The following is a 57,671-nucleotide window of genomic DNA, read 5'->3' on the forward strand; positions in this document are numbered from 1 at the left end:
TCTAAGGTTTCCAGAGTAAAGCTGATCTGCTCTGGGTAAGTCGGGACCTAAGGCGAGGTCGAAAGACGTAGTCGATGGACAACAGGTTGAAATTCCTGTACCGCATATTATCAGAACTGTGGGGACACAGAACCGAGAGAGAACCCGGGAATGAAAAGACCGGGGCAAGCATTGGACTGGTTAAGATGGAAAATCCGCTTAACAACAGGAAGGTGTGACGCGTACCGAACAAAAGTAGGGAAGTCTCTGTAGGGGCTGTCAAGAAAAGCCGCTATTGTGTAATATGTGCCCGTACCGTAAACCGACACAGGTGGATGAGGAGAGAATCCTAAGGCCGGCGGGAGAAGCATTGTTAAGGAACTCGGCAAAATGACCCCGTAACTTCGGGATAAGGGGTGCCTGAGAAATCAGGCCGCAGAGAATAGGCTCAAGCAACTGTTTAGCAAAAACACAGGTCTATGCAAAACCGAAAGGTGAGGTATATGGGCTGACGCCTGCCCGGTGCTGGAAGGTTACGAGGAGGGGTTAGCGGCAACGCGAAGCTCTGAATTTAAGCCCCAGTAAACGGCGGCCGTAACTATAACGGTCCTAAGGTAGCGAAATTCCTTGTCGGGTAAGTTCCGACCCGCACGAAAGGCGTAATGATTTGAGCGCTGTCTCGACAATGCACCCGGTGAAATTGAAATACCAGTGAAGATGCTGGTTACCTGCGCCAGGACGGAAAGACCCCATGGAGCTTTACTCCAGCTTGATACTGGGATTCGGTGCTGCATGTACAGGATAGGTGGGAGGCAACGAAGATAGGACGCCAGTCTTATCAGAGCCGATGTTGGGATACCACCCTTGCGGTATTGGATTTCTAACCTGCAGCCATAACCTGGCTGGGGGACAATGTCAGGCGGGGAGTTTGACTGGGGCGGTCGCCTCCGAAAGAGTATCGGAGGCGCTCAAAGGTTCCCTCAGAATGGTCGGAAACCATTCGAAGAGTGCAAAGGCATAAGGGAGCTTGACTGCGACACCGACGGGTGGAGCAGGTAGGAAACTAGGACTTAGTGATCCGGTGGTATAAAGTGGGATTGCCATCGCTCAACGGATAAAAGCTACCCTGGGGATAACAGGCTTATCACTCCCAAGAGTTCACATCGACGGAGTGGTTTGGCACCTCGATGTCGGCTCATCGCATCCTGGGGCTGTAGTAGGTCCCAAGGGTTGGGCTGTTCGCCCATTAAAGCGGTACGCGAGCTGGGTTCAGAACGTCGTGAGACAGTTCGGTCCCTATCCGGCGTGGGCGTAGGATATTTGAGAGGAGCTGTCCTTAGTACGAGAGGACCGGGATGGACTGACCTCTGGTGTATCTGTTGGTGATCAACACCATGGCAGAGTAGCCAAGTCGGGAAGGGATAAACGCTGAAGGCATCTAAGCGTGAAGCCCCCCTCAAGATGAGATATCCCATCGCAAGAGTAAGACCCCTTGAAGACGACGAGGTAGATAGGGCAGAGGTGGAAGCATGGCAACATGTGTAGCTGACTGTCACTAATAGGTCGAGGGCTTAACCAGGTTGGTTTAGGTAAGAGGAAAGAACGGATGAAAGATATATAACAATGTGTGGTTTTGAGGGTATATGTATTAACCTTCAAAAAGGTTTGGCCTGGTGGCTCAGTTGGTTAGAGCGCCGCCCTGTCACGGCGGAGGTCGTGGGTTCGAGTCCCATCCGGGTCGTTTTACAACTGAATTTTGCTTATGGGATCTTAGCTCAGCTGGGAGAGCATCTGCCTTACAAGCAGAGGGTCATAGGTTCGAGCCCTATAGGTCCCATTCTGTATGCACACGCCATACATGAGTAGATTTGTGCCGATGTGGCTCAATTGGCAGAGCAGCTGATTTGTAATCAGCAGGTTATCGGTTCGAGTCCGATCATCGGCTTGCATCAAAATTAAATATGGATGGGTTCCCGAGTGGCCAAAGGGGGCAGACTGTAAATCTGTTATCGACGATTTCGATGGTTCGAATCCATCTCCATCCATTTAGTGATTAAAATTCTAATCACTGCATATAATATAATTGAATAACGCGGGGTGGAGCAGTCTGGAAGCTCGTCGGGCTCATAACCCGAAGGTCGCAGGTTCAAATCCTGCCCCCGCAATTTTTGTTGGTATTTTTTATGAATTATGTGTTTTTTACACATGAGCCCAGATAGCTCAGTTGGTAGAGCAGAGGACTGAAAATCCTCGTGTCGCTGGTTCGATTCCGGCTTTGGGCATATGGGATACTAGCTCAGGTGGTAGAGCACTTGACTTTTAATCAAGTTGTCCGGGGTTCGAATCCCCGGTGTCTCAGGACAAGCCTTGGAACAGAAATGTTTCAGGGCTTTTTTTATGCAAAAAAATATTCGATGAAAGTATTACTATTCATCGAATTCTACGATCACATAATATCCCCTGTCGTTGTGTTTGATTTCTTTCACAATTCCATGATCTGATTTAATACGGTCACGGCCCATATAGCATCCGGACATGGCAACCGCAGGGTCGATAATATAGCTATAGCTGCTGGTTCCTTCTCTTTCGATAATTTGAACCTGGTCACCGGCCGTTACAAGTCCGGGGCGTTCCATTTTAAATTCTATCAGTCTCATAATCGGTGTTCTCCTTCTTATTTCCAGGTTATTATAACCCTGTGAGAAAAAATTGTAAAGATTAGATAAGAATGATATACTAAAAGGGCAATTTTGAGTGCTGTTAAGAGAGGCGGTTGGCAGGGTGAGTGATAATAGGAATCTATTAGAACGATTAAAGGAGTATGGAAGATCAGATTTTTATCCCTTTCATATGCCTGGGCATAAAAGACAATGGGAAGAATCATTTTGTGAGAAATTTACCAACCCATTTTCTGTTGATATTACGGAAATTGATGGATTTGATAATCTGCATCATCCTCAGGGAATATTAAAGGAGTCTATGGGATGGGCAGCGGACGTATATAAAAGTGACAGGACTTATTATCTGGTGAATGGAAGCAGCTGTGGGATATTAAGCGCCATCAGCGGTACGGTATCAAGAGGCGGAACTATTTTGATGAGTAGAAATTGTCACAAGTCGGCATTCCATGGAGTTTTCCTCAATAATTTAAAAGCAGAATATATTTATCCACAATTGATCGGGGAATTTGGCCTTCAAGGTGGAATACTTCCTGAAGATATGGAATGGATGTTGAAAAACCATCCGGATGTGGAAGCCGTACTTGTGGTATCTCCTACTTATGACGGTATTGTTTCGGATGTGGGTAAGCTAGCGGATATAGTTCATAAATTTGGTTTACCTTTGATTGTTGATGAGGCACATGGCGCTCATTTTTCATTTGGAAAGGGACAGGGATTTCCTGTTTCAGCCATTGAACTTGGGGCTGATGTGGTGATTCAGAGTCTTCATAAGACACTTCCCTCTCTTACACAGACGGCTGTTATGCATGTAAAAGAAGGGTATGTGGATATGGACAGGCTGGACCGGTATGTGCATATGTATCAGACCAGCAGTCCGTCTTATGTTCTGCTTGCTTCCATAGACAACTGTATCGGATATATGGTTGAAAATGGGTCAAAATGCATGAATGAGTTCTATGAGAGGATAATGGAGTTAAGGGATGGATTGAAAGATCTTAGCTGTCTGAAGATTCTTGATGAACAGGTGAAAGGACAGTCAGGAGTGTATGAGGTTGATTTATCAAAGCTTATTATATCTACAAGGGAGTCTAAATACTCGGGAGCTGAACTGGATCATTTATTAAGAGAAGATTATCATTTGGAAATGGAAATGTGCGGAACGGACTATGTAACGGCTATTTTAACCATGGCTGACACAAGAGAAGGATTTAAAAGGCTTTCCCAGGCATTGCTGGAGATTGATTCAACGGCAGGGAAGGGCTCTGAAATATGCTATGGCGCGAGATATTTAGCAGCGGAATACAACAGTTTTAAAGTCAGACCCGAATGCAGGATTACCATTGGGAAGTCAATGGACTCACGTAGAAGAAAAGTTCTTTTAAATGATGCAGCGGATCTTGTCTCAGCGGAATTTGTTTACATTTATCCCCCGGGTATCCCCATTATTGCGCCTGGCGAAGTGCTGAAAAAGGAACTGATTGAATTGATTGCAGCATATAAAGATATGAAACTTCCGGTACAGGGACTGGAAGATGAAAAGATAGAACATATTTATGTTATGGATGAATTAGCTGAATAAATAAGTTTGGAGTAGGAAACGATGAGCAGGATTTTTTATATTATGGGTAAAAGTGCGTCTGGGAAGGATACTATTTATAAGAAACTTCTGGAGAGAATTCCTGGTTTAAAAACTATTACCCCATATACCACAAGACCAATTCGGGATGGGGAAGTTAACGGAGTGGAATACTTTTTTACAACCAGAGAAGAGCTGGAACAATTCCGCAGAGACGAGAAATTAATTGAAGAACGTACTTATGATACAATCTATGGACCATGGACTTATTTTACGGTAGACGATGGCCAGTTTGAACGGTCAGGACGGGAGTCTTATCTTATGATCGGGACCTTGGAATCTTATGAAAAAACCAGACATCATTTTGGAAGTGAGTATTTGATTCCAATTTATGTGGAGGTGGATGACAGAGAGCGCTTACTTCGTTCTATTGAGAGAGAAAGATGTCAGGAAATGCCTAAATATAAGGAAGTGTGCAGAAGATTTCTTGCGGATGAAGAAGATTTTAAAGAGGAGAATCTGCTTCGATGCGGTATTGATACGCGTTTTAATAATGATGATCTTGATTGCTGCCTGGATGAGATTACAGAACAGATTAAAAAGAGTTTATAAATAAAATGCTCTCTGAAACTGGTGTATTACCAAGTTGTTCAGAGAGCATTATTATGTTTATTTTGCTGCAAGTCTTCTGGCTTTTGCTTCCATACGGGATCTTGTTACATCAATGAATACGGCTGCGATGATAACCATACCAATTACAATGTATTGAACAGAACTTGAGGTATTAAGGAGTGTCAGTCCGTTACGAATGGTAGAGATCATCAGTGCACCGATTAACGTTCCCCAGATGGTTCCCTTGCCTCCCATGAAAGAGGCACCTCCTATAATACAGGCTGCAATGGCATCTGTGTCATAAGGAGATATGGCTGCAGATGGATTTGCCACTGCAGAACGTCCTACGATTACCAGGCCGGCTATTGCACACATGAAGCCGGATAAGCTGTAGACAAAGATCAGGACGTTGTCGGAATTGATGCCTGATAGACGGGCAGCTTCCGGATTACCGCCTACACAGTAAATCATTCTGCCCAGTGCGGTTTTGTTTAAAAAGAAATGATATACACCATATATTAGTAAAAGAACTACAAAGCATAGAGGAATTCCGGAGAATCCGTCCAGTGACTTAAACAGGTTGCAGGAGCCTAAAAATGTAACGCCTGCGGGGAAGTCGGAAATCGTTTTGGTTGATACCACTAATAAAGCAATACCGCAAAGTACGTTCTTCATACCCAGAGTAGATACAAAGGGATGAGGGAGATGCATTTTCGTCAACAGAAGTCCATTTAAAAAGCCAACACAAAGTCCTGTGATAATGCAGGCGAGTATGAGGATAAATGGATTGGTAATTCCCAGTGAATTCTTGAGCATACCCATTACACAGGCGCACAATATGGCATTTGCGCCTACAGAAAGGTCAATGCCTGCAGTAATCAGTACAACCAGCATTGCTGCGGATATCAGGCCGTTAACGGCCGTCTGACGCAGGATATTCATCATGTTATTCATTGTAAGAAATTTGTCTGTTGCTACTGACAGAATCATAAACAACAGGATCAGAGCCAACAGCGGAGCTGCCTTACTGACTATGTCTTTCATTTGTTTTGTTTTCATTGTATAGCACCTCCCCAGGCAGCTTTCATAATTGTCTCCTGATTCAGTAAGTCACTGTCTCGTGAAAGCTCACCCATGATTTTTCCTTCTCTCATTATAATGACTCTGTCACTCATTCCGATAATTTCAGGCAGCTCAGAGGAAATCATGATTACACATTTTCCTGCTTTAATTAAGTTGTTCATGATGTTATAAACTTCAACTTTTGCGCCTACATCAATGCCTCTGGTGGGTTCGTCAAAGATATAGATATCTGCATTGGTATTGATCCATTTGCCGATTACTACTTTCTGCTGATTTCCACCGGAGAGCTGACCCACTGCTTCTTTTGAATCTGATATTTTAATTCTTAAACCGTCTACATTATCTCCGGTTAGCTGGTCAATGTGCTTCTCATCCAGAAAGAGTCCTTTTTTGCATTTTTTCATGGAACTGAGAATGAGATTGGTACGTACTGACTGGGTCAGAACAAGACCCTGGCCTTTCCGGTCCTCTGTTAAAAATGCGATGCCATGTCGGATTGCATCCTTTGGAGTTTTAATTGTGGCAGGTTTTTCATTGATATAGATATTTCCCGAATCATGGCCGTCAGCACCGAATATGGCGCGGAACGTCTCTGTACGGCCAGCGCCTACCAGGCCAGCAAAACCCAGTATTTCTCCGTAATTGGCATGGAAACTCACATCTTTTAAAAGTCCGGTTGAATTCAGATGCTCTACTCTTAAGGCCTCTTTCCCTCTGGTGGTCTCTATCTTTGGATACTGGTTATCCAGAGTTCTTCCTACCATGGCAGAGATCAGTGAGTCATTGTCCATCTCCGAAATATCTTTTGTCAGAATATGTTCCCCATCTCTCATAACGGTTACGCGATCGCATAAATCGAAGAGTTCTTCCAGTTTGTGGGATACAAACAGGATGGAGATTCCTTTTTCCTTTAGAGAACGGACTGTCTTCATTAATTGAGCAACCTCTTTTTCACCAAGACTGGAAGTCGGCTCATCCATAATGATCAGCTTGGCATCAATTAAAACAGCTTTTGCTATCTCAACCATCTGCTGTATTCCCATACCATAAGAACCACATTCTTTTTTTACATCAATATCCTGTCCCAGTGACATCATTACCTCATGGGCCATCTCATGCATTTTCTCATATTCCAGGAGCGGGCTGTTCTTCTTTTTCAGCGCTTTATTAATAAATATATTATCTGTGACTGACAGAAGGCGTACAATATTAAGTTCCTGGTAAACACAGGCGATTCCATGAGCTGCAGCCTCTCTGGGGTTTTTAAAGGAGACCTCTTTCCCATCCATGATGAGAGTACCTTCTTCCGGGGTATACACCCCGGTCAGTACTTTAATCAGCGTAGATTTACCGGCACCGTTTTCACCGATCAATCCATGAATTTCGCCTGGTTTTATTTCCAGTGACATATTGCGCAGAGCCACAACTCCTGGGAAGCGTTTCGTCACATCTTTCAGTTCCATTAAGCTCATAGCAGTTCAACCCTTTCTGTTTCTTACAAGCAGGTTATTTTAAATAGCCTTTCAGTTTTTCTAAGTAGTCTTTTGCATTTTCAGAAGAAATAACTTCACAGCCTGTATCAACGAAGGATTTCACAGTCTCTCCCTTTACAGCTTTTACTGCAGATTCTACTGCTTTATATCCCATGGTGTAAGCTGACTGGGCGCAGGTTGCAGAAATAGTTCCGTCGATGATATTCTGAACACCACTCTGATTACCATCAAATCCTACTATGACTACATCTTTTAATCCGCTTTGTTTGCAGGCCGTTGCAGCTCCTGCAGCAGTATCGTCGTTATGACATAAGACGATCTGAATGTTACCGCTCTGGGCAGTAATCATGTTTTCCATAACATTGGCAGCCGTGTCAGGGTTAGACTGGGCATACTGTACGGAAACCACGTCTATTCCATTTTCTTTCATCGCTCTTTCGTAACCGGCCTGTCTGGCATCGCTGGTGGCATTTCCTTCAACCCCACCTATAATAACTGCTTTTGCTCCCTTGCCGGCTTTTTCTGCAGCATATAATCCGCCCTGATAGGCTGCTTTGTCATTACCGGTACCGACAAAGGCTATTTTTCCGGGTATTTCAGCATCGGTATCTACGGTTATGATTGGTATTTTTACATCACCAATTACGCTGGCAACTGATTCCGACTGGAGAGGGGAGATAACAAATGCATCAATGCCTCCTGACAGCATGGTTTCAATCATATTGTTCTGTTCGTCATAAGCTGTTTCTGAAGCAGGACCCTGAAGGTCAACTTTAACACCTAAATCCTTTGCAGCAGCATTGACTCCAGCCGCTACGTAGCTCCAGTATTCGCTGGAAAGCGTTTTTAAGATTACACCGACTTTGATATCTCCCGTAGTGGAAGCGGCGGTGGAAGCAGGGGCAGCAGCGGCAGTGGTAGCTTCACTGCTGGCTGGCGTTGCATCCGCTTTTTTTCCTGCGCAGCCGGTAGCTGATACCAGTAAGGCAGAAATTAACATCATGGATAAGATTCTTTTTTTCATGTTTAATCTCCTTTCACAACACGTATTATACAAGTTGCATAAAATGATTCAATGTAATTACTATTTTATAGACAAAAACACAATAACACAATGGTATAATTTGCGCTGTAAGGGGGTGGATGTTTCGATATCTTATTTTATATCAGATGAAAAAAAGCCCGGCAGAGATAGGCTTTTTTCAAAGAGAGGTGGTGGAAAATGGAAGCAGTTAATCTGTAAACAAACAGCCATTTTCGACGGTCAGATGTTTTCCTTTCATGGTATATGCTTCTGTTATATGATTTGTAATGAGTATGACTGCAATTCCGGATTTTAGTGCTTCATCAAGCAGGTTGATGGTCAGGGAACGAAGCTGAAAATCAATGGATGAAAATGGTTTAATACAGACCAGTACTTTAGGACGTAGGAAAATCCATCTGTAATAGATCAGCTTCAGCTTGCATTCGTCACTGACATTCTCCGCTTTCTCTACCAGTTCCTTTTCTGTAAAAATCCCTTCAGTCATATTTTTAACCAGCTTTCGATAGGATTTTTTTAATTGTATGCCAGCTTTTTTTTGCATGAACATAAAAATAAAGTTATCCATAATCGTCATATCGGTAAATATCATCTCATCTAAAGATCTTGCCTCGATGAATACAATTTCGTTTAAAACAGAGCGAAAAATAGTATCTGATCGGTTGGATATTATTGCTTTTCCGGTTATGGAACGGCAGCTTTCCAACATGGAAATAGCGTGACTGCATTCTGCAGAATTTGTGTCCAGTATATTTAACAATTCCCCTCCCTTTATATAGTGGGTTAAGGAAATTATGGGATTCAGTTTTAAATCCTGAATATCTTCGGTATCTGTAATGGTTTGATCATTTACTGACTGAATAAAGTGATGGGGGGTGAATCGGCTTAAGGATCTTCCGTTTTTTATAATGGTAATTTCATCAGCGCGTTTCCATAAATCGGAATTGCTTCCTGAGACATAGAGAAAGGTCATTCCCTTTCCTTTTAATTTGGCGGATAGTTCAAAGAAACCGTTCATCTCATCTTCTGATAAAAACATTTCCAGATCTGTAATAACTGCCAGCTTTCGTCCGGAAATATAGGCACGAAGGAGTTCAATCTGCTTTTGCTTTCCGTAATCCAGAGTATGGGCTTTGGAAGACATGGGGAGAGACAGATCCAGTTCTTTTAAAAGGTCCGGCGCCAGGCGGCAAAGTGAAGCGGCCCGGTTCCACCAGAATACCTTACTGTTAGCCACAAATATATTTTCTTCCACACTTAGCTGGGAGAATATACCACGGTTTTTCCCTATAAAAGCGGTTTGTTTTTGAATCTGATCATTAGAACGGCAGGAATTTATCTTTTCTCCATTCCAGTAGATCCAGCCGGAATCTGGTTTTAATGAGCCATTTAGAAGTCTTAAAAAATTCTGCTTTTCAATTAAATTAGGAATAATGGCGCAGCAAATCTGCCCCTGAAAGGCTCGCAGGCATACTCCTTTTAATAAAGTCTGATTTCCCTCAGAACAGTAGATATTTTCGTAGCGCAATACTTCCTGTTTCATTTTTCAAGCCTCTCTGCGTCATCAAGTATGTAGGGAAGGGTAAGAGATACTTCAGTTCCGGCTCCGGGAGAACTGAACAGATGAATGCCGTATTCCTCTCCCATAAGAAGACGTATTCTGGAATTTACGTTATTCAGTGCGATTCCGCCTTTTTTGTCTTCTCTCACGGAACCAGTGCCGCCTGCCATATGAAGAAGTGTATCATTTAAATGTTCGACTGTTGCTTCGTCTATGCCAATACCGTCATCTGAGACGGAAATATAAAGTATGGTATCGCTGTGATCAATGTCTATGATCACCTTTCCCCCCTCAACTTTTGGCTCTAGTCCATGCTTAATGGCATTTTCAACAATTGGCTGAAGAGTAAGCTTTGGTATTCTGGCTTTTAAAAGGTCTTCCTCCTCTGGCAGCAGGATATCCAGATATAACTTTTCCTCAAACCTGTATTTTTGAATTATAAAATAGTTTTTTACATTGGAAAGCTCCTCTTCCAGTGTTGTAAGACTTTCCATATTAGAAGTAGTATAACGGAAAAATACTGCCAGTGCTTCTGCAATTTTCCCAATCTCAGGAACTCCAGCCATAATGGCATCTGAGCGGATGGATTCCAGTACATTATAGAGAAAATGAGGGTTGATCTGATTTTGTAAGGCCAGATATCGGGCTTGCTGTTTTGCATTTTCAATCATCTTATCCTTATCCAGACTGGTATGGAGTCCTGATAACAATTCATCGAAGCTGGGAGATATGCCTTCCAGACTTTTAAAAAGCTCCGTGAATATGATCCCATTGTTAAAGAGCTCTGCCTGTTTTTCCATAAAACGCAGCGGTTCCCATATTTTTGCTTTTCCCCAAAGAAGAATTGAAAATAATCCAAGACCCATAAATAGAATCAGGAGTACTGCAAAGTAGGATTCCTGACTGTGATCCTCCATCAGAATCAGGAAAAGCATAAGAAGCATAAGAATACTCCAGGATATCAAAGTACCGATCCATATGACAAACCGGTTTTTTAACCATTGCTTTTTCAATTAGATTCCTCCCAGCTATCGGTTGGTAAACAATTTCCTGTATTCATTGGGCGAAACGCCAAGGGTCTTTTTAAACTGTCTGGTGAAAAATTTGATATCATTATATCCGGCCAGTTCAGCAACCTCACTGATGCTTCTTTCTTTTTCTGTGAGCAGCTTTTTAGCGGTGTCAATGCGCACCATTTGTATATACTCGGTTAAGGTTTTTCCGGTTTCTTTTTTAAAGAGAGAGGAAAAATAGGTGTAGCTGAACCCTGTATTTTTAGCCAGCTCTTCCAGCTTAATATTAATTCCCTTATTTTCTTCTATAAAATGTTTGGCATAGATGACAGGCTTTATTTCTCTGTTTTTCAAATGATCCAGCACATTCATAAGTGTTTCACAGAGAATGTCTTCCAATAGACGGAACGTCTGCTCAAGACTTGTACAGTGTTCGTACATTTCAGAAAACCAGGCTTCTTTTTCGTGTTCGTCCAAAGAGGAATCCAGCTGCTTGAATCCATTGAGATAATAGTTAAGAATCAGCAGGAGATTTTTCTTTACCTGTAAACAGGAGGTTATATCTTCTGCCTTCATAATATGTTTTGCAGCTTCCACACATTTCTTAATCTCTTCCATATCAAAGGCTTCCGGCCTGTTTTCCAACAGCTTTAAGATTCTGGCGTCCATGGCGGAGGAGAGACCCGCGTTTACAAAAGGTGGTTTTATCTCTGAGACTGTATTTAACCCAGTGAGAAAACGGTTACCCATGGCAATACGGCTTTCCTTAATTCGTTTAATCAGCTGGATGCAGCTATCTGCCTGTTCGCTGACAACAGCATTAAAGTAGAGCCTTGGGAATAAATCCTGAAGACTGAGGACACGCTCCTTTATGTGGTTTACGGATTCCAGCAGCTCTTTCCTGTCAAGAGCATCAGAAAATAGAAGAAAGAATATTCCTTCTTCTGTTACTTCAGAGATCCAGATCCAGTTGTGGGAGGAAAACTCCACTTCAGCTATTTCAAGGGTTTTCTCTGTTAAAAGCTGGTAGCTTTCTTCCGTAAATTCCCTGTAACTGATATTGGGTTTTACTGCAATACACCTTGCTGAATTCTTCATAATATCAGCAGCATTTATTTTTTCAACTTCCTGCAGTATGTTCTCCTCCTGTTCGTTTAACTGCTTTTGTAAAACAGTTTTCAAAAACAGGTGTTTAAATGTACCGGTATAATTCTTTATGGTTTCTTCAAGATGCAGGCGGGTGGATTGTATGGATATCTGTTCCTGGGTTTCCTTAACCAGTTTTTTTAATGTACGGGTTAAATCTTCCTGGTTGATGGGTTTTAGCAGATAATCTCTTACCCCAAACCGCATTCCCTGCTGTGCATACTGAAAGTCTTTATAACCGCTGATGATGATGCATTTGAGAATTTCGTTCTGCATTTTTGCTTCTTCAATCAGACGAAGACCATCCATTCCAGGCATTCGGATATCTGTAAGAAGAATATCCGGTTTTTTTTCATTAATCAGCTGCAGAGCAGTTAAACCGTCGTATGCGGTTCCAAGCAGCCGGATGCCAATTTCATCCCAATTAACTAAATATTCGATGAGCTTACAGATCTTTTTTTCATCGTCTGCAATTACCATTCCTAAAATTGCAATCATCTCCCGTTTTGTCATTTTTAACAGTATTGCCTTTTAGGTTAAGTATACTTCACTGGTAAGAGATTCTCAACATAAATAGTGTTGAAAAATGTTGGAAATTGTAAAAAACACCATAATATTTTAGATATTCATTAAAATATTGAGTAATAATGCTTTTTAATATCGGTTAATTTGTTAAATTTATATCAAAAACGCATAAAAGCAGTTCAATTCATAGTAAGAAACTATGAGTAAAGATGAATTTTCTTGCTATCAATGGGTGGGTTTGGTATATTATTAATAAGATTTTGTACCGTAAAAAAACATAGAAATGTAAGAGGTATAATAAGGTGACTAAAATATGAATGCTATGGAAGCCCGTAAGAGCAGATTCTTTAAAAATATGTTTTTGTCCTACTGTCTGATCATTATATTAAGCTTTCTCATTTACTCGGTTACAGTCATTTATGAGGCTGCAAAAGTGAAAGAAAATCAGGCAGTTAAGTATTATGAAACAAAGGCCCAGGCATTTGCCAATGGGATGGATCAGCAGATTTACAGCGCACAGAATATCATAACAAATCTTAACAATTCCTCGTTGATTAATAAATTGTATATGACTGTTCAGATGCAAAGCCCGGTTGATTCCTATCTTTTGTACCAGGTGTTAAATGACATCCGCTATCAGAAAACAGCTGGAGATGATTTTAATATCTCAGATGTAGTCCTGATGATGAATAATTACAATAAGGTATATACCAGTGATGAGGTGATTCACTTATCTGATCGCATTGATTTATCAGAATGGAAAACCGACCGTCTGGCAATTACAGATTTAAATACCTGTTTAAATATGAATAACAGCCAGCTGACATTTTTCAAAAAATACCTCATATTCAGTGGTGCCTATCAATATGGATCTGGATCACAGAGAGGTATTATCTGCGTTCTGTTTGAAAATCAGAAGATAGAAGAGATGCTTAAGGCTGCATCGGGTGAGGCCCGGGGATATGCAGTTTACTATAATGGAAAACCGGTTATAAAAGAGGGGATTGAAGATGGAAGAAGCTTTAAACAGACCTCACAGGTAAGCAGTGCCATCTCTTATGAGATTATAGCGGATCATAATAAGTTTGGCTTTGAGTTCTCTGACTTAGGATCTTTTGCATTGGTATTTGGATTTCTGATTTGTGTGGGATATTTAATTCTGGCTTACTTTTTTACAAACCGGTATTCATCCCCATTTGAGAAAATCAGGCTTTTAGTGGGGAAAGACAGGAAAGAGGGAAAAAACGAAGCAGAAAAAATTGTCTCCGGTGTGGTTGATCTTCTTGGAGAGCGTAATGGGTATATGCAACAGGTTCATAACATGTCACCTTATGCCAGCCAGGGAATTCTTCACAGTCTTATTCTTGGGAGTGATGGGGAATCCGGTAATAAAGAATTTCTGACTGATTTTGTCCAGTTAAAACGAGTATTTTTTCTGGCTGCAATGGTTGATTTATATTTTGGAGAAAAATGGAGTAAGGATGAGGCAAAGAAAGCGGTAAAAGCAATTTCCCTGCTGGCAGAACAGGAATCAGATGAGGAATTTAAGATCTTGTCTTATAAAAAGGATTCTTTCCATGTCTATCTTATTTTTAACAGTAATAACGGAGAGCGTCTGGAGGATAAACTTTACGAATTTTTTGATAAAATGAAAAAGACCCTGGATTCCAGGTGTATGGTGACCGTTGGAGCAGATGAGGTTAAGGAAGAACTGGAAGAGATCTCTGTTTCCTGTGACAATGCAATGCTTGCTTTGGAAAAAATTTTATGGGAGGGAAGAGGGGCCATCTATTTTCATGATCCACAGTCAGACTGTTCTATGAATTATTATTTTCCTAAGGATGGAGTAAAACAGCTGACTAAGGGAATGAAGGACAGGGACAGGGAGTCTATCCGTCATTTCTTTGAGGAGATTGAGAAGAAAAACCAGATGGAGTTTGATAATTCTGTTTATGCCGGAAAGCTGCTGTTAAGTGAGCTTTATGTTACCGTTGCAAAAGCAATGCAGGCAGTATGGGATCAGTGTGGCATTCCTTTAAGAAGAGTGGATGTCTGCCCCTCTTACCGTACCATGGATGAGGTCATTGAATATTATAGTAATCTGATCGAAGGGCTTTTTATTGAAGTGGACCAATCTGAGGAATTAAGAGAGGAATATTTCCAGAATGAATCGGAATTAATTGAGTATATCAATAAGAATGATAAAAATCCGGACCTTTCCCTCACCCAGATAGCGGACCATTTTTCGGTAAGCAGCAAATATGTGACTGCTTTGGTGAAAAAGCGGTTTGGCATGACCTATTTAAAATATGTGCAGGAACGAAGAATTTCTTATGCCATTGATCTTTTAAAGAATTCGTCTCTTCCCCTTGAGAAAATAGCGGAGGAATGTGGTTACACCAATATGCTGACATTCCGAAGAAACTTTAAAGCGATTATGGCGTGTAACCCAAGTGACTTCCGGGGAGAGAAAACTACGGAAGAAGAGTCGTAATAAATCAACAAATAAAAGGGCTATAAAACCAGGAATGAATCAAAAAAGGATAGTAAACACTGCTTCCTTTTTTGATTCATTCATTTTTTGTGGTCAAAATGCCCTTGGAAAAAGTGAAACTAGCAAAAAAGTAGGGCAAATTATACAATTTACTCATAACTCATCAAATGGAAGGGGACAAAAGAAATGAATGTGCTTGCCAGCAAAAAAGCAAAGCCAGAGATAAAAAAACTCTCGAAAGAAGAAAAAAAACTGCTGTTTCGAAAAAATGTGAAGAGAGATAAATATCTGCTTCTAATGTTTGCACCAGTTTTGATCTATTATCTGATATTCGCCTATTTACCTATGACAGGTCTTGTAATGGCGTTTACACAATTTAAGGCGGGCAGCGGAATGATGGGCCTTTATACAGGTACCTTTGTGGGGCTGAAATGGTTTATTCAGTTTTTTAACTCACCATATGCGTTCCGGTTGATTCGAAATACCTTTTTGCTATCATTTTATTCGTTAATATTTGGGTTTCCGATTCCTATTATTTTTGCACTGTGTATTACCCAGATAAAAAACAAGTATTTACAGAAAGGGACTCAGATCATTACATATTTACCTTATTTTATCTCTACGGTAGTCATCTGCGGAATGATAACAAACTTTTTATCACCGTCCAGTGGAATTATTAACCAGCTGATCGTTAAGGCAGGGGGCACCGCAATAAACTTCCTGGGTGAGCCTAAATGGTTTCGGGCGATTTATGTTATTTCCGGTTCCTGGCAGAGCTTTGGATTTAATTCCATTATCTTTGTAGCTGCAATTATGGGCGTTGCACCGGAACTTTATGAAGCAATGAAGGTGGATGGTGCCAGCAAGGTTCAGACGATACGTTATCTGGTGCTGCCAAGCATTAAGCCAACCATCGTGCTTTTACTTATTATGTCACTGGGCAATCTCTTAAATGTGGGATTTGAAAAGGTTTATCTTCTTTATAATTCAGGAATCTATGATACGGCTGATGTAATTTCCACTTATGTTTACAGGCAGGGTATTGGCAGTCAGAATTACAGCTATGCAACAGCAGTGGGACTGTTTAATTCGCTGATTGCTTTTGTCATCGTATTTACGGCAAACAGGCTCAGCAGAAAACTGACAGAAACATCGGTATGGTAAGGAGGAAGAGATGAATCAGAAAAGTACATGGATAGAGTTTAAAAATGAATGTATCACAGATAAGCTGTTTGATATCTGCATCTGGGTACTGATTGCGGCGGCAGTCTGTATTACCCTGTATCCCTTTATATATGTTGTAAGTATTTCCTTAAGCTCTGGTGAGGCGGTGAACAAGGGATTAATTACCCTGTTACCGGTGGATGTGAATCTGGATACCTATCGGATGGTTATGTCTTATAAGGATCTATGGATTTCTTATGGAAATACATTTTATTATACCGTTATGGGAACCTTTTTAAATATCGTATTTACCTGTCTGGCAGCTTATCCGCTTTCCAGAAAACGGTTTTTCTTAAGAAAGAAAATGAATTTCCTCCTGGCATTTACCATGTATTTTTCCGGTGGACTCATACCAAGTTATCTGGTTGTAACGGGGCTTGGTTTGTATAACAGCAGACTGGCCATGATACTCCCGGTCCTGGTAAGCGCTTATAACGTTATGATCTGCCGTTCTGCGTTTGAAGGAATTGCTGAGGAATTATTTGAAAATGCGTATCTTGAGGGAGCAAATGACCTTCAGATTTTGGTAAAAATAGCAATCCCATTAGTAAAACCGACGTTAGCTGTTTTAACTCTGTATTATGCAGTGGCACGGTATAATGATTTCTTTAGTGCGCTGCTTTATATCGGAAAGCAGAATCTTCAGCCGCTGCAGTTGTTTCTTCGAAGAATTCTTCTGATGGCATCTGCAGAGATTATGCAGTCTTCCGGAAATGCAACCGCCGCCAGTGCAGCAGCTCAGTCTACCATTCAGATCAGATACGTCTGCATCGTTTTATCTATGGTGCCAATCGTATGTCTCACTCCCTTTATACAGAAGTATCTGGTGAAAGGTACCATGCTGGGAGCAGTAAAAGGATAATCATGTTTTGATTATATATAATAAAAATGAGGAGGACGTTACAATGAAAAAGAAGGAATATTGGAAAGCAGCAGTCATATCTGCAATGATAGCTGCAGCGGCGTTATCTGGCTGTTCAGGGAAGAACACCCAGACGGAATCAAAAGAGGAAAAAAGCAATGAGGCTGAATTTAATTACACCGGGGCAGCACCGGTAACCAACACCCCCGATGCAAAGGTCAGCATTCTTGCACAAAATTCATGGTACTCTACCGTAGACTATGCCAACGCGGATATTATTAAGAAAATTGCTTCCAATGCAGGTGTGACAATTGACTGGACCCTTGTCTCACCTACCAATTATAAGGACAGCGTCAGCCCGATGCTGGCATCCGGTTCGGATCTTCCAAATATCGTGGAACTCCCTGATCTGGATGAAAATATGACTTATATTACTGGAGGACTTTTCTATCCTCTTGATGAGTATATGAATTATATGCCGAATTACAAGAAGTTTCTGGATAGCAACCCGGCTATAAAAGCCAGTCTGACAGCTGAGGATGGTCATATTTACTATGTACCTCAGACAGTTGTAACGGATAATTATCAGCCCTGTACCATGATGAATATGCAGTGGTTGGATCAGCTGGGTCTTCCGGTACCAACCACACTTGATGAGTTTGTAGAAGATCTGCGTGCGTTCCGTGATAATGATATGAACGGAAATGGAGACAAAACGGATGAGATTCCATTAAGCGTAACAGCTAAGAATCTTCCTTTTATGTTTGGCCCGGCGTTTGGTCTTAACCTGGTAGATGGTTTTTATGCGGATGAAAGTGGAAAGGTACACTATTCAGCTGCTGAATCTGAGAATTACAAGAAGTATCTTACGTTCTTAAATGGTCTTTATAAAGAAGGTCTTTTGGAGGTGGAATATACATCTCTTACCCGGGATCAGATTACAGAGCGCTGCGCCCGTAATATAACTGGTGCAACATTTGATTACAGCTGGCAGATGTCACAGCTTTACAGCAAGCAGTATCCGGAGTATACTGGTGAAAAAGGAATTATGGTTGGAATTCCACCTCTTTCCGGTGAATCAAATGGCTTTTATCTGGGAAGAAATCCTATTGCCAATATTTTCGGTGTAAGCAAGTCAGATAAAGACCCGCTTCTTGCCATTAAATTTTTAGATTATGCCATGAGTGAGGAAGCACAGAATTATTATGTATGGGGACTGGAAGGAGAAAGCTATACGGTATCAGCAGACGGCAAAAAGGCTTATACAGAAAAGGCATCTGATAACAACTGGCTGCAGCAGCTTGGTATCAATGCAGGATGTCTTCCTTCCCAGCAGTCGGTAGAGGCTACAGATGTACTTCTTCCAAAATGGCATGTTGATAAGGATAAGGAGCTTCAGGCATTTTCCAAGGCACCTTGGCCATTCATCTATTCTACAAAGGATGAGCAGAATATTATTTCCCAATATCTGGTTGATATTACTACTTATGTAGATGAAATGAATGTGGCATTTATTACAGGAACGACAGATCTTAGTACATTTGATTCCTATTTATCTACCCTTGACAATATGGGATTAAAGGATCTGCTGAAAGTGAAACAGCAGCAGTATGACCGGTTCGTTTCATCCACCAAATAATGAGTTTACGACCGGCACAGAGGATGGATTCTGTGCCGGTTTTTTACTTTAATTGTATATGTAATTGAAAGGATCAGATATGGAAAATAAGAAAAGAACAATACCAATCTCCAGGTTTTATACCTGCGAAGAGAGGCTGATAAAGAGAATAAAGGAAAAAGGCAGAAAAAACAGGTTTTGTTCGGAGACAAAAAAAGATTATGAAAATTGGAAGAAGGAAACAAGAGAGCTGTTAAAAAACCTGATCGGACTTCAGAACATGGAATATTGTCCGTTAAATCCCCAGTGTCTTGAACGGGTGGTAATTGAAGACGGCATTATACGGGAAAAGATTCTTCTTCAGGTGGAACCGGAAGTGTATATGCCGGTCTATGTTCTGATTCCACCCAAGAAGGGGGAAGAAAAGTTAAAATGCTTTCTGGCACCTCCAGGTCATCAGGGAGCAGGAAAGTATTCGGTAGCAGGAGTGCGGGAAATTCCGGCAGTTGCGGATAAAATTGAGCTGTTTCATTATGATTACGGTCTGATGATGGCAAAGCTTGGCTATGCAGTTCTCTGCCCTGACTGCCGCGGGTTTGGGGAGAGAAGGGAGGCTGCACTCCAGGGGGAAGAGGAAAATGAATTTTTAAATTCTACCTGTTTTCATCTTGCCCATATGGCAGAACCCCTTGGTATGACCGTGATTGGCATGTGTACCTGGGACTTAATGAGACTGGTTGATTATGTCTGGGAGCGGGGAGAATGGGATGTGGAATCGGTTGGCTGCGTGGGGTTTTCCGGCGGAGGAATGCAGACACTCTGGCTTTCTGCTTTGGATGACCGGATTAAAACCGTGATAATCAGCGGATACTTATATGGATATTCGGATTCTCTTTTAAGACTGAATGGCAATTGCAGCTGCAATTATGTACCTCATCTTTGGGAACATGTGGATATGGGAGATATTGGGGCACTTCTGGCGCCAAGACCTCTTATGGTACAATCCGCCCGTTCTGATCACCTGAATGGATACAGAGGAATGGAAAATGTTTTAGAGCAGCTGGACGTGATCAGAAAAGCATATGGCTTGTTTGGCAAAGAGGAAGTAATTTATCATGATATATGGGATGGTGGTCACTGTTTCCATGGAGAAAACTTAGAGAAATTCTTAAATGGGGTCATGGAAATGAAATAAAGTAATTTTAATTGGATACGATAACATTTGCCAATACTTCTTTCTTGTGGTGAAAAACGTTATATGCTATAATGATACTGGCTGGTTTTTAATAAAACGGGTCATACAACAGCGATAGGGAGGTGTCTCTATGCCAGGTTTCCACGATATTATCGGTCATGAGAGAATCAAAGAACATTTGCAGAAGGCGATTGAATCAAATCATGTATCCCATGCGTATATTCTCACTGGAGAAGCGGGAATGGGAAGAAAATCTCTGGCTAACGCATTTGCCATGACTTTGCTGTGTGAAAAAGGTATGAGCGAACCGTGTATGCAGTGCCATGCCTGCAAACAGGTTATGAGCGGGAATCACCCGGATCTTATTTTTGTCACACATGAAAAAACAGCAGGTATCGGTGTAGATGACATCCGAGGTCAGATACAGGATACGATTATGATTCGGCCTTACAGCAGTTACTATAAAATATATATTGTTGATGAGGCGGAAAAGATGACGGTTCAGGCTCAGAATGCTCTTTTAAAGACCATTGAGGAACCTCCGTCTTATGCAGTTATTATGCTTCTTACTACCAACCAGGAAGCATTTTTACCCACAATCCTCTCCAGGTGCGTGCAGTTAAAATTAAAGCCGTTAAAAGATTCTGTTGTTACTTCTTATCTGACAGGATCTATGGGAATTAGTGAGAGCAGGGCGGAAGTTTACGGAGCATTTGCCAGGGGTAATTTGGGACGTGCCATTCATCTTGCTGCGTCAGAAGAATTTCAGGCGCTGTATATGGAATTAATTCATATGCTGAAGCACTTAAAAGAGATGGATATCATGGAACTCTTAAATTATATCAGGAAGCTGAAGGAACAGGATCCGGATTTATCTGACTGCCTGGATTTTATGCAGCTGTGGTATCGGGATGTTTTAATGTTTAAAGTAACACAGGATATCAATCTTCTTGTTTTTAAAGAAGAATTTAATACAATGAAGGAAATGAGCGCTGCCAGCTCTTATGAGGGAATCGAGCTGATCCTACAGGCCATAGATAAGGCAAGGGTTCGTTTAAATGCCAATGTAAATATGGAACTGGCGATGGAGCTTATGCTGCTTGTTATGAAGGAGAATTGATTGATGATAAAAGTTATTGGCGTCAGATTCCGGAATGCAGGAAAAATCTATTACTTTGATCCTGTAAATCTGGAGGTAAAGGCTGGGGATCATGTAATAGTAGAGACAGCAAGAGGTATTGAGTATGGTTACGTTGTACTTGGAGCCCGTGAAGTGGAAGATGAGAAGGTGGTTCAGCCTTTAAAATCGGTGATCCGTATGGCTACCAAGGCAGATGATGAAGTAGAGAAAAAGAATCATGAGAAGGAAAAGGAAGCATTTAAGATCTGCAAGGAAAAGATTAAAAAGCATGGTCTTTTGATGAAGCTGATTGATGCGGAATATACCTTTGATAACAATAAGGTGCTGTTTTATTTTACGGCAGATGGAAGAATTGATTTCAGGGAGCTGGTTAAAGATCTGGCTTCTGTTTTTAAAACAAGGATTGAACTGCGCCAGGTTGGTGTCAGGGATGAGACTAAGATTGTGGGAGGTGTTGGTATCTGCGGCAGAACGCTGTGCTGCCACTCTTATCTTTTTGAGTTTATACCGGTTTCTATTAAGATGGCCAAGGAGCAGAACCTTTCACTCAATCCAACCAAGATTTCCGGCGTGTGCGGAAGGCTTATGTGCTGCCTGAAGAATGAAGAAGAAACCTACGAAGAGCTTAACAGCAAGCTTCCAAATGTGGGGGATTTTGTGACCACAGATGACAATTTAAAGGGAGAGGTTCACTCAGTCAGTGTTCTAAGACAGTTGGTTAAGGTCGTGGTTACCATTAAGGATGAAAAGGAAATCAGAGAATACAAGGTGGAACAGTTAAGGTTTAAGCCCAGACGCCGCAGGGAAAAGACCCAGGTGACGGATGAGGAGTTAAAGGCTTTGGAAGCTCTGGAAAGGAAAGAGGGAAAATCCAAGTTAGATGACAATTAAGCTGAAAGACAATGAACGAATTGATGACCTGCAGCGCAATGGTTATCAGATCATACAAAACCGGGACGGCTTCTGTTTTGGAATGGATGCCGTTCTGCTTTCCGGATTTGCAAAGGTAAAGCCAGAAGAAAAGGCAATTGATCTTGGGACCGGAACGGGTATTATCCCCATTCTTTTGGAAGCGAAGAACCAGGGAATGCATTATACAGGGCTTGAGATCCAGGAGGAAGTGGCTGATATGGCTGCCAGAAGCGTGGCGCTGAATCATCTTGAGGATAAAATAACCATTGTCAGAGGAGATATAAAGGAAGCCAGCCGTTTGTTTGGTGCGGCTTCTTTTGATGTGGTGACATCCAATCCTCCTTATATGAATGATGCCCATGGTCTTAAGAATCCGGATCTGCCAAAGGCAATATCCCGTCACGAGGTATTGTGTACCTTAGAGGATGTGGCAAGGGAAGCGGCAAAGCTTCTTCGTCCAGGCGGACGGTTTTATCTGGTTCACAGACCCCACAGACTGATTGAAATTATAACAGCATTAAAGAGTGTGGGTATGGAACCCAAGCGAATGAAGATGGTACACCCCTTTACTGATAAAGAAGCAAATATGGTTCTTATTGAAGCAGTCAGGGGCGGAAGGTCCATGATTAAGGTGGAGGCACCTGTGATCGTGTATAGGGAACCAGGTGTGTATACGGATGAGATCTATACGATTTACGGGTACTGATCTTAACTGGGAATGAAATAAAAGGAATTTTAGCGGGAGAAGGAAAATGAACGAGAAAAAAGGTAAATTGTATTTGTGCGCCACTCCCATCGGTAATCTTGATGACATTACCCTCCGGGTGTTAAATACGCTGAAGGAAGCGGATTTAATCGCAGCAGAGGATACCCGTCACAGCATTAAGCTTCTGAATCATTTTGATATCAAGACGCCTATGACCAGCTACCACGAGTACAATAAGGTGGAAAAGGCAGTTTATCTGGTGGAGCAGATGAAGCAGGGAGTTATGGTTGCTCTGATTACAGATGCGGGAACACCTGGGATCTCCGATCCTGGTGAGGAACTGGTGAAGCAGTGTTATGAAGCAGGAGTAGAGGTAACTTCACTACCAGGACCTGCGGCCTGTATCACAGCGCTGACCCTTTCCGGACTGGGAACAAGGAGATTTTGTTTTGAAGCGTTCCTTCCTTCCGATAAAAAGGAAAAGCAGTGGATTTTAAATGAGTTAAAGAATGAGACAAGAACCATAATTCTCTATGAGGCTCCCCACCGTCTTGTTAAGACTCTGGAAGAGCTTTATGAAGCATTAGGGGAACGTAGAATTACCATCTGCCGGGAATTGACGAAACGATACGAGACTGCATTTCGTACAACATTTACCCAGGCACTCAGCACTTACCGCAATGAGGATCCTAAGGGAGAATGCGTCATCGTGGTGGAAGGTAAGAGCTTCGATGAAATCCGTTCGGAGCAGACAAAAGCGTTTGAGGAGCTTTCTATTGAAGATCACATGGCTCGCTACGAGAGCCAGGGAACGGATAAAAAAGAGGCTATGCGTATGGTAGCGAAGGACCGTGGAATCAGCAAAAGAGAGGTTTATCAGTATCTGTTAAACCGGGAAATATAAAAAAATATCTTGACAACAGGAGTTTATTCTAATAATATTAGTTTGAGATTCAAACTATTTGAGATATAAAACAATCCAACGAGGCATGATTTCATTTCAGTCCGGGAATTACCAGAATGGAATAGAAACATGAATGGGGGAAATATATGACAACAAAAATAATTGGAACAGGGTCTGCAGTTCCGGACCGGGTGGTTACCAATGACGATCTGGCTAAGATCGTGGATACCAGTGATGAATGGATCCAGTCAAGGACTGGTATCAGGGAACGGCGGATTGCCGATGCCCAGTCTGGAACCACGGATCTGGCTATAAAGGCAGCTATGGCCGCACTGAAGGATTCGGGTGTATCGGCGGATGAACTGGACATTATTGTTTTGGCTACTTCATCTCCTGACCGATGTTTTCCAAGCGGAGCCTGTGAAGTACAGGCGGCAATCGGAGCTCACAGGGCAATTGCTTTTGATTTAAGTGCTGCATGCTCTGGTTTTGTTTATGGCTTCCATACAATCTCCGCATTTTTTCAGGCAGGTATCTATAAAACAGGTCTGATCATCGGAGCCGATACGTTAAGCAAGTTAATTGACTGGAAAGACAGAGGAACCTGCGTACTTTTTGGAGATGGCGCGGGAGCTGCGGTAGTACGGTCCCAGGATAAAGGAACGCTTTACATGACCATGGGTGCTGATGGCACAAGAGGAAGTGCATTGGACTGTGTATCACGGACCACTGATAATTTTCTCACTGGTCAGGAACCGGAAACAGGCTATATGACCATGGATGGCCAGGAGGTATTCCGGTTTGCAGTTAAAACCGTTCCGGAAGCTATCTCAGAGGTGCTTTCAGAGAGCGGAACGGACATTAGTGAAATTAAGTATTTTATTCTGCATCAGGCGAATTACCGGATCTTTGAATCGATTGCAAAGAGACTGAAAGTGCCCATGGAGAAGTTTCCAACTAATTTAGAACGGTATGGAAACACATCGGGAGCATCGATTCCGATTTTGTTAGATGAATTAAACAAAGCCGGGAAGCTGCAGCAGGGAGATAAGATTGTACTTGCTGGATTTGGGGCAGGTCTTACCTGGGGAGCTACACTTTTGGAGTGGTAAATAATGGATCTAATACTTTGAAAATCAAAGTACTAGCATATAAAAATGATTAAGAGGAAGCAAAAGGAGATTAGAAGATGTTAGAGAAAATGCAGGAAATTATAGCAGAGCAGTTAAATGTGGATGCAGCAATCGTAAAACCGGAATCCTCTTTTAAAGAGGACTTAGGGGCAGACTCCCTTGATTTATTTGAACTGGTTATGGCTCTTGAAGATGAGTACTCAGTTGAGATTCCATCTGAAGATTTAGACAAATTAACAACCGTTTCACAGGTTATGGACTATTTAAAAGCAAAGGGCGTGGAAGCGTAATGAATACCAGAATCCCCCAACTTTTGGGAATTGAATATCCCATCATACAGGGCGGCATGGCATGGGTTGCGGAACATCATCTTGCAGCAGCCGTGTCGGAAGCTGGTGGCCTTGGACTGATTGGCGGAGCCAATGCACCTGGTGAAGTGGTGCGTGAGGAAATCCGCAAAGCAAAGAAGCTGACCAACAAGCCAATTGGTGTCAATGTCATGCTTTTAAGCCCTCATGCTGATGATGTGGCAAAGGTAATCGTTGAGGAAGGCATTAAGGTGGTAACCACCGGAGCCGGTAATCCTGAGAAATATATGGAGATGTGGAAGGCAGCAGGAATTAAGGTAATTCCGGTTGTTGCTTCCGTAGCACTTGCAAAGAGAATGGAGCGCTATGGTGCAGATGCAGTAGTAGCGGAAGGATGCGAGTCCGGCGGACATATCGGAGAGCAGACTACCATGACTTTGGTTCCCCAGGTGGCAGACGCAGTTTCCATACCTGTTATAGCAGCAGGAGGAATTGGTGACGGCAGAGGAATCGCAGCAGCATTTATGCTTGGTGCAGAGGCTGTCCAGATCGGAACCAGATTTGTGGTTTCCAAAGAATCCATTGTACATGACAATTACAAACAGAGAATTATAAAAGCAAAGGATATTGATTCTGCAGTAACAGGACGTTCACACGGCCATCCGGTAAGATCTTTAAGAAATCAGATGACCAGAGAGTATACGAAACTGGAAGAGGAAGGAAAATCCTTTGAAGAATTGGAATACTTAACCCTTGGAACCCTTCGTAATGCGGTTTTAGAGGGAGATGTTATCAACGGCACGGTTATGGCCGGACAGATTGCAGGTATGATCAGTAAGGAACAGACCTGTAAGGAAATGATTGAAGAAATGATGGAGCAGGCCGGGAAACTTCTTGGCCGTTAAAGAGGAGTTTATGACTATGAGCAAGATCGCATTTATTTTCCCAGGCCAGGGCGCACAGTACTGCGGTATGGGCCAGGATTTTTATGAGCAGACAGCAACTGGAAAAGAAATTTTTGATATGGCTTCCGGACTTTTGGGTTTTTCCCTGCCGGAACTCTGCTTTGAGAAGAATGACCGTCTGGATATTACAGAATATACGCAGGCAGCCATGGTGACCACAGGGATCGCCATGATGAGGGTGCTGGAAGAGAGAACAGGTATAAAGCCGGATGTGACGGCTGGTTTAAGCCTGGGAGAATATTGCGCGCTTGCAGCAGCAGGAGTCATGAGTGACAGGGATGCAATCTTAACTGTCAGACAGAGAGGAATTCTTATGCAGGAAGCAGTTCCTGCCGGTCTGGGAGCAATGGCAGCCGTTCTTTCTTTGGATGCGTCTAAAATTGAAGAGGTTTTAAGCCAGATCGAAGGAGTTCAGATTGCAAATTATAACTGCCCCGGGCAGATTGTTATATCAGGTAAGAAAGAAGCTGTTGAGGAAGCCGGTGAGAAGCTTCTGGCAGCAGGAGCAAAGAGAGTCATTGGCTTAAATGTAAGCGGACCGTTCCACTCAGCCATGCTGACGCAGGCAGGTGAAAAACTTGGTGCCGTGCTTGAGAACATAGAGATTCATAAACCTGTGATTCCCTATGTAGCAAATGTAACAGCCCAGTATGTGACAGAGGCAGATGAAGTTAAGCCTTTACTGATCCGACAGGTATCTTCTTCCGTGCGTTTCCAGCAAAGTGTGGAAGCCATGATAAAAGACGGAGTGGATACATTGATAGAAATAGGGCCAGGAAAAACACTGGCTGGGTTTATTAAGAAGATAACGAGAGATGCGAAAGTCTTTAATATAGAAAAACTGGAAGATATAGATAAGTTAACGGAAATTTAAGGGGAGGTGACAGGATATGTTAGATGGTAAAATAGCGGTGGTCACTGGTGCCAGCAGAGGAATCGGAAGAGCAATTGCGTTAAGGCTGGGACTGGAAGGAGCCACTGTAATAGTCAATTATAATGGATCAGAAGAAAAAGCACTTCAGGTAGTAAAAGAGATTGAAGAAAAAGGCGGTAAAGCAGAGGCGATTGCCTGTAACGTATCGGATTATGAAGCTTGTGGTATATTCCTTGAAGGAGTTATTAAGAAATATGGGAAGCTGGATATTCTCATTAATAATGCAGGTATCACAAGAGATAATCTTCTTATGAAAATGTCGGAAGAAGAGTTTGATGCAGTCATCAATACCAACTTAAAAGGGGTATTTAACTGTATGAAGCATGTTTCCCGTCAGATGATCAAACAAAGAGGCGGCAGAATCATCAACATTTCATCTGTATCCGGAATTCTTGGGAATGCAGGTCAGGCAAATTACTGTGCGGCAAAAGCCGGTGTCATAGGAATGACAAAATCATTTGCCAGAGAAGCTGCCGGCAGAGGCATTACTGTAAATGCCATAGCACCTGGCTACATTCAGACAGATATGACAGATGTACTGTCTGATTCTGTGAAAGAGGCATCTCTTAATCAGATTCCAATGAAACGTTTTGGTACGCCGGAAGATATTGCGGCTGCGGCTGTATTTCTTGCATCAGAGCCGGCTGGTTATATCACAGGTCAGGTCATCAGTGTAGATGGCGGAATGGCTATGTAAAAAGGAGAAAAACGGTATGAATAGAAGAGTGGTAGTAACTGGCATGGGAGCAATTACTCCTATTGGTAAGGATGTAGAAAGTTTCTGGAACGGACTGAAGGAAAAAAAGGTGGGAATTGCGCCTATTACTCAGTTTGACACAACAGAATATAAAGCCACACTGGCCGCAGAAGTTAAGGATTTTGATCCGAAGGAGTATATGGATCCAAAGGCAGCCAAACGAATGGAACGTTTTGCACAGTTTGCAGTTGCAGCTACAAAGGAAGCTCTTGAAATGTCAGGAATTGATATGGAAAAAGAAGATCCTTATCGCGTGGGCGTTAGTGTAGGTTCCGGGATTGGAAGCTTACAGGCCTTAGAGCGGGAACATAAAAAGCTATTAGAGAAAGGTCCGGGCAGAGTCAATCCTCTTTTGGTACCCATGATGATATCCAATATGGCAGCAGGAAATGTGGGGATTCAGTTCGGATTAAAGGGTAAGTGTATCAACGTGGTTACGGCCTGTGCTACAGGAACCCACTCCATCGGAGAGGCGTTCCGATCCATCCAGTATGGGGAAGTGGATGTGATGGTGGCAGGAGGTGCAGAAGCCAGCGTATCACCAATCGGTGTGGCCGGATTTACGGCTCTTACTGCACTTACTACTTCAGATGATCCGCTCCGTGCTTCCATCCCATTTGATAAGGACAGAAGCGGCTTTGTTATGGGTGAAGGTGCTGGCGTTGTGATATTGGAAGAACTGGAACACGCGCTTTCCAGAAATGCCGTTATCTACGGAGAAGTAGTTGGTTACGGGTCTACCTGTGATGCATACCATATTACCTCTCCTGCAGAGGACGGAAGCGGTGCTGCGAGAGCCATGACTGAGGCGATGAAAGATGCCGGCATTAAAGCGGAAGATCTTGATTATGTCAATGCTCATGGGACCAGCACTCATCACAACGACTTATTTGAAACTATGGCAATTAAAGCTGCTTTAGGCGATCATGCAAAAAATGTAAGAATCAGTTCTACAAAATCCATGATTGGCCATCTTCTTGGCGCGGCAGGCGGTGTGGAATTCATTGCCTGTGTGAAATCCATTCAGGATGGATTTATTCATGCCACTGCCGGTCTGGAAGAAGAAGGCGAAGGTTGTGATCTAAACTATACAAAGGGTGAGGGCGTTTCCTGTGACGTAACATATGCCATCAGCAATTCCCTGGGCTTTGGCGGTCATAATGCCAGCATTCTTGTAAAGAAGTATGAACAGTAGGAGGCAGTCATAATGGAAATCAATGATGTGATCAGACTGATGGAGGCCGTTTCACAGCAGGGCCTCACCAGTTTTAAGCTGGAAGAGGGTGACTTTAAGTTATCCATTAAAAAAGAAAAACAGATGGTGATTGCGGCAGAAGGCGATTATGTCCAGAGAAGTATGGAGATTCCTTCTTATGCCGTTTCTAATACGAAGGCTACAGCGCTGGAGAGCGGAATGGATCAGGCTAAGACGGAAGCACTTGCTACTGATAATGTAGTATCCTCTCCGTTAGTAGGAACCTTTTACAACGCTTCTTCACCGGACAGCGCACCGTTTGTAAAGGCGGGAGATACGGTTAAGAAAGGCCAGACTCTTGGCATCATCGAAGCTATGAAGCTGATGAATGAGATTGAATGTGAATACGATGGTGTGGTAGAAGCCGTTCTGGTTGGAAATGAAGATGTGGTGGAATACGGTCAGCCTCTGTTCCGTATCCGGTAGACGATTGTAAAATCTAAGAGAGGTCCAGGGTCGGACCTCTCTTTTGAACATAAGGAGATAGTATGATGTTAGGTATAAAAGAGATTCAGGAGATTATTCCACACAGACATCCGTTTTTATTGGTAGACTGCATTGAAGAACTGGTACCGGGAGAAAAAGCTGTCGGATATAAATGTGTTACTTATGATGAGTCCTTTTTCCGGGGGCATTTTCCGGAGGAACCGGTTATGCCAGGCGTTTTAATTATTGAAGCGCTGGCTCAGGTTGGAGCGGTAGCTATATTAAGCCTGGAAGAGAATAAGGGAAAGATTGCTTATTTCGGAGCAATTGACAAGGCTAAATTTAAACAGAAAGTATATCCTGGAAGTAAGATTAAACTGGACTGTGAAATTATTAGAAGAAAGGGTCCGGTAGGAGTTGGGAAAGCGGTTGCCACTGTAGATGGTAAAATCGCTGCCAGCGCTGAACTGACATTTATGATTGGATAGGTGGAGACCGATGTTTGATAAGATTTTAATTGCCAACCGCGGTGAGATTGCGGTAAGAATCATAAGAGCATGCAGGGAGATGGGAATTAAAACGGTTGCTGTATACTCGGAAGCGGATCGGGAAAGCCTTCATACCCTTCTGGCAGATGAAGCCATCTGCATCGGACCGGCACCGTCCACTCAGAGCTATTTAAATATGGAACGGATTCTCACTGCTACCGTAGCCATGAAAGCAGATGCAATTCACCCGGGATTTGGATTTCTTTCTGAGAACGCCCGGTTTGCAGAACTGTGTCAGAAATGCAACATTACCTTTATCGGACCAGATGCCGGAATTATCAATAAAATGGGAAATAAATCGGAAGCCAGAAAAACCATGATGGAAGCAGGTGTTCCGGTAGTACCAGGCGGAAAGGAAGCCGTTCATCACGTGGAAGAAGCCAGACAAATGGCAGAGCGGATCGGTTTCCCGGTTATGATCAAGGCCTCATCAGGCGGCGGCGGAAAAGGGATGCGTATTTCAAGGGGCATGGAAGACTTTGAAGCCAATTTTAAAAATGCACAGATGGAATCGGTAAAAGGATTTTCCGATGATACCATGTACATTGAGAAATATATTGAAAAACCGAGACATATTGAATTTCAGATACTTGCAGACCAGATGGGGCATGTGATTCATCTGGGAGAACGGGATTGTTCAATTCAAAGGCGTCACCAGAAGGTTCTGGAGGAATCCCCTTCTGCAGCAATTTCTGAGGAGCTCCGCCATCAGATGGGCGAGGTTGCAGTACGTGCAGCAAAGGCGGTAGGCTATGTGAATGCAGGTACCATTGAATTTTTGCTGGATAAGGATAAGAATTTTTACTTTATGGAGATGAATACAAGAATTCAGGTGGAGCATCCGGTAACAGAAATGGTAACCGGACTGGATCTCATAAAAGAACAGATCCGCATTGCAGCAGGTGAACCTCTTAGTGTATCACAGTCTGATATTACAATCTCCGGTCATGCCATTGAATGCAGAATTAATGCGGAGAATCCATCAAAAAACTTTATGCCATGTCCTGGTCTTATTAAAAATGTTCACGTGCCAGGAGGCAATGGTGTGCGAATTGATACCCATATTTACAATGATTATAAGGTTCCTGCAAATTATGATTCCATGCTGATGAAGCTGATCGTCCATGGAAAAGACCGTACAGAAGCAATTGCCAAGATGAGAAGCGCCCTTGGTGAGCTTATTATTGAAGGAATTGAAACTAATATAGATTTTCAGTTTGATATATTAAGTCATGATGCATATCGGGATGGTGATGTGGATACAGACTTTATTCCCAAATTCTTCCCGGATTATGTCCGGTAAACAGGGAAAGGAGCAGATCTTATGTTAAAAGAAATGTTTAAGAAAACTTATACCCTGATTGACAGCAAATACAGGACAGTGGAGAAAACCGGAGAACCCAATATTCCGGAGGGACTTTGGAAAAAGTGCAATAAATGCTGTCAGCCAATTTATGCGGAGGATGTAAGAAATAATCATTACGTCTGCCCGAAGTGTAAGGGATACTTCAGAGTTCACGCTTTTCAGAGAATTGAAATGACAGCAGATCCAGGAACCTTTGAAGAATGGGATAAAGAGATGGAATTTGAGAATCCTCTTGATTTCCCAGGATATGAAAAGAAGATTGCTGCAGCCAGAGAAAAAACAGGACTGTCAGAAGCAATTGTGACAGGTGTCTGCGAAATAAACGGCCAGAAAGCTGTGCTTGGCGTCTGTGATGCCGGGTTTATTATGAGCAGCATGGGGCATGCAGTAGGAGAAAAGATCGCCAGAGCTGTTGAGCGTGCGACTGTTGAGAAACTTCCTGTAATTTTATTCGCCTGTTCTGGTGGAGCCAGAATGCAGGAGGGAATCGTGTCCTTAATGCAGATGGCGAAAACTTCTGCAGCATTAAAACGCCATCATAAGGCAGGGCAGCTTTATGTCAGTGTTCTTACTGATCCTACAACCGGTGGTGTAACCGCAAGCTTTGCAATGCTTGGAGATATTATTCTCGCTGAACCAGGGGCTTTAATTGGTTTTGCAGGCCCGCGGGTCATTGAACAGACAATCGGCCAGAAACTGCCGGAAGGTTTTCAGCGGGCAGAATTTTTACTGGAACATGGATTTGTTGATAAGATCGTTCCAAGAGAAGAGATGAAGGATATATTAACTTCTATCTTAAAGCTCCACAATCCCCACAACAAGGAAAGTTTTTGTGTGGATAACCAGGAAGCAAATGAAAACGCCTGTGGAAAAAAGAGTGGGTTCTGGCCGAAAAAAAATAAACGAAGCCCATGGGATACAGTTCAGCTGTCAAGAAGTGCGGACCGCCCGGTAGCTTCAGATTATATTCATCAGCTCTTTGATGATTTTATGGAGTTTGCCGGAGACCGTTATTTTAAAGATGACGGGGCAATCGTAGGCGGAATTGCATCCTTTCATGGAATGCCTGTCACTGTGATCGGACAGGAAAAGGGTAAGAATACAAAGGATAACATCAGGCGTAATTTTGGTATGCCTTCCCCAGAAGGTTATAGAAAAGCCTTAAGGCTGATGAAACAGGCAGAAAGCTTTAACCGCCCCATTATCTGTTTTGTGGATACGCCAGGAGCGTTCTGCGGTCTTGAAGCAGAGGAGCGGGGGCAGGGAGAAGCCATTGCCAGAAACTTATTTGAAATGGCAGATTTAACAGTTCCGGTTCTTTCTATTGTAATTGGAGAGGGCGGAAGCGGAGGTGCTCTTGCCATGGCAGTTGGAAATGAAGTCTGGATGATGGAGAACTCTATTTATTCCATTCTTTCTCCGGAAGGCTTCGCCTCTATATTGTATAAAGACAGTAAAAAAGCAAATGATGCAGCCAGAGTCATGAAGATTACGGCTAAGGATCTGATGGACCTTGGTCTTATTGAGAGGGTAATACCGGAGGAAGAGCCTGCCTGTGCAGAAAATATTCCGGAGATTGCCAAGGAGATGGACCGGGCCATGACAGAGTTTTTTGCCGGATACCTTACTATGACAAAAGAAGAACTTGCTAATCAAAGATATGATAGATTTAGGAGAATGTGATGGGAACATTAAAACCATTGGTAATAGGAGATCTGGTGGCAAAATATCCGGTAATTCAGGGTGGAATGGGAGTTGGAATCAGCCTTTCCTCTCTTGCAGGAGCTGTGGCTAAGGCAGGAGGAGTTGGTATCATTTCAACGGCTCAGATTGGTTTTAAACAGCCCGATTTCCTTAAGAATCCCCTGGAAGCCAATTTACGTGCAATTGGTGAGGAAATGAAAAAGGCCAGAGAGATTGCTCCAGAGGGAATTATAGGCTTTAATATTATGGTTGCCACCAAGAATTATGCAAGCTATGTGAAAAAAGCGGTGATAGCAGGAGCTGATATCATCATTTCAGGAGCTGGTCTTCCTGTAAGTCTTCCAGAGTATGTGGCGGAGGCTGCAGAAGAAGCAGGTATTAAACTGAAAACAAAAATTGCCCCCATTGTTTCTACTGTAAAGTCTGCTATGGTTATCTGTAAGATGTGGGATCGTAAATTTAATCAGGCTCCGGATCTGGTTGTTGTGGAAGGCCCCCTGGCAGGTGGTCATCTGGGATTCTCCAGAGAAGACTTATCTGAACTGGGTGTTGATACAGCAGATGTGGAACACACCTTTCAGCAGGCGAAATATGACGAAGAAGTAAGGGGTATTATCCGGCTTGTAAGAGAGTACGGGGAAAAGTATAACAAAGTAATACCGGTAGTAACTGCAGGCGGAATCTATACCCATGAGGATGTTATGCATCAGATTGATCTGGGCGCTGACGGTGTACAGGTGGCAACCAGGTTTGTCACAACCCAGGAATGCGATGCCCCGGAGGAATTTAAGGAAGCTTATATAAAGTCAGCCAAAGAGGATATTGTCATCACGAAAAGTCCGGTTGGAATGCCAGGCAGAGCAATAAAAAATCCATTCTTGGATCATGTGGCCAATACCCCCTTTAAACTGGAACACTGCTACGATTGTCTGGAGAAGTGCGACAGAAAAACCATACCCTACTGCATTACAAAAGCCTTAATCTCATCGGCGGAAGGAAGAACCGAAGATGGACTGGTATTTTGCGGAAGCAATGCTTACCGGGCAGAGAAGATGGAAACGGTTGATGAAGTAATGAAAGATCTTGTTTTTGGAGAATAACATTTCATAAACTCTTCTTTTTAGGAATAGGATAAAAAGAAAACAAAGAAATGTGGAGTGATGGATGTTAAATTATCTCTGGGCATTTATGTTATTGATAGGTGTTATCTGGGGAGCACTTCATGGAAATTTAAGTGCTGTAACAGACGGAGCTTTAACTTCTGCAAAGGAAGCAGTGATGCTGTGCATTACCATGCTTGGAATTATGTCTTTTTGGACCGGACTGATGGAAATCGGAAGTAAATCAGGGCTGATTGAACGATTGTCAGCCAAAATGGGGCCAGTGCTTCATTTTTTGTTTCCAAAGATACCTGAAAAGCATCCATCCCTGGAGTATATATCTACCAATATCATTGCAAACATTCTGGGACTGGGATGGGCAGCGACGCCTGCTGGTCTGAAGGCAATGGAATCGTTAAAGGATTTAGAGGAGACCAGAAGAATAGAGTATTCTCAGGGTAAGAAAATCCCCAAACCGGTTTCCCATGATACTGCCAATAATGAGATGTGCACGTTTATGATTATTAACATATCGTCGCTCCAGTTAATCCCTGTCAATATGATTGCATACAGAAGCCAGTATGGCAGTCTTGATCCAACAGCAATTGTAGGGCCAGCCATTGCAGCAACCTTGTTTTCAACGGTAATCGGTGTTGCTTTGTGTAAGCTGCTTGACCGGTAATATCTTTACAGACTAAAAACCGCCGGTCCTCCAGATGCTTGGAGGACCGGCGGTTTGCATTTATTTGGTGTTGAAAGAGCAGTTGACTACTGTGGCGCCTACAATGACATCTTTACTTGCACCGCCGCTGGAAATACAGTCTGAAAACTTATGAGTTCCTGAGGAAGGAGCTTTTGGGAAGTAGAAATTAACGTTGTTATTCTTTGCTGTACAATTTTTGAGAGTGATATAACCGGTATTGTTATTCTGGTCATATCCTCTTTTTTTATTGCCAATAGCAACGCAGCCTTCCAGATAATGGTTGTCGCTGGTATAATTTCCGCCTACTTTAAAGCCCTGTCCGTTTCCATTGCCTTTTCCGTTGTAAGAAGCTTCGCAGTTATATAATTTAACTGCATTGCCTGCGGAATAGAAATCAAAGCCGTCATCAGAATTGTTAAGAGCGTTACAGTTTCTAAATACATTGCCGCTTCCGATGCTTAACTTGGCTGCAAAACCATCTGCATTTTCTCCGTTGGTTTTGGAGTCGTAGTTATAAGTAGAGGTAACACGGGTGATTTCATTATTGAATGCCCCGTTGCTCATCTGGAGGCCGGTGTCTCCACATTTAGTAATGAAGCAGTCTGTAATCTTGTTGTTGCCACCGCTGATATGTATTCCGTTATCACCCGCGTTCTGAATGGTAAGACCGGATATAACCCAATAGTTTCCTGTAATCTGAAAGCCTCTTGAGCTGTCAGCATATGGCTGGCTGGAGAAATCAACAACTGGCTTGTGACCGCTGTAATTCATAATCCGGATTGGTGAACCGGAAGTACCGCTTTTGCTTAATTTGTAGGTATTAGATGATTTGTAGGTCCCATTCATTAAATAGATGGTAGTACCTGCGGAAGCGTTGCCTAATGCCTTATCAATGGTCTTATAAGGCTTGTCCTTAGACTGTCCGTTATTGGAGTCGCTGCCGCTTGCAGAAACATAGTACTCCTTTGAAGCACCATGCGCTGGTGTGGGACTCATGACACATAAACTGGTGACCATAAAGCAGGTAGTGATGATACTGATGATTCTTTTTCCATTTCTCATTTTTTATCCCCTTTCTTTCTATCTAGATCCCGTGCCAGTTATTTGACCCGGTATTTCTAGCTACATAAACTATAATTAGATACTAAAATAGTAAAAAACAATTGTCAATGAAAAAGAAGGGGATTGTTGAATTATTCCAAAATGTCATAAATAATACTATAATTATCAAGTGAATAGAATATAAATAAGAAAAAAGCATATAGAAATGATCGGTATTCTCGTCATCTCTATATGCTTTTTAACATGCATGAAAAACTACTGGTTGCTTTCCTTATACTCTTTTAATGCTTTAGAAAGCTGATCAGGGCAGGAAGTTGGACGAAAGCCACATTTGATTCCTTCCAGACGGCGAATGGCATCATCAACATCCATGCCTTCTACCAGTCTTGATACGCCCTGTGTATTTCCTGAACAACCGCCTACAAATTGTACATGGCCAACCTTACTGCCTTCTATTTCAAAATTAATTTCCTGGGAACAAACTCCGTGTGTTTTATATTTCATCATTCATACCTCCGTATAATTGTAACGCTTACCTCAACTGGAACTTTAAAGAATTATAACGAATTCCATGGCAAGTGTCAATAGATCATAAAAGGAAGAAATAGGAAGCATCACGCAGTTAACATTCTGGCATAAGTTCTTTCTGTTCTTTTAAATATTCATACAACATATTGGATTTGTCGACTAGTTGGGGATTGATACAGTTGGAGGATAATTTGGCAAAACCAATATTTGTTTTAACCGAATCTCTGATTCTGTAATATGTAAGGTTTGGAAACATCTGAAGATTGGCAAGCTGTCTGGGTAAAATGGCACAGCCGCCTTTTTGAGACAAAAAAGATAGAAGCATCATATGCCGGGGGAATGTCCCGGCAATACTGCCTGTGTATCCAATTTCATAAAGTTGTTTTTTTGTCAGCCGGTAAATATCTGATTCCTTGGCTATGGTGTAGATATTATCAAATTTAAAGCCTTTTAAATCAATCTCACTGCCTTGTTCAAACGGAAATACATTCTTACTGCAGATCATCACCATCTCATCTGAGACCAGAGAGACCGTATCATATTCTGTGTCATTCATTAAATCCGTGCGGCAGATTGCAGCATCAATCTCCTGCTGAGAAAGCATTTTAAGCAGATTTGACTGGTCATCCTCCACAATTTGGATAGAATAGTTACCAAATTTCTCCTGAAAGTTAAGAAGCAGCTGCATAATCCCGCTTTCCGCAAGGCAGGGAATGGTTCCTATGGTCAACTCTGTAACATAGCAGGAAGTACCAAACTTTTCCAGTTTCGTTCTTAAGTCCTGGGTACACTTGCGGATGTTTAATGCATATTCCAGGTAGACATTGCCTGCTTCTGTCAGTTCTGCCTTTGTATTACTTCTTATAAACAGTACAATTCCCAACTCATTTTCAATTGCCTTAATATGTTTTGATAAAGCTGACTGGGAAATATAAATGCTTTCGGCAGCGGTAGAAAAATTTTGATACTTTGCCAATGCTAAGAAATCATCAATCCATTTTGTCATAATCAAATAGCCCCCTTAAGTTACTGATAAATCGTAAAAATCTACACTCAGATGTACGTTTTGTCATTAACACTATTATAATACAGAATGATGAGAAGGAAAATATGTTTATACTATTTTGTCATGACATTTTAGAATACTTTTAAATATTGAAAAAACATAAAGTTAACTATCATTTCAATGGAAAACTGCAATAAAATGCGTATTTATAAAACGTTTATTTTTGGTTTACTATTTGTTATGAATCATAAATGAAAAATTTAATGATTTTTTGATTCCATTATGGAATAGTTGCGCGAATTTAATCGAATTGCCACGAAAATTGTAATTGATTATAATTTAACTATGTTGGAAAAATAATCCAGCTGGGAACCGTATCAGCATCACATGAAGAAAATCAGGAGGAAAATTTATGGCAAAAGTTTATCAGGATTTGCGCAGTTTCCTTTCCACTCTGGAAGAAAACGGTCAGTTAGTACGAATTAAGGAGGAGGTTAATCCAGAACCGGATATTGCAGCGGCAGGAAGAGCTGCGGCAAACATAGAGAGTGGTCCGGCGGTTTTATTTGAAAAGGTAAAAGGATATCCTTACAGCGTAGTTACCAATGTGCATGGTTCATGGGCCAATCATGCTCTGATGCTTGGCATGGATAAAACGGCATCAACCAAAGAGCAGTTCCATGAGATCAACCGCAGATGGGACCGATTCCCGGTTAAGCCTGAAATCCTCAAACGAGAAGAAGCACCCTGTAAAGAAAATACCATTGATAAAGCGGAGGATATCAACCTGTTTGAACTCCTTCCATTATACAGAATCAATGATCAGGATGGCGGTTTCTTCCTTTCTAAAGCGTCTATTATTACGGCTGATCCCAATGAGCCGGATAATTTCGACAAATTAAATGTTGGTACATACCGCATTCAGGTTAAGGGAAAGAATCGTGTAGGAATCCAGGCACTGGCATTTCATGACATTGCAATCCAATTGGAAGCTGCTGAGAGAAAGAATGAAAAGGTTCCGATCTGTATTACAGTTGGAAACAGCCCGCTGGTAACCTATATGGCATCTACGCCTGTTATGTATACTCAAAATGAGTATGAATTTGTAGGTGCGCTTCAGGATGGAGTTCCCACACAGATTGTTCAGTCCGATCTTTACAAAAACCTTTATGTTCCAGCCGGCTCAGAGGTTGTTTTAGAAGGTTATATTGAGCCAAGGGTACGTGAGGTAGAAGGCCCGTTCGGAGAATTTCCGGGCTCCTACTCAGGTTCCAGACGCCAGTGTGTGATTACAATTACTCATGTAACCCATAGAACAAATCCTATTTTTGAAAACCTTTATCTGGGTATTCCGTGGACTGAAATTGATTATCTCATGGCTTTAAATACATCAGTTCCTCTTTACCAGCAGATCAAACGGGATTTCCCTGAAGTACAGGCAGTTAATGCCATGTATACTCATGGAATCGGCTGCATTATTTCCACAAAGGTACGGTTTGGCGGCTTTGGCAAAGAAGTGGCATTCCGACTTCTTTCCACTCCTCATGGCGGTTCGTACAGTAAGATTATTATTATCGTTGATGAATTTGTTGATCCGTTTAACCTCCCTCAGGTTATGTGGGCACTGACTACCCGTGTGAGACCGGATAAGGATGTTGTAGTGATTCCAAACTGTCCGGGTATGCCTCTTGATCCCTCCTCATATCCTGCTGGAATGCATTCCAAACTGATTATAGATGCGACTACACCAAAGGATCCGGAACCTAATCCAAGAGAAGTTGAACTTTTAGAGCCGCCGGCTGGTTATGAAAAGTATGAAGCTTTGATTCGTAAACTGATGTCTGAGATGTAAGCTCTATAACGAAAGGAGATTGAAACTATGAAATGTCCACGCTGCGACGGAAATAAAATTGAAGTGATTGCAACCTCTCCTGTTGGAAATGTCTGGGAAGTTTATGAATGTATGGATTGCTTTTATTCCTGGAGGTCTACTGAGACGCCTCATATTCATGATAAATTTAAACTGAAAAAAGAACAGATTGATACGTTACAGATTATACCCCCCATTCCGCCCCTCGATAAATAATTTACATATAAAGGAGAAGCTTCGTGACATTCACTAAACAGAAATCAGGTTTTTTAATCGGTATTATTATTTTTGTTCTTGTCCTACTTCTTCCGCTTGATGGCCTGTCCAGAGAAGGACAGATCTGTCTTGGATTAACACTAATGACCGTAGTCTGGTGGGCTGCACAGGTTGCCCAGTCAGGTTACGTGGGGGGATTCTATCTGGTCTCCGTATGTCTTTTAAAGCTTGCAGATACGAAAGTGGTATTTGCAGGCTGGACAACTTCAACCCTGTGGCTGGTTATCGGTGCTTACATGATTGCGGCAGCAGTTAAAAAGTCAGGATTAGGGGAACGGATCTCTTATGCCTACATCCTGAAATTTGTAAGATCATGGAAGAGCATTATTATCGGCATTTTTGTATTGACTTTTATTTTGTCCTTATTTATTCCTCACCCATGGCCCAGGGCATTCTTAATCATGTCGGTGATGTCCGTAGTGATTAAGGCTGCGAATATGCCAAAGGAGGATGCGGTTAAGGTGGGATTTACGGTGTTTGCAGCATCGGTTCCGGTTTCGCTTATTTTCCTGACTGGCGATTCGGTTATTAACCCGTTGGTAGTGACTTACTGTACAACAGAAAGCATTAATTTTGTTCGCTGGTTTCAGATTATGGGACCTCCGGCTCTGTTTTTAAGCATTACTACCCTGATCTTAATCCTGATTTTGTTTAAACCATCGAAAGCAGTTGAAGTTAATTTCGATGAGGTTCGTACCGCTCAGTCTGCTCTTGGTAAAATGACCGAAAAAGAGAAGAGGACTTTAATCTGGATTATGATAGCAATTGGTCTCTGGCTTACCAACGGTATCACCGGTCTTGATGTAGGCTGGGTTACACTGGCGGTAGCCATGTGCATGGCTTTGCCTGTAATCGGTAATGTCTTAACAGTAAAAGAGTGGAGCGATGTTCCCGTTCATGTTCTGGTATTTCTAACCTCTGCCATTGCAATTGGTAAGGTTGGGGCAGTAACCGGTATGAATGAATGGATTGCAGCGACTCTGCTTCCCAAAACCATGCCGGGTAACATACTGGTACTGGCCATAATGATTGCAGCAATTGCGATTCTGATTCATATGTTTATGGGGTCTGTGATTGCAGTTATGGGAGTTGCCATTCCGGCAATCTTAGTCTGTACCAATGCACTGGGAATTAATGAGCTGGCAGTGATTTTTGTAATTTATCTGGCTATTTCAGGCCATTATATTCTTCCGTTCCATCACTTAAATATCCTGGTGGGGCAGGGAGAGGAAAACGGAATGTATACACAGAAGGAAACCATTAAGATGGGGGTTCCGCTGCTGATTCCGATTTTCCTGACAGTTGGTTTTGCCGTAGCGTGGTTTGCAGTTCTTGGCATTGTATAACTGTTAAAAGAGAGGTGTTTAAATGAGAATTATTGTAGGAGTATCAGGAGCAACCGGCGTGGTCATGAGTCTTTATCTGCTAAAAGCGCTGAAAAGTGTTAAGGACTGTGAAGTCCATCTGGTGGTATCGGACTGTGCCAGAAAAACCTGGGAGTTAGAAACCGATTATCCCTTTGAGAAGCTGGTTGAACAGGCGGATTATTATCATGATGTACATAACCTGGCTGCAGCAATCTCAAGCGGCTCTTATCAGACAGACGGAATGATTATACTGCCCTGCAGTATGAAGACTCTGTCAGGAGTTGTAAATGGTTTTACCGATAATCTCCTGATCCGTGCAGCTGACGTCTGCATGAAAGAAAACCGGAAGGTAATTCTGTGTACAAGAGAAATGCCTCTTGGTAAGGTTCATCTTCGCAACATGATGGCAGCAGCAGATTTAGGCTGTACCATAATACCTCCAATGCTTACTTTTTATAATGGTCCCAATTCCCTGGATGATCAGATTAACCATGTGGTTGGAAAGATCCTGATGCAGTTTGGGCTTGATTATAAAAATTTCGTCCCATGGCGTGGTGCAGATTAACTGCGCATATGGAATTGTAAAAGGGAGAGATATTATGATAAACAAAATTTACGGAGACGGAAAGTATGCGGTAAGTATGAGCGTCCATATAACAACAGGAAACGGACTTGCAGTTTTTATAAGCGGCGGTGAAAGACCACATCTTGGAGGAGTAGCATTGGCTGCCCCCGGTGCAGAGATTGATGGACAGCAACTTTCCAGCTGCGATCTGTGGACCCTGACAGTACCGGGGCATAAGGACGCACAGCTGGCACAAAAGATCGCGAAGAAGCTTTGCACTGCGCTGGGAGAGCCGGTATCTGTAAGTCTTGGAGTTCATGTTGAACATGCCACGATGGATGAGATTAAACTTCTGTGTGACAATGTGGAAGCTGCAGCAGATTTATTTTTAAAAGAGTATCTTAAAAAGGACTGATTGGGGTAATTATGGACCATTTGATTTGTGTTGACATACTGGATCGGGAAATAGGGAAAGCGACCAAAGAAGAGTGTCATCAAAAGGGATTGCTTCACAGGGCTTTTTCAGTATTTTTGTATCATGAGGGGAAATTGCTGCTTCAGCGGCGTGCATTGGAAAAATACCATTCCGGTGGTTTATGGACCAATGCATGCTGCTCTCACCCCCGATTTCAGGAATCTTTAGAGGAGGCAGTTAAAAGACGTCTTTATCAGGAACTTGGAGTCGTCTTAAACTGTGAGGAAGCAGGTTCTTTTATTTATTATCATAAGTTTCATGATGATATGTTTGAGTACGAATATGACCACGTGTTTATTGGTCAGTATCATGGAGAAATCAGTCCGGATCCGGAAGAAATTATGGATCTGAAATGGATGGAAATAGCTGATTTGTCTGAAAGCATGCTGCAAAATCCGGAACAGTATACGGTGTGGTTTTTAACTGCAGCACCTATGGTTATTAAAAAACTGATGAGCGGAAAAGTACCAGGGTAATGACCTGGATTTTTCGCTGTTCAGAGATAGATTGGCTTTAAAATAAATACTTAATGGGAGGTACACGAATGAGTGACAAGAAAGGGTTTAAGGTTTGGATTACAAATTTATCGGTTAAATGGAAATTATCAATTGGGTTTGGTATATTATTTTTAATATTATTAATTTCGCTGGGTACATCTGCTAGCAGTATATCCAAAATTGGAAACCAGGTGGAATTATATTCAAAATTCACCTATCCTCTTACCTCTAACAACCTGGAAGCCCAGAGGGAAGCTGTGTCAGTACAGAGATTTTTACTAATGGCGCTTCTTGAAAAAGAATCAGGAAAAGATTATCAGGCATCTCTTGACATGTCCAGTAAAAGCGCACAAAATTTTATGGAGGTTTTTGACAAATTTGCCAAAAACCAGCGAAGTGCAGCAAATGATAAAAACATAGCAGATGTGAATCAGCATGTTCAGGAGGCGGAAGTAGCCCGTAATAAAATTCTTGACCTGCTAAACGACCCATCAAAAAAAGATGCATCAGCAGCTTATACAATTTTCCAGGAAGAATTTTTACCACCCTTTAATCAGATTACAGATATAATGGAACAGATGAATGTGGTTGGTGCACAAAAAGCGGATGTACAGAAACAGACAGCTAAAAGCGTTATTGCAGAGTCATGGGTAATGCTTCTGGTAGTACTGGTGGCATCTGTGTTGGCTACCCTTTCTATTATAATTGTACTGACACGGGCAATTTTAAAACCTGTTAAAGAAATAGAAGAAGTGTATAAAGGCATGGCAGAAGGAAATCTTCGTTCAGAAATTCACTACGAGAGCCGTGATGAACTGGGACGCATGGCTGAAAGCATTCGTTCTACCAATGCAAGACTTATTACTTATATTGAAGATATTATTTCAAAGCTCACTATGCTTTCTCAGGGAAACATGAGTTTTACGGTTGATCTGGATTATGTTGGTGATTACTCTGCAATTAAACAGTCTTTACTCAGCACAATTGCCTCATTAAATGCAACCATGCAGGTAATTCATTCAGCAGCTGAGCAGGTAAACTCAGGAGCAGGACAGGTCTCTGATGCTTCTCAGGCATTAGCATCAGGAGCAACCGAGCAGGCGGCAACCATTGAAGAACTGACTGCTTCCATTCACAGCGTAACGGAAAAAGCGGAAAAGAATACAGTATCTGTACGTAATGCGACAGAGTCAGTATTCCAGGCTGGTCAGGGAGTGGGAGAAAGTAATAACCGGATGAAACTCCTGAATGAAGCAATGAAAGAAATCAGTCATTCTTCGGAAGAAATATCCAAGGTAACAAAGATAGTGGAAGACATCGCTTTCCAGACAAACATTCTCGCATTAAATGCGGCAGTAGAAGCAGCAAGAGCTGGTGAGGCAGGCAAGGGCTTTGCTGTAGTTGCGGATGAAGTGAGAAATCTGGCTGCAAAATCAGCGGAAGCGGCCAAACAGACAGCAGATCTTGTACAGAAATCTACAGATAAAGTAGCAGAAGGCGAGCGGATGGCAAACGAAAGCTTACGGCTTTTAGATGATGTAGCTGAAAAGTCTTCAATGGTGGAAAAAGCAATTAAACAGATCGAGTCCGATACCCAGGATCAGGCAAATTCCATTGTCGAGATTAACCAGGGGCTTTCCCAGGTTTCCGCTGTTGTACAGACCAACGCTGCAACTGCGGAAGAAAGCTCTGCTTCCAGTGAGGAACTGGCTGCACAGGCACAGATACTCAGGGAGCAGATTTCAAAATTTAAGCTCACAAGTGTATCTGTCAGCACAGGAAATGAACCGTTCGCTCCAAGATTTGCGGAACCGGAGATAAACCAATCTGCAGCCTTTGATTCAGCGTCCGGAAAATATTGAAATTAATTACACAATTGCTCCGTTTTCCGTTATAATAATACGGTAGTCGATGAAACAATAAAACAAAAAGGAGGACTGCTATGTTAGGAATTATCGGAGCAATGGATGTGGAAGTTGCAGAAATAAAAGAATCCATGAAGGATGTTACGGTTGAAACCATAGCGGCAATGGATTTTTATAAAGGTACATTAAAAGGGCTGGAAGCAGTTGTAGTCCGTTGTGGCATAGGAAAGGTCAATGCAGCTATCTGTACACAGATTCTGGCGGATCATTACCATGTGACTGCAGTTATTAATACAGGAATTGCCGGGTCTTTAAAGAATGAGATTAATATTGGAGATGTGGTGCTTTCCACAGATGTAGTACATCATGATATGGACGCAACAGGCTTTGGTTATCCGGCAGGACAGATCCCACAGATGAAGGAATTTTCATTTCATGCAGATGAAAAACTCCGTAATCTGGCTGAGAATTGCTGCAAAGAGGTGAATCCTGAAGTTGGAATTTTTAAAGGAAGAGTGGTTTCAGGGGATCAGTTCGTCTCTGACAGGGTTAAAAAAACCTGGATCTCTGATACATTTCAGGGATTTTGTACAGAGATGGAGGGGGCTGCCATTGCACAGACCGCTCACTTAAACCATATACCATTTCTCATTATCAGAGCTATCTCAGATAAGGCGGATGACAGCGCAAATATGGACTATAGCGAGTTTGAACAAAAGGCAGTGAAAGCTTCTGTGAACCTTATTTTAGCTATGGCAGAAAAATATTCAGATTAACTTAATAATCGAATTCTGGCAGGATTTGACGAACGATTCTAGGCTCTCTCATCTTCCCAAAGGCAGTCCGGGTGTTTATAATAAACCTATCACCCGGAGATGCCGGGAAGAAAGGGGAGCTATTATTATGCTGGAATTTTTACAGACAGGCAAAGCGTTATACGTGATGGCAGTTTTCTGCGGCATTGGCATTATTACCAGATGGCTTACACGTAACCTCTACAAAAGACTGATTAAAGAATCAGACAATCTGACACTTACTAAAAACAGGAACCTTCGTGCTTTTAAACAGAAGACCGAATCAACTTATCAAATGAACCAGGGGATTCCCAGGGTCAAGCCTTATTTAGAAAGACAGATGTATGATTTTAAACATATGGGTATTACACTCCATGGCTGGAACATGTTATCGAATCAAATGACACTCTGGTGTTTCTTAGCGGGTGGTGCAGCCGCGTTTGGTTCTTACTGGTACCGGACAGATCCTTATTACATAGTTTTATATGGTTCGGTAGGAATTATGGCAGGTTTGTTTACCATATTGGTGGATCATGGTGCGGGAGTTACAGAGAAACGTCAGCAGCTGTTTGCAACACTGGATAATTATCTGGAAAATACACTGATCTACCGACTGGATCAGGAACGGGAGGAATCAGCTTCCATGTCGGGGCCGCGGCTGGAGCCTCGTGAAAATATCCGATCTATCTATGGGGCTCAGTCCAGAGTTGCGGCAGAACCGGAAGCAGAGCCTGATCGAAAGGCTGACAGAAGGAGCGCCAGACAGAGGGTGCGCAACCGTCCTCAAAAGCAGGCGGAGGAATATTCTGATGAAATGGAGCGTTTGCCAATGAGAGGAGAATCCATGGATGCATCGGAAGTAAAAGGTTCCGTCCGTGATGTGGACTATTTAAAAAAGAGTCTGGAACAGATTGCAGCAAGCAGGGAAAAGGAGCGGGGAAACAGACAGGGAGAGGATTGGCTTAAGGATTTAAATCCGGAAGAATTAAAGCTGATTGGCGAAATTCTCCAGGAATATTTAACATGAACGTTCGGAGGGCAGAAGAAAATAAAGTCGCATTTCGATGAGTTCTATGATATAATTTTCCTAAACAGGCAGACAGGAACCTGACATAATAGGAAAAGGAGAATATTAGCAATGGGAAATATAGTTTTTGATGATTCCAGAGCAGCAGGATTTGTATCAGCAGAAGAGATGGATAACATGAAAGCCACAGTACTGTGTGCGAAGGATGTGCTGATGAACAAAACTGGTGCAGGTAACGATTTCTTGGGGTGGATTGATCTACCGGTCAATTATGATAAAAAAGAATTCCAGGAAATAAAGGCGGCAGCAGAAAAAATTCAGAGTGATTCTGATGTACTGCTTGTTGTCGGGATCGGCGGTTCTTATCTTGGTGCAAGAGCAGCGATCGAATTTTTATCCCACAGCTTTTATAACGTATTACCAAAAGGAAAGCGTAAAACTCCGGAGATTTATTTCGTCGGCAACAGCATTAGCAGCAAGTATATTCAGGATTTAAAGGACGTGCTGGAAGGAAAAGATTTCTCCGTTAATATTATATCCAAATCCGGTACAACCACAGAGCCTGCAATTGCATTCCGTGTATTTAAGGATCTGCTGATCGAAAAGTATGGACGTGAAGAGGCAAATAAAAGGATTTATGCCACTACGGATAAGGCGAAGGGTGCGTTAAAGAATTTAGCGGACCAGGAAGGTTATCAAACGTTTGTTGTTCCGGATGATGTGGGAGGACGTTTCTCAGTGCTTACGGCAGTCGGCCTTCTTCCGATTGCAGTATCCGGTGCTGATATTGATAAATTGATGGAAGGCGCGGCAGCAGCCAGAGAGGAGGCAGTAAACACACCTTATGAATCAAACGGTGCACTCCGGTATGCAGCGGTCCGCAACATTCTCCTTAGAAAGGGAAAGTCGGTTGAGATCGTGGCAAATTATGAGCCAAGCCTTCATTATGTTTCCGAGTGGTGGAAACAGCTGTTTGGAGAAAGCGAAGGAAAGGATCAGAGAGGTATTTTTCCGGCAGCAGTGGATTTAACCACAGACTTGCACTCTATGGGACAGTTTATTCAGGATGGGTCCCGAATTATGTTTGAAACTGTATTAAATGTAGAAGAATCTCCGGCAGAGATCCTCTTAAAGGAAGAAGAGGTTGATACAGACGGAATGAACTATCTGGCGGGAAAGAGCGTGGACTTCGTGAACAAGAGCGCGATGAATGGAACCATTCTGGCGCACAGTGACGGAGATGTCCCGAATCTGATGGTGAACATTCCGGATCAGGATGAATTCAGCTTAGGACAGCTGTTTTACTTCTTTGAATATGCCTGTGGTGTAAGCGGCTATATTCTGGGAGTAAATCCATTCAACCAGCCGGGTGTGGAAAGCTATAAAAAGAATATGTTTGCTCTCCTTGGAAAGCCTGGGTTTGAGAAGGAAAGAGAAGAGCTTTTAAAGAGATTATAATCTGTTTTAAATATAAAAAGTCCTGCCATGTAAATGGAGGACTTTTTTTTACCAGTAAGTATTATTCTTCTATAATCTGTATCTCCAGAAAATCAAAATCAATGGGTTCTATAAAATTATCCTGAGTAAATCGTGCTTTTGAATGAACTTTAAAATCCTTTACAGTAGAATCAAGCCATATGGGCTTTCCTAGATCAAACTGATAGCAGATCTCCTCCAGAGACTGAAACACCATGGAAGTTCTGGACAGACTGTAATCGGAGATACAGATGACGGTATCTTTTACGATCCGGGTATTGGTTATTAATTTTGCCCACATACGAAACATAATAATTTTCCCTTCTATCTGACAAATTTCGGTGACCGGCAGTCATTTGATGAAACGATTATAGCATTATGTGTACGAATATGGCAAGGAAGAAATTCAGGACATTGTAAAACAAATCAACCTATGATAAAATTGTGAGAGGAAAAACCGAAGGAGGAAGACAAAAGATGGCACAGCCTATAGAAGATCAGGTTGGATTTCTTGGAGAGGCATGCAGAGCCGTTCAGGAACTATCGGTAAGCAAGAGTTTGCTTGAAAAATACCGTCTGGAAGAAAAGAGTCTTTTTAGAGAACTGGAAGCAGAGAGAAAGGCTGTGACCGATGCCATCAGCCTTACGGTAAAAAAAAGGGTACAGGAAATTAACGATACCTATGACAGAGAGATCGCGAAAGAACAGGACAATCTAAAGCGATTAAGAAACAAACGGGAAAAAGCCAAAACACAGGGAATTAAGGAACGGATTGAAGAGGAGACTCAGGAGCTTAAGGATAAAAACAAAGAATTGTTAACTGAGTTAAAATCTGTTTTTAAACGGGATCATGTTCCGTCTTACTGCAGGAGCACCTGGTATTATGCTTTGTTTTTTACCAGAGGGTTTTCTGAAACCATTATCCTGCTTTTTACAGCACTTATTTTTTTTCTTGCCATACCCTGCGGAATCTATTTTCTCATTCCACAAAGAAAATCATTTTATCTGGCAGGAATTTATTTTGTCTCCATCCTGCTTTTTGGCGGGATTTATATTCTGATTAACAATCGGACAAGAGTCAGACACCCAGAGGCTTTAAAAAAGGGAAGGGCGATTAAAAATTCTATAAAATCAAATCGGAGAAAGCTTCGTGCCATTATCCGTTCTATAAAAAAGGATCGTAACGAAAAGGTCTATAATCTGGAAAAGTTTGATGATGAGATTGCAAAAACAGAACAGGATCTTGCAGACATTGCGGACAAGAAACAGGAGGCATTGAATACATTTGATAAGGTAACCAGTACGATTATTTCCGATGAAATAGCCAGCAGTAAAAGAGAAAAAATCTCACAGCTTGAGAAGGAACACGAAGAGGCGGTTAATAACTGGAAAGAAGCTCAGATACGGGTTAAGGAGCAGACGCTGTTTATCAATGATAATTATGCCTCTTATATCGGATCTGAATATATGATCCCGGAGAAGCTTGATGAACTGGCAGATATGATACGGATGGGGAAGGCACAAACCATTAGTGAAGCCAAGGAAATTTATAACAGCATAAAAGACTAAAATAAAGGTACAGGAACCAGCCGGCATAAACGGCAGGCCTGTACTTTTTTTGCGTTTTTCTGAAGGATTGAGGTGAATAATTCTAAAGAACCCGGCTTATAATAGAACAGAGAAAAATAAGGACAGCAGGGCAGTATATTATGAAATTATGGGAAAGAATTGCAATCCGGGGAAATCGGGATGTTTTTTATTATGACACCAGGCAGACCTTTGAAGCAGAGGAGTTTGCGTCCAGACTTTACAGCATGATATGCTCGGAGCAGGAGAATGGAAAATCGGCAGGTGTGCTGTTTTTATGCATAGGTACCGACCGTTCCACGGGAGACAGCCTTGGGCCCTTAATTGGTTATAAGCTAAATGAAATGGGACTGGAGCATTTAGAGTTACTGGGCACGTTGGAGCGTCCGGTTCACGCCATGAATTTGGATACCTATCAGACTATTTTAAAGCTGCGATATCCCAATCATGTAGTGGTAGCCGTGGATGCCTCTGTTGGAAATATAGAGCATATTGGTTATGTCACCCTTGGAAAAGGGGCGTTAAAACCAGGCCTTGGAGTCAGCAAAGAGCTTCGGGCTGTAGGGGATATTTTTATTACAGGTATTGTGGGAAGCTGTGGAAATTACGATCCGCTTATGCTTCAGAGTATCCGGCTTTCTGTTGTCATGCGTATGGCAGACTGCATCAGCCGCAGTATTTGTCTTGTCGAAAAGTTATGGGAAAACTCGTACTTTCTTTGACACGTTTTTCAAATGCCTTATGCTATGATTCATTGGATTAAATAGAATAGCGGGGTGATCCAATGGATGAATTATACAATCCGTTCCCGAAGCTGCCCAAAAACATCAGACAGATTGGGGAACGGGATGAAATCGTAAAATTATATGTAGAGGATTATGTTAACACATATTTAAAACGTCTTTTTCCTGTAACTGGACAAAGACTGCGGGTCGGACTTTTGCTTGGCAGTATGGAGTTAAGTGACGGGACGCCGTATATCTTTATCGACGGAGCATTGGAGATGGAAGATGTGACGGAAGAGGGCCTGAAGGTGTCCTTTACAGAACTGTCATGGAAAAGAGCTTCCCAAAACATGGACCAGCTTTTTCCAAAAAGATCTATACAGGGCTGGTTTATATGTGGAAGTCCGGGAGAAGATTTAAGTCCTTTAAATTACTGGAAGCAGCACATGCAGTATTTTGGAGGTCCCAACAAACTAATGTATCTAAGCTGTGGAACAGAGGGGGATGAAACAATTTATGTAACCTCGGAAGATGGTTTTTATAAGCTTCAGGGGTACAGTATCTATTATGAACGCAATCAAATGATGCAGGATTATATGGTACTGCGCAAGGATGTAAAACGTATCGAAACCGATACAAATGATAAGGTAATTGAAGAATTCCGCAAGCGAATGGGCGAGAACAAGGAAGAAGCAGTGGACAGGCATCAGACTGTCGGACTTCTCCGGGGCATGTGCATGGCCATGTCAGTTGTCGTATTAGCTGGCGGAATTGTTATGTTTAACAACTATGAGCGTATGAAAAGCATGGAAAGTGTGGTAGTCTCTGCAATTCCAGCCAAGGCAGAAAAAATTCTCCTGGGTGATAAGACCCAGCAAAAGGGTGAAAAAAAGGAATCAGGAGTAGTGGTAGAGGAAGCAGATGGAGAAGTATATCCGACCTCTGCAGTCAGCAAGGAAACCATGTCTGAAACCATGCCGGGAGCCACACAGGCGCAGACAGCGGCACAGGCTGGGGAAACAGCGGGTGAGACAGTCAGTGAGACAGCTGCAGCCGCAGAGTCAGAGCCAGCAACACAAAAGGTAGTAGAAGAGAAGGTGACACAGGCAGCTAAACCTGAGACACAACCTGCAACCCAGGCAGCAGCGACGGATAGCCAACGGATTCATACCGTGGTAGAAGGAGAAACGCTGTATGGGATTTGTATTGCTGAATATAAGAGCGTTAATAAATTAAAGGAAATTTGCGAACTGAATGGACTAGAAGATGAAAATAAGATAGTTGCGGGCCAGAAATTGCGTCTTCCGTAGAAAAACTTAATGCGTTTCTCTCTAATTTGATGTATACTACAATTACATATGGGCATTTTTAGGAGAAACTGCATGAGCGATATGAACTCTATGAACAGAGAGATAAAGAAAGACCAGCTGCGGCGTCAGATTGTCCCGGCTTCACCGCAAAAGGACGAGGACAGCAATGAAATCATAAAAAGAGCCCGCACAAAGGTTAAAAAGAAAAAGTTAAAGATTTTTCTGGTGGTGCTTTTTATCCTGTCTGCAGGTGCAGTCAGTCTGTATACATATTTGAATTATTATCAGTATACTGGATACAGCGTCGTCTGGGAAAAATCGCTCAATGAAGGAAGCTACGTTGGATATTTGGACTTTGGAACCAATGTGTTAAAATACAGCAAGGATGGAGCTTCCTATATTGATAACCAGGGGAAAGAGGTATGGATACAGAGCTATGAGATGAAATCACCGGTTGCCAGTGTCAATGGCTCTTATGCGGTCATTGCGGATCAACAGGGTAATTCCATCTATGTCTTTGATAAGACGGGTAATACCGGAGTGGCAAACACGGTACTGCCTATTATAAAGGCGTCTGTATCAGCCCATGGAGTGGTGGCTGCGATCTTAGAAGATACTACTTCCAATTATGTGTATTTTTATAAACGGGATGGCAGTTCTCTGGATGTGAAGATCAAAGCTTTATTAGGAGGAGATTCCGGTTATCCGGTGGATATCAGCTTATCCCCTGACGGAACACAGCTGATTGGATCTTATGCATTTTTAAAGAATGGAACAATGAATGGAAGAGTTGCCTTTCATAATTTTGCAGAAATCGGTAAAAGTGTTCCGGACAGGCTTGTAGGGGGATTTGATGAACCTTATGAGTCCACATTTGTAGCGCAGGTAAGGTTTCTTGATGACACATACTCCTGTGCGTTTGCAGATAATGGTATTTCGTTTTATTCCACAAAGAATGCACTTTCTCCGGAGCTGATTAAGCAGATTCCGGCTGAAGATGAGATAAAAAGTGTATTTTACTCGGACAAGTATGCAGGAATGATTACCGATAACCCTGAAGGGGAAAATCCTTATAAGCTTTCTGTATATAAATCCAATGGGAACCTGATGTTTACCAGTGGTTTCCAATATCAGTACACCCATGCTGATATTGACGGAAACCTGGTAATTTTGTATAATGAAGACTCTTGCAGAGTCTATAACATGTCAGGAAGGCTTAAATTTTCCAGTACATTTGATTTTCCCATAACAAAAATCCGAAACGGCAGATTTCCCAATACTCTGATCGTATCCGGACCCCAGAACATGAAAGAAATAAGATTACAAATAGGAGGACAATACCAATGAGCAACATCGATACTATGTCAATTAATGCAATCCGCATCCTTTCTGCCGATGCAATCCAGAAAGCCAACTCCGGACATCCGGGACTTCCTTTAGGCTGCGCATCTGCTGCGTATGAATTATGGGCAAATCACATGAATCATAATCCAGCAGATCCAACATGGGCCAACAGAGACCGTTTTATCCTGTCTGGAGGTCATGGATCCATGCTGTTGTACTCTTTGCTCCATCTGTTTGGATATGGTAATTTATCCAAAGAGGATGTGATGAATTTCCGCCAGCTTGGTTCTAAAACTCCTGGACATCCGGAGTATGGCCATACAGTGGGAGTTGAGGCAACCACAGGTCCTCTTGGAGCTGGTATGGGTATGGCAGTCGGTATGGCAATTGCCGAAAGTCATCTTGCTGCTGTATTTAATAAGGACAACTATCCGGTAGTTGATCATTACACCTTTGCTTTGGGTGGAGACGGCTGCATGATGGAAGGAATTTCCTCTGAAGTATTTTCTCTTGCAGGAACTCTTGGTCTGGGTAAATTAATTGTTATTTATGATTCCAATAAAATTTCCATTGAAGGAAGTACAGATATCGCATTTACAGAGAATGTACAAAAACGTATGGAAGCATTTGGTTTCCAGATTATTACGGTTGAGGATGGTAATGATTTAGAAGCCATCGGACGTGCAATCGAAGAGGCAAAGGCAGATACCGAGCATCCTTCCTTTATCACCATAAAGACACAGATCGGCTTTGGCTGTCCTGCAAAGCAGGGTAAGGCAAGTGCTCACGGGGAACCTCTGGGTGCTGATAACATTACTGCATTAAAGGAAAACTTAGGCTGGCCATCAATGGAGCCATTCTATGTTCCGGAGGAAGTTTACAGCCATTATAGAAAGCTTGCTGAGGAAAAGGCGGAGACAGAAGCGGCATGGAATGTAATGTTCGCTGCTTACTGCCAGGAGTATCCAGACATGGAAGAACTGTGGAATGCTTACCATGACCCGGATGCAGGAGAGAAATCCATCGAGGCATGCGCTGATTTCTGGAAAAAGCCGGAGAAGGCAGATGCAACCAGAAATTTATCCGGACAGATTTTAAACAGAATTAAGACATATATGCCAAACTTAATCGGTGGTTCTGCGGATTTAGCTCCTTCCAATAAGACAAATATGTCGGATATGGGAGATTACAGCAAGGAGAACCCGGCTGGCAGAAACATGCATTTCGGAGTTCGGGAACTTGGAATGACAGCCATAGGAAACGGTATGATGCTTCACGGCGGACTTCGTACCTATGTGTCTACTTTCTTTGTTTTCAGTGATTATACAAAACCCATGGCACGTCTTTCTGCTTTAATGGGAGTACCGTTATCCTTCGTATTCACTCACGACAGCATCGGTGTTGGTGAAGATGGTCCTACTCATGAGCCAATTGAGCAGCTTGCCATGTTACGTGCATTGCCAAACTTCCATGTATTCCGTCCCTGTGATGAAACAGAGACAGAAGCAGCATGGTACTCTGCACTGACTTCCAAAAAGACTCCGACCGCTCTGGTTCTTACCAGACAGAATCTGACTCCTATGCCAGGAAGCAGCAAAGAGGCATTAAAGGGTGGATATGTAATCGATGACTGTGAAGGAACACCAGATCTGATTCTGATTGCCAGCGGATCGGAAGTTGAATTGTCTGTAAAGGCAAAAGCTCTTATTCCTGACAAGAAAGTCCGCGTAGTTTCCATGCCATGTATGGATTTATTTGAGGAGCAGAGCCAGGAGTACAAGGAATCCGTACTTCCAAAAGAAGTTAGAAAACGTGTGGCAGTGGAAGCATTAAGCGATTTCGGCTGGGGCAAATATGTAGGTCTTGACGGCGCTTATGTGACCATGACCGGATTCGGAGCAAGCGGTCCTGCTAATCTGTTATTTGACCATTTTGGATTTACGCCTGAGCATGTGGCAGAAGTGGCAAAATCCTTATAATTAAACTGCCTCTGTGGTACAAAAGCATAAAGGAGTGTATCTGGATATGGGAAAAAAGTGTGTTGGCATAGATGTGGGAGGAACATCTGTTAAGATCGGAATATTTGAAACAACAGGGGAACTTCTTCATAAGTGGGAGGTTGGTACCAGAACGGAAGAGAACGGAAGATACATTCTTGATGATGTGTCTGCTTCCATTCTGGAAACACTTAAAAAGCTTGAGCTCTCTCTTGATGAGATCAAAGGCATAGGAATGGGAGTTCCTGGACCGGTTATGCCGGATGGATATGTAGAAGTCTGCGTCAATTTAGGCTGGCGTGATTTATATCCGGGAAGAGAACTGAGCAGCAGGCTGGACGGAATTCCGGTGCTGTGCGGAAATGATGCCAATGTGGCTGCCCTGGGTGAGATGTGGCAGGGCGGTGGTAAGGGCTACGAAGACATCGTTATGGTCACCCTGGGCACAGGTGTGGGCGGAGGCGTAATCATAGGAGAGAAGATTATTGCCGGCAAGCACGGACTGGCAGGTGAAATCGGTCATATCCATATCCGGGATGAAGAGACAGAACATTGCAATTGCGGCGGCGTAGGCTGTGTAGAGCAGATTGCAAGTGCAACCGGTATTGCAAGGGAAGCGAGACGGAAGATGGCTTCTACGGATATTCCTTCTGCATTGCGGGAGTTCGGAGATAGCGTAACTGCGAAGGAAGTATTGGATGCGGCAAAGGCTGGAGATGAACTGGCAAAGACTGTGATCAATATCGTGGGTCATTATCTTGGTCTTGCACTGGCTCAGATTACCATGGTCATTGATCCGGAAGTATTTGTTATAGGCGGAGGCGTATCAAAGGCAGGACAATTTCTGATTGATGAGATTTACCGCCATTACGATGAATTTACCCCTATATCAAAAAGCAAGAGCAAAATCGTTCTTGCAACACTTGGCAACGATGCCGGTATTTTCGGCGCGGCAAGACTGATTCTTGACTGATGACCATTTATATATTTTTATTATAAATTAAATATGTCTATAAAAGACCTCATTTTCCAATTATCTGGGAATGAGGTCTTTTAAGATAAAAGTAGCTTCATACTATTATTGAATTCTTTTTGATAGATTAATGATTGACAGACCATAAAATAAAGTGGCTGTGAAGACCAGAATGAGGATACTGAGCCACCACGGGACAACAGAGTTACCAAAGTGGAAGGTAACTCCCATATACTCTTTAAATTCATTTAGATGATTTGCTGGTATTTCTGAAAATGAAGCCTCCATGGCCTCTTTCATAAGTACCTGGCGTAAGAGTGAAGCAGCGTGGGATACAGGAAATAATTTTATGACAAATTGTACGGATTTGGGCAGGGCTCCTATGGGGAGATAAATACCTGTTAAAAATCCAATTGTAGTCCCTATTATTGTGCTGGCAGTACTGAATGCGCTGTGGCTTTTGAAAAAGGAAACAATAAAACAGACAATAGAAGTATTTGTTGCTGTTGTGAAAATCACAAGTAATATGACTTTTAAAAGCCCAATAAACGTCATCCACTGCCCTCCACGTAATACTATATATATTTCAGATACAAAAACCGTAATAATCGATAATATTACACCTATTAAAAATGCACTGCCAATATATCCAATTGTAATCTGGCTGCTTTTAATTGGAGCAGAGTAAAAATCCTTGTTAATTTTACGGACTTTATCGTCAATCATAATGCCAAATGCACCCATAGTTGTTGTGATAGACGCGACTGCAAGAAGGCCTGCTAAAAGCCAGGTATTCATTAAATAATTGGTGCCTTTTATATTCTGCATGGAGTCATCCAGCCACACATCGCCTAAAAACACTGCGTATAATGCGATAATGATAAAAATAGCAAGCAGGGAAAATAATACTGCGCTTCTATCGCGAAAAAAGATTTTTAAGTTCCGCTTGATTAAAATATTCATTTCCTTAAATCCCTCCCCATAATACCAATAAAAGCATCATCCATAGTACCTTGTAGAACCTGAAAACTGCTGATGCAGGATTTGCATTTTTCCAATACAGGCAAGGCTTTCATAGTATCAGGCAGATTTATAATAAACTCACCTGCTGAAATGGTAAAATTAAGCTTAAAATCCAACAGGATCTGACGTAATGCGTATTCATTTGATACGGAAAGCCTTAAACAATCGGTGGCATACTTTGATTTTAATTCAACAGGCGTCCCCTTTGCTGCGATTTCTCCGTGGTCCAGTACAATTACATAGTCCGATTCGGCAGCTTCTTCCATGTAGTGGGTTGTAAGAAATACTGTCATTCCTGTTTTTTTCTGAAGCAGTTTAATTGAATTCCAAATGCTTTTTCGTGTTTGCGGATCCAGGCCGGTTGTGGGTTCATCGAGAAAAAGGATTTTAGGTGTATTAATCAGTGCCCGACCAATATCCGCTCTTCGCCGCTGTCCTCCTGAAAGCTTACAATAGGGTTGATCAATAAATTCATTTAATTCGGTTATCTGAGCAGCCTCGTAGACGGATTTCTGAATCAATGATCTGTCCGACTGATAGAATTCCGCCCTTATGAGGAGGTTTTCCCGTACAGTAAGCAACGGATCCAGTACGTTGTCCTGGAAAACCACACCAATTATACTTCTTATAGATTGTCTGTCATGGCAAAGATTAAGTCCGTCTATGGTAACTTCACCGCCGTCAAAATTCATTAATGTGCACAAGATGTCAATGGTCGTTGATTTACCGGCACCGTTACTACCTAGAAATGAAAAAAGTTTTCCTCGCTCAACATAAAAATTAATATTATTCACAGCACATAGACTTGAGTAATTTTTTTGTAAATTTGATACTTCAATAATTTTATCCATTTTTAGTCACCTCTCTTGGTAATCACTGTACCAGAACAATGAAGTGCCGGCAATGGGTCTAAAGGTATGCTGTGAATAGTAAAAGGT

52 protein-coding genes, 7 tRNA genes and 1 rRNA gene (1 of these 60 cut by a window edge) are annotated in these 57,671 nt (G+C 42.3%); 47 read left to right on the top strand and 13 right to left on the bottom strand.

What is annotated here, in order from left to right:
• The 8 genes from ACOAOT_RS21355 to ACOAOT_RS21390 all read left to right on the top strand — a co-directional run.
• Nucleotides 1–1,558: ribosomal RNA gene (locus tag ACOAOT_RS21355) — 23S ribosomal RNA — on the top strand (it extends 1,334 nt beyond the left edge of the window).
• Nucleotides 1,559–1,646: 88 nt separating this feature from the next.
• Nucleotides 1,647–1,720 (top strand) — tRNA-Asp (locus tag ACOAOT_RS21360).
• A gap of 23 nt (nt 1,721–1,743) precedes the next feature.
• A tRNA-Val gene (locus ACOAOT_RS21365) sits at nt 1,744–1,816 on the top strand.
• Nucleotides 1,817–1,851: 35 nt separating this feature from the next.
• Nucleotides 1,852–1,924, top strand: a tRNA-Thr gene (locus ACOAOT_RS21370).
• An 18-nt stretch (nt 1,925–1,942) separates the two neighbouring features.
• A tRNA-Tyr gene (locus tag ACOAOT_RS21375) sits at nt 1,943–2,024 on the top strand.
• A 46-nt stretch (nt 2,025–2,070) separates the two neighbouring features.
• Nucleotides 2,071–2,144: transfer RNA gene (locus tag ACOAOT_RS21380), tRNA-Met, on the top strand.
• A gap of 44 nt (nt 2,145–2,188) precedes the next feature.
• A tRNA-Phe gene (locus ACOAOT_RS21385) sits at nt 2,189–2,261 on the top strand.
• Nucleotides 2,262–2,264: 3 nt separating this feature from the next.
• Nucleotides 2,265–2,337 (top strand) — tRNA-Lys (locus ACOAOT_RS21390).
• A gap of 68 nt (nt 2,338–2,405) precedes the next feature.
• Here ACOAOT_RS21390 and ACOAOT_RS21395 read toward each other — a convergent pair.
• Nucleotides 2,406–2,636 carry a hypothetical protein gene (locus ACOAOT_RS21395; protein WP_170821087.1) on the bottom strand — a complete coding sequence of 77 codons (231 nt, stop codon included), beginning with the start codon at nt 2,634–2,636 and terminating at the stop codon, nt 2,406–2,408.
• Nucleotides 2,637–2,760: 124 nt separating this feature from the next.
• On the opposite strand from ACOAOT_RS21395, the gene ACOAOT_RS21400 reads away from it, so the two are divergent.
• Together ACOAOT_RS21400 and ACOAOT_RS21405 are read left to right on the top strand one after the other, a co-directional pair.
• Nucleotides 2,761–4,239: an aminotransferase class I/II-fold pyridoxal phosphate-dependent enzyme gene (locus ACOAOT_RS21400; RefSeq protein WP_420218797.1), complete on the top strand. Its 1,479-nt coding sequence runs from the start codon at nt 2,761–2,763 to the stop codon at nt 4,237–4,239.
• A 21-nt stretch (nt 4,240–4,260) separates the two neighbouring features.
• Entirely contained in the window at nt 4,261–4,848 is a 588-nt protein-coding gene (locus tag ACOAOT_RS21405; RefSeq protein WP_420218798.1) for a nucleoside/nucleotide kinase family protein, read from the top strand.
• Between the two features lie 57 nt (nt 4,849–4,905).
• Here the strand turns inward: ACOAOT_RS21405 and ACOAOT_RS21410 are convergent, their stop codons facing one another.
• The 6 genes from ACOAOT_RS21410 to ACOAOT_RS21435 form a co-directional block, all read right to left on the bottom strand.
• Nucleotides 4,906–5,907 (bottom strand): ABC transporter permease, encoded by a 1,002-nt coding sequence (locus ACOAOT_RS21410; protein ID WP_420218799.1) that lies wholly within the window; start codon nt 5,905–5,907, stop codon nt 4,906–4,908.
• Entirely contained in the window at nt 5,904–7,403 is a 1,500-nt protein-coding gene (locus ACOAOT_RS21415; protein WP_420218800.1) for a sugar ABC transporter ATP-binding protein, read from the bottom strand. Before ACOAOT_RS21415 ends, ACOAOT_RS21410 begins: the two co-directional genes overlap by 4 nt.
• A 34-nt stretch (nt 7,404–7,437) precedes the next feature.
• A complete protein-coding gene (locus ACOAOT_RS21420) occupies nt 7,438–8,448 on the bottom strand; it encodes a sugar ABC transporter substrate-binding protein (protein ID WP_420218801.1) in 1,011 nt (336 codons plus the stop codon).
• Nucleotides 8,449–8,656: 208 nt separating this feature from the next.
• The gene (locus ACOAOT_RS21425; RefSeq protein ID WP_420218802.1) at nt 8,657–10,009 is read right to left on the bottom strand and encodes an ATP-binding cassette domain-containing protein; all 1,353 of its coding nucleotides are present in this window, start codon (nt 10,007–10,009) and stop codon (nt 8,657–8,659) included.
• Nucleotides 10,006–11,040, bottom strand: coding sequence for a sensor histidine kinase (locus tag ACOAOT_RS21430; protein ID WP_420218803.1), 1,035 nt, complete (start codon nt 11,038–11,040; stop codon nt 10,006–10,008). Before ACOAOT_RS21430 ends, ACOAOT_RS21425 begins: the two co-directional genes overlap by 4 nt.
• Before the next feature lie 15 nt (nt 11,041–11,055).
• On the bottom strand, nt 11,056–12,699 hold the full coding sequence (locus ACOAOT_RS21435) for a response regulator transcription factor (protein WP_420218804.1): 1,644 nt from the start codon (nt 12,697–12,699) through the stop codon (nt 11,056–11,058).
• A gap of 325 nt (nt 12,700–13,024) precedes the next feature.
• Between ACOAOT_RS21435 and ACOAOT_RS21440 the strand changes: the two genes are divergently transcribed.
• The 21 genes from ACOAOT_RS21440 (at nt 13,025) to ACOAOT_RS21540 (ending at nt 34,945) form a co-directional block, all read left to right on the top strand.
• Nucleotides 13,025–15,205 (top strand): helix-turn-helix domain-containing protein, encoded by a 2,181-nt coding sequence (locus ACOAOT_RS21440; protein WP_420218805.1) that lies wholly within the window; start codon nt 13,025–13,027, stop codon nt 15,203–15,205.
• Between the two features lie 186 nt (nt 15,206–15,391).
• Nucleotides 15,392–16,369, top strand: a complete 978-nt coding sequence (locus tag ACOAOT_RS21445; RefSeq protein WP_104439600.1) for an ABC transporter permease — start codon at nt 15,392–15,394, stop codon at nt 16,367–16,369.
• 10 nt (nt 16,370–16,379) lie between these two features.
• A complete protein-coding gene (locus ACOAOT_RS21450; RefSeq protein ID WP_420218806.1) occupies nt 16,380–17,291 on the top strand; it encodes a carbohydrate ABC transporter permease in 912 nt (303 codons plus the stop codon).
• 43 nt (nt 17,292–17,334) lie between these two features.
• On the top strand, nt 17,335–18,930 hold the full coding sequence (locus ACOAOT_RS21455; RefSeq protein ID WP_420218808.1) for an extracellular solute-binding protein: 1,596 nt from the start codon (nt 17,335–17,337) through the stop codon (nt 18,928–18,930).
• 79 nt (nt 18,931–19,009) lie between these two features.
• A complete protein-coding gene (locus tag ACOAOT_RS21460) occupies nt 19,010–20,104 on the top strand; it encodes an alpha/beta hydrolase family protein (RefSeq protein WP_420218809.1) in 1,095 nt (364 codons plus the stop codon).
• A 130-nt stretch (nt 20,105–20,234) separates the two neighbouring features.
• The gene (gene holB / locus ACOAOT_RS21465) at nt 20,235–21,224 is read left to right on the top strand and encodes a DNA polymerase III subunit delta' (RefSeq protein ID WP_277405373.1); all 990 of its coding nucleotides are present in this window, start codon (nt 20,235–20,237) and stop codon (nt 21,222–21,224) included.
• Nucleotides 21,225–21,227: 3 nt separating this feature from the next.
• On the top strand, nt 21,228–22,136 hold the full coding sequence (locus ACOAOT_RS21470) for a PSP1 domain-containing protein (protein ID WP_420218810.1): 909 nt from the start codon (nt 21,228–21,230) through the stop codon (nt 22,134–22,136).
• A complete protein-coding gene (locus ACOAOT_RS21475; RefSeq protein ID WP_420218811.1) occupies nt 22,126–22,863 on the top strand; it encodes a tRNA1(Val) (adenine(37)-N6)-methyltransferase in 738 nt (245 codons plus the stop codon). The genes ACOAOT_RS21470 and ACOAOT_RS21475 overlap by 11 nt, the downstream gene beginning before the upstream one ends.
• A 46-nt stretch (nt 22,864–22,909) precedes the next feature.
• The gene (gene rsmI / locus ACOAOT_RS21480) at nt 22,910–23,767 is read left to right on the top strand and encodes a 16S rRNA (cytidine(1402)-2'-O)-methyltransferase (RefSeq protein WP_420218812.1); all 858 of its coding nucleotides are present in this window, start codon (nt 22,910–22,912) and stop codon (nt 23,765–23,767) included.
• Nucleotides 23,768–23,913: 146 nt separating this feature from the next.
• The gene (locus tag ACOAOT_RS21485; protein ID WP_420218813.1) at nt 23,914–24,879 is read left to right on the top strand and encodes a beta-ketoacyl-ACP synthase III; all 966 of its coding nucleotides are present in this window, start codon (nt 23,914–23,916) and stop codon (nt 24,877–24,879) included.
• A 77-nt stretch (nt 24,880–24,956) separates the two neighbouring features.
• The gene (gene acpP / locus ACOAOT_RS21490; protein ID WP_420218814.1) at nt 24,957–25,190 is read left to right on the top strand and encodes an acyl carrier protein; all 234 of its coding nucleotides are present in this window, start codon (nt 24,957–24,959) and stop codon (nt 25,188–25,190) included.
• Complete coding sequence (fabK, locus tag ACOAOT_RS21495; protein WP_349673877.1) at nt 25,190–26,113, top strand: enoyl-[acyl-carrier-protein] reductase FabK; 924 nt, start codon at nt 25,190–25,192, stop codon at nt 26,111–26,113. Before acpP ends, fabK begins: the two co-directional genes overlap by 1 nt.
• Nucleotides 26,114–26,129: 16 nt before the next feature.
• A complete protein-coding gene (gene fabD / locus ACOAOT_RS21500; protein WP_420218815.1) occupies nt 26,130–27,047 on the top strand; it encodes an ACP S-malonyltransferase in 918 nt (305 codons plus the stop codon).
• 16 nt (nt 27,048–27,063) lie between these two features.
• Nucleotides 27,064–27,804 carry a 3-oxoacyl-[acyl-carrier-protein] reductase gene (gene fabG, locus ACOAOT_RS21505; protein ID WP_420218816.1) on the top strand — a complete coding sequence of 247 codons (741 nt, stop codon included), beginning with the start codon at nt 27,064–27,066 and terminating at the stop codon, nt 27,802–27,804.
• 16 nt (nt 27,805–27,820) lie between these two features.
• Nucleotides 27,821–29,059, top strand: a complete 1,239-nt coding sequence (fabF, locus tag ACOAOT_RS21510; protein ID WP_420218817.1) for a beta-ketoacyl-ACP synthase II — start codon at nt 27,821–27,823, stop codon at nt 29,057–29,059.
• Between the two features lie 12 nt (nt 29,060–29,071).
• Complete coding sequence (accB, locus tag ACOAOT_RS21515) at nt 29,072–29,545, top strand: acetyl-CoA carboxylase biotin carboxyl carrier protein (RefSeq protein WP_420218818.1); 474 nt, start codon at nt 29,072–29,074, stop codon at nt 29,543–29,545.
• Between the two features lie 62 nt (nt 29,546–29,607).
• The gene (gene fabZ / locus ACOAOT_RS21520; RefSeq protein ID WP_170822216.1) at nt 29,608–30,033 is read left to right on the top strand and encodes a 3-hydroxyacyl-ACP dehydratase FabZ; all 426 of its coding nucleotides are present in this window, start codon (nt 29,608–29,610) and stop codon (nt 30,031–30,033) included.
• Nucleotides 30,034–30,043: 10 nt separating this feature from the next.
• Nucleotides 30,044–31,396 (top strand): acetyl-CoA carboxylase biotin carboxylase subunit, encoded by a 1,353-nt coding sequence (locus ACOAOT_RS21525; RefSeq protein ID WP_420218819.1) that lies wholly within the window; start codon nt 30,044–30,046, stop codon nt 31,394–31,396.
• Between the two features lie 21 nt (nt 31,397–31,417).
• Nucleotides 31,418–33,142, top strand: a complete 1,725-nt coding sequence (locus ACOAOT_RS21530; protein WP_420218820.1) for an acetyl-CoA carboxylase carboxyltransferase subunit alpha — start codon at nt 31,418–31,420, stop codon at nt 33,140–33,142.
• Entirely contained in the window at nt 33,142–34,263 is a 1,122-nt protein-coding gene (locus tag ACOAOT_RS21535) for an NAD(P)H-dependent flavin oxidoreductase (RefSeq protein WP_349673884.1), read from the top strand. Before ACOAOT_RS21530 ends, ACOAOT_RS21535 begins: the two co-directional genes overlap by 1 nt.
• Before the next feature lie 64 nt (nt 34,264–34,327).
• Nucleotides 34,328–34,945, top strand: a complete 618-nt coding sequence (locus ACOAOT_RS21540; protein ID WP_420218821.1) for a nucleoside recognition domain-containing protein — start codon at nt 34,328–34,330, stop codon at nt 34,943–34,945.
• Between the two features lie 60 nt (nt 34,946–35,005).
• On the opposite strand, the gene ACOAOT_RS21545 is transcribed toward ACOAOT_RS21540, so the two are convergent.
• From ACOAOT_RS21545 to ACOAOT_RS21555, 3 genes are all read right to left on the bottom strand, one after another.
• Nucleotides 35,006–36,028 (bottom strand): right-handed parallel beta-helix repeat-containing protein, encoded by a 1,023-nt coding sequence (locus ACOAOT_RS21545; RefSeq protein WP_420218822.1) that lies wholly within the window; start codon nt 36,026–36,028, stop codon nt 35,006–35,008.
• A 255-nt stretch (nt 36,029–36,283) separates the two neighbouring features.
• Nucleotides 36,284–36,532 (bottom strand): TIGR03905 family TSCPD domain-containing protein, encoded by a 249-nt coding sequence (locus tag ACOAOT_RS21550; protein WP_104439619.1) that lies wholly within the window; start codon nt 36,530–36,532, stop codon nt 36,284–36,286.
• 118 nt (nt 36,533–36,650) lie between these two features.
• On the bottom strand, nt 36,651–37,562 hold the full coding sequence (locus tag ACOAOT_RS21555) for a LysR family transcriptional regulator (protein ID WP_420218823.1): 912 nt from the start codon (nt 37,560–37,562) through the stop codon (nt 36,651–36,653).
• 412 nt (nt 37,563–37,974) lie between these two features.
• Here ACOAOT_RS21555 and ACOAOT_RS21560 point away from each other — a divergent pair, with 412 nt between their 5' ends.
• From ACOAOT_RS21560 to ACOAOT_RS21605, 10 genes are all read left to right on the top strand, one after another.
• Entirely contained in the window at nt 37,975–39,414 is a 1,440-nt protein-coding gene (locus tag ACOAOT_RS21560; RefSeq protein WP_104439621.1) for a non-oxidative hydroxyarylic acid decarboxylases subunit C, read from the top strand.
• Nucleotides 39,415–39,441: 27 nt separating this feature from the next.
• Nucleotides 39,442–39,648: a non-oxidative hydroxyarylic acid decarboxylases subunit D gene (locus ACOAOT_RS21565; RefSeq protein WP_420218824.1), complete on the top strand. Its 207-nt coding sequence runs from the start codon at nt 39,442–39,444 to the stop codon at nt 39,646–39,648.
• A gap of 23 nt (nt 39,649–39,671) precedes the next feature.
• Complete coding sequence (locus ACOAOT_RS21570) at nt 39,672–41,054, top strand: SLC13 family permease (RefSeq protein WP_420218825.1); 1,383 nt, start codon at nt 39,672–39,674, stop codon at nt 41,052–41,054.
• A 22-nt stretch (nt 41,055–41,076) separates the two neighbouring features.
• Complete coding sequence (locus ACOAOT_RS21575) at nt 41,077–41,640, top strand: UbiX family flavin prenyltransferase (protein WP_420218827.1); 564 nt, start codon at nt 41,077–41,079, stop codon at nt 41,638–41,640.
• Between the two features lie 34 nt (nt 41,641–41,674).
• Nucleotides 41,675–42,055 carry a proteasome assembly chaperone 4 family protein gene (locus ACOAOT_RS21580; protein ID WP_420218828.1) on the top strand — a complete coding sequence of 127 codons (381 nt, stop codon included), beginning with the start codon at nt 41,675–41,677 and terminating at the stop codon, nt 42,053–42,055.
• Between the two features lie 11 nt (nt 42,056–42,066).
• Complete coding sequence (gene idi / locus ACOAOT_RS21585; protein WP_420218829.1) at nt 42,067–42,591, top strand: isopentenyl-diphosphate Delta-isomerase; 525 nt, start codon at nt 42,067–42,069, stop codon at nt 42,589–42,591.
• Between the two features lie 68 nt (nt 42,592–42,659).
• Nucleotides 42,660–44,474, top strand: a complete 1,815-nt coding sequence (locus ACOAOT_RS21590) for a methyl-accepting chemotaxis protein (RefSeq protein ID WP_420218830.1) — start codon at nt 42,660–42,662, stop codon at nt 44,472–44,474.
• 80 nt (nt 44,475–44,554) lie between these two features.
• Nucleotides 44,555–45,253, top strand: coding sequence for a 5'-methylthioadenosine/adenosylhomocysteine nucleosidase (locus ACOAOT_RS21595; protein WP_104439628.1), 699 nt, complete (start codon nt 44,555–44,557; stop codon nt 45,251–45,253).
• 127 nt (nt 45,254–45,380) lie between these two features.
• Nucleotides 45,381–46,298: a hypothetical protein gene (locus ACOAOT_RS21600; protein ID WP_420218831.1), complete on the top strand. Its 918-nt coding sequence runs from the start codon at nt 45,381–45,383 to the stop codon at nt 46,296–46,298.
• Between the two features lie 111 nt (nt 46,299–46,409).
• Nucleotides 46,410–47,756 carry a glucose-6-phosphate isomerase gene (locus ACOAOT_RS21605; RefSeq protein ID WP_349673903.1) on the top strand — a complete coding sequence of 449 codons (1,347 nt, stop codon included), beginning with the start codon at nt 46,410–46,412 and terminating at the stop codon, nt 47,754–47,756.
• Between the two features lie 61 nt (nt 47,757–47,817).
• On the opposite strand, the gene ACOAOT_RS21610 is transcribed toward ACOAOT_RS21605, so the two are convergent.
• Nucleotides 47,818–48,084, bottom strand: coding sequence for a hypothetical protein (locus tag ACOAOT_RS21610; RefSeq protein WP_420218832.1), 267 nt, complete (start codon nt 48,082–48,084; stop codon nt 47,818–47,820).
• Between the two features lie 167 nt (nt 48,085–48,251).
• Between ACOAOT_RS21610 and ACOAOT_RS21615 the strand changes: the two genes are divergently transcribed.
• From ACOAOT_RS21615 to ACOAOT_RS21640, 6 genes are all read left to right on the top strand, one after another.
• A complete protein-coding gene (locus ACOAOT_RS21615; RefSeq protein ID WP_420218833.1) occupies nt 48,252–49,343 on the top strand; it encodes a hypothetical protein in 1,092 nt (363 codons plus the stop codon).
• A 140-nt stretch (nt 49,344–49,483) separates the two neighbouring features.
• A complete protein-coding gene (gene yyaC / locus ACOAOT_RS21620; RefSeq protein ID WP_104439635.1) occupies nt 49,484–50,083 on the top strand; it encodes a spore protease YyaC in 600 nt (199 codons plus the stop codon).
• A gap of 62 nt (nt 50,084–50,145) precedes the next feature.
• A complete protein-coding gene (locus ACOAOT_RS21625) occupies nt 50,146–51,396 on the top strand; it encodes a LysM peptidoglycan-binding domain-containing protein (RefSeq protein ID WP_420218834.1) in 1,251 nt (416 codons plus the stop codon).
• A 72-nt stretch (nt 51,397–51,468) separates the two neighbouring features.
• Nucleotides 51,469–52,743: a DUF5711 family protein gene (locus ACOAOT_RS21630; protein ID WP_420218835.1), complete on the top strand. Its 1,275-nt coding sequence runs from the start codon at nt 51,469–51,471 to the stop codon at nt 52,741–52,743.
• Nucleotides 52,740–54,719, top strand: coding sequence for a transketolase (gene tkt, locus ACOAOT_RS21635; protein ID WP_420218836.1), 1,980 nt, complete (start codon nt 52,740–52,742; stop codon nt 54,717–54,719). Before ACOAOT_RS21630 ends, tkt begins: the two co-directional genes overlap by 4 nt.
• Before the next feature lie 46 nt (nt 54,720–54,765).
• Complete coding sequence (locus ACOAOT_RS21640) at nt 54,766–55,710, top strand: ROK family glucokinase (RefSeq protein ID WP_420218837.1); 945 nt, start codon at nt 54,766–54,768, stop codon at nt 55,708–55,710.
• A 105-nt stretch (nt 55,711–55,815) separates the two neighbouring features.
• Here the strand turns inward: ACOAOT_RS21640 and ACOAOT_RS21645 are convergent, their stop codons facing one another.
• On the bottom strand, nt 55,816–56,673 hold the full coding sequence (locus ACOAOT_RS21645) for an ABC transporter permease (protein ID WP_420218838.1): 858 nt from the start codon (nt 56,671–56,673) through the stop codon (nt 55,816–55,818).
• On the bottom strand, nt 56,670–57,584 hold the full coding sequence (locus ACOAOT_RS21650; protein ID WP_420218839.1) for an ABC transporter ATP-binding protein: 915 nt from the start codon (nt 57,582–57,584) through the stop codon (nt 56,670–56,672). Before ACOAOT_RS21650 ends, ACOAOT_RS21645 begins: the two co-directional genes overlap by 4 nt.
• Nucleotides 57,585–57,671: the final 87 nt, after the last annotated feature.

Source organism: Lacrimispora struthionigena (assembly GCF_048627165.1).
Taxonomy (GTDB): Bacteria; Bacillota; Clostridia; order Lachnospirales; family Lachnospiraceae; genus Lacrimispora.

Coding starts and splice junctions, on each gene's coding strand:
- ACOAOT_RS21395 (WP_170821087.1), bottom strand. CDS start 2,636: ATGAGACTGATAGAATTTAAAATGGAACGCCCCGGACTTGTAACGGCC.
- ACOAOT_RS21405 (WP_420218798.1), top strand. CDS start 4,261: ATGAGCAGGATTTTTTATATTATGGGTAAAAGTGCGTCTGGGAAGGAT.
- ACOAOT_RS21410 (WP_420218799.1), bottom strand. CDS start 5,907: ATGAAAACAAAACAAATGAAAGACATAGTCAGTAAGGCAGCTCCGCTG.
- ACOAOT_RS21415 (WP_420218800.1), bottom strand. CDS start 7,403: ATGAGCTTAATGGAACTGAAAGATGTGACGAAACGCTTCCCAGGAGTT.
- ACOAOT_RS21420 (WP_420218801.1), bottom strand. CDS start 8,448: ATGAAAAAAAGAATCTTATCCATGATGTTAATTTCTGCCTTACTGGTA.
- ACOAOT_RS21425 (WP_420218802.1), bottom strand. CDS start 10,009: ATGAAACAGGAAGTATTGCGCTACGAAAATATCTACTGTTCTGAGGGA.
- ACOAOT_RS21435 (WP_420218804.1), bottom strand. CDS start 12,699: ATGACAAAACGGGAGATGATTGCAATTTTAGGAATGGTAATTGCAGAC.
- ACOAOT_RS21440 (WP_420218805.1), top strand. CDS start 13,025: ATGAATGCTATGGAAGCCCGTAAGAGCAGATTCTTTAAAAATATGTTT.
- ACOAOT_RS21445 (WP_104439600.1), top strand. CDS start 15,392: ATGAATGTGCTTGCCAGCAAAAAAGCAAAGCCAGAGATAAAAAAACTC.
- ACOAOT_RS21450 (WP_420218806.1), top strand. CDS start 16,380: ATGAATCAGAAAAGTACATGGATAGAGTTTAAAAATGAATGTATCACA.
- ACOAOT_RS21455 (WP_420218808.1), top strand. CDS start 17,335: ATGAAAAAGAAGGAATATTGGAAAGCAGCAGTCATATCTGCAATGATA.
- ACOAOT_RS21460 (WP_420218809.1), top strand. CDS start 19,010: ATGGAAAATAAGAAAAGAACAATACCAATCTCCAGGTTTTATACCTGC.
- holB (WP_277405373.1), top strand. CDS start 20,235: ATGCCAGGTTTCCACGATATTATCGGTCATGAGAGAATCAAAGAACAT.
- ACOAOT_RS21470 (WP_420218810.1), top strand. CDS start 21,228: ATGATAAAAGTTATTGGCGTCAGATTCCGGAATGCAGGAAAAATCTAT.
- ACOAOT_RS21475 (WP_420218811.1), top strand. CDS start 22,126: ATGACAATTAAGCTGAAAGACAATGAACGAATTGATGACCTGCAGCGC.
- rsmI (WP_420218812.1), top strand. CDS start 22,910: ATGAACGAGAAAAAAGGTAAATTGTATTTGTGCGCCACTCCCATCGGT.
- ACOAOT_RS21485 (WP_420218813.1), top strand. CDS start 23,914: ATGACAACAAAAATAATTGGAACAGGGTCTGCAGTTCCGGACCGGGTG.
- acpP (WP_420218814.1), top strand. CDS start 24,957: ATGTTAGAGAAAATGCAGGAAATTATAGCAGAGCAGTTAAATGTGGAT.
- fabK (WP_349673877.1), top strand. CDS start 25,190: ATGAATACCAGAATCCCCCAACTTTTGGGAATTGAATATCCCATCATA.
- fabD (WP_420218815.1), top strand. CDS start 26,130: ATGAGCAAGATCGCATTTATTTTCCCAGGCCAGGGCGCACAGTACTGC.
- fabG (WP_420218816.1), top strand. CDS start 27,064: ATGTTAGATGGTAAAATAGCGGTGGTCACTGGTGCCAGCAGAGGAATC.
- fabF (WP_420218817.1), top strand. CDS start 27,821: ATGAATAGAAGAGTGGTAGTAACTGGCATGGGAGCAATTACTCCTATT.
- accB (WP_420218818.1), top strand. CDS start 29,072: ATGGAAATCAATGATGTGATCAGACTGATGGAGGCCGTTTCACAGCAG.
- fabZ (WP_170822216.1), top strand. CDS start 29,608: ATGATGTTAGGTATAAAAGAGATTCAGGAGATTATTCCACACAGACAT.
- ACOAOT_RS21525 (WP_420218819.1), top strand. CDS start 30,044: ATGTTTGATAAGATTTTAATTGCCAACCGCGGTGAGATTGCGGTAAGA.
- ACOAOT_RS21530 (WP_420218820.1), top strand. CDS start 31,418: ATGTTAAAAGAAATGTTTAAGAAAACTTATACCCTGATTGACAGCAAA.
- ACOAOT_RS21535 (WP_349673884.1), top strand. CDS start 33,142: ATGGGAACATTAAAACCATTGGTAATAGGAGATCTGGTGGCAAAATAT.
- ACOAOT_RS21540 (WP_420218821.1), top strand. CDS start 34,328: ATGTTAAATTATCTCTGGGCATTTATGTTATTGATAGGTGTTATCTGG.
- ACOAOT_RS21545 (WP_420218822.1), bottom strand. CDS start 36,028: ATGAGAAATGGAAAAAGAATCATCAGTATCATCACTACCTGCTTTATG.
- ACOAOT_RS21550 (WP_104439619.1), bottom strand. CDS start 36,532: ATGAAATATAAAACACACGGAGTTTGTTCCCAGGAAATTAATTTTGAA.
- ACOAOT_RS21555 (WP_420218823.1), bottom strand. CDS start 37,562: ATGACAAAATGGATTGATGATTTCTTAGCATTGGCAAAGTATCAAAAT.
- ACOAOT_RS21560 (WP_104439621.1), top strand. CDS start 37,975: ATGGCAAAAGTTTATCAGGATTTGCGCAGTTTCCTTTCCACTCTGGAA.
- ACOAOT_RS21565 (WP_420218824.1), top strand. CDS start 39,442: ATGAAATGTCCACGCTGCGACGGAAATAAAATTGAAGTGATTGCAACC.
- ACOAOT_RS21575 (WP_420218827.1), top strand. CDS start 41,077: ATGAGAATTATTGTAGGAGTATCAGGAGCAACCGGCGTGGTCATGAGT.
- ACOAOT_RS21580 (WP_420218828.1), top strand. CDS start 41,675: ATGATAAACAAAATTTACGGAGACGGAAAGTATGCGGTAAGTATGAGC.
- idi (WP_420218829.1), top strand. CDS start 42,067: ATGGACCATTTGATTTGTGTTGACATACTGGATCGGGAAATAGGGAAA.
- ACOAOT_RS21590 (WP_420218830.1), top strand. CDS start 42,660: ATGAGTGACAAGAAAGGGTTTAAGGTTTGGATTACAAATTTATCGGTT.
- ACOAOT_RS21595 (WP_104439628.1), top strand. CDS start 44,555: ATGTTAGGAATTATCGGAGCAATGGATGTGGAAGTTGCAGAAATAAAA.
- ACOAOT_RS21600 (WP_420218831.1), top strand. CDS start 45,381: ATGCTGGAATTTTTACAGACAGGCAAAGCGTTATACGTGATGGCAGTT.
- ACOAOT_RS21605 (WP_349673903.1), top strand. CDS start 46,410: ATGGGAAATATAGTTTTTGATGATTCCAGAGCAGCAGGATTTGTATCA.
- ACOAOT_RS21610 (WP_420218832.1), bottom strand. CDS start 48,084: ATGTTTCGTATGTGGGCAAAATTAATAACCAATACCCGGATCGTAAAA.
- ACOAOT_RS21615 (WP_420218833.1), top strand. CDS start 48,252: ATGGCACAGCCTATAGAAGATCAGGTTGGATTTCTTGGAGAGGCATGC.
- yyaC (WP_104439635.1), top strand. CDS start 49,484: ATGAAATTATGGGAAAGAATTGCAATCCGGGGAAATCGGGATGTTTTT.
- ACOAOT_RS21625 (WP_420218834.1), top strand. CDS start 50,146: ATGGATGAATTATACAATCCGTTCCCGAAGCTGCCCAAAAACATCAGA.
- ACOAOT_RS21630 (WP_420218835.1), top strand. CDS start 51,469: ATGAGCGATATGAACTCTATGAACAGAGAGATAAAGAAAGACCAGCTG.
- tkt (WP_420218836.1), top strand. CDS start 52,740: ATGAGCAACATCGATACTATGTCAATTAATGCAATCCGCATCCTTTCT.
- ACOAOT_RS21640 (WP_420218837.1), top strand. CDS start 54,766: ATGGGAAAAAAGTGTGTTGGCATAGATGTGGGAGGAACATCTGTTAAG.
- ACOAOT_RS21645 (WP_420218838.1), bottom strand. CDS start 56,673: ATGAATATTTTAATCAAGCGGAACTTAAAAATCTTTTTTCGCGATAGA.
- ACOAOT_RS21650 (WP_420218839.1), bottom strand. CDS start 57,584: ATGGATAAAATTATTGAAGTATCAAATTTACAAAAAAATTACTCAAGT.